The sequence below is a fragment of the Anabaena sp. CCY 9910 genome (genome assembly GCF_963920875.1).
Taxonomy (GTDB): domain Bacteria; phylum Cyanobacteriota; class Cyanobacteriia; order Cyanobacteriales; family Nostocaceae; genus Trichormus; species Trichormus variabilis.
Genome location: NZ_CAWUDJ010000001.1, coordinates 230687 through 288357, shown reverse-complemented (window position 1 = coordinate 288357; position 57671 = coordinate 230687). Strand labels below are relative to the sequence as shown.

General features: G+C 42.0%; 49 protein-coding genes and 1 tRNA gene (1 of these 50 cut by a window edge). 19 read left to right on the top strand and 31 right to left on the bottom strand.

From position 1 onward, the window contains the following. Positions 1 to 924: 924 nt before the first annotated feature. Both ACM5QX_RS01210 and ACM5QX_RS01205 read right to left on the bottom strand, forming a co-directional pair. Positions 925 to 2709, bottom strand: a complete 1785-nt coding sequence (locus ACM5QX_RS01210) for an ABC transporter ATP-binding protein (RefSeq protein WP_414752036.1) — start codon at positions 2707 to 2709, stop codon at positions 925 to 927. Positions 2710 to 2753: 44 nt separating this feature from the next. After that, positions 2754 to 4568 (bottom strand): ABC transporter ATP-binding protein, encoded by a 1815-nt coding sequence (locus ACM5QX_RS01205; protein ID WP_414752035.1) that lies wholly within the window; start codon positions 4566 to 4568, stop codon positions 2754 to 2756. Between the two features lie 275 nt (positions 4569 to 4843). Between ACM5QX_RS01205 and bchH the strand changes: the two genes are divergently transcribed. From bchH to ACM5QX_RS01190, 3 genes are all read left to right on the top strand, one after another. Further along, positions 4844 to 8569, top strand: a complete 3726-nt coding sequence (bchH, locus tag ACM5QX_RS01200) for a magnesium chelatase subunit H (protein ID WP_414752034.1) — start codon at positions 4844 to 4846, stop codon at positions 8567 to 8569. Between the two features lie 252 nt (positions 8570 to 8821). After that, entirely contained in the window at positions 8822 to 9043 is a 222-nt protein-coding gene (locus ACM5QX_RS01195; protein ID WP_011318733.1) for a type II toxin-antitoxin system HicB family antitoxin, read from the top strand. 291 nt (positions 9044 to 9334) lie between these two features. Then, positions 9335 to 9520 carry a type II toxin-antitoxin system HicA family toxin gene (locus tag ACM5QX_RS01190; protein WP_414752033.1) on the top strand — a complete coding sequence of 62 codons (186 nt, stop codon included), beginning with the start codon at positions 9335 to 9337 and terminating at the stop codon, positions 9518 to 9520. 565 nt (positions 9521 to 10085) lie between these two features. Here ACM5QX_RS01190 and ACM5QX_RS01185 read toward each other — a convergent pair. Beyond that, positions 10086 to 11462, bottom strand: a complete 1377-nt coding sequence (locus ACM5QX_RS01185) for a 1-acyl-sn-glycerol-3-phosphate acyltransferase (protein ID WP_414752032.1) — start codon at positions 11460 to 11462, stop codon at positions 10086 to 10088. 267 nt (positions 11463 to 11729) lie between these two features. Between ACM5QX_RS01185 and ACM5QX_RS01180 the strand changes: the two genes are divergently transcribed. Further along, positions 11730 to 13544 carry a proline--tRNA ligase gene (locus tag ACM5QX_RS01180; RefSeq protein ID WP_414752031.1) on the top strand — a complete coding sequence of 605 codons (1815 nt, stop codon included), beginning with the start codon at positions 11730 to 11732 and terminating at the stop codon, positions 13542 to 13544. Positions 13545 to 14138: 594 nt separating this feature from the next. Next, a complete protein-coding gene (locus ACM5QX_RS01175; protein ID WP_414752030.1) occupies positions 14139 to 14756 on the top strand; it encodes a GerMN domain-containing protein in 618 nt (205 codons plus the stop codon). A gap of 49 nt (positions 14757 to 14805) precedes the next feature. Here the strand turns inward: ACM5QX_RS01175 and ACM5QX_RS01170 are convergent, their stop codons facing one another. The 3 genes from ACM5QX_RS01170 to efp all read right to left on the bottom strand — a co-directional run bounded on the left by ACM5QX_RS01170 (position 14806) and on the right by efp (position 16710). Then, positions 14806 to 15150 carry an ArsR/SmtB family transcription factor gene (locus tag ACM5QX_RS01170; RefSeq protein WP_011319097.1) on the bottom strand — a complete coding sequence of 115 codons (345 nt, stop codon included), beginning with the start codon at positions 15148 to 15150 and terminating at the stop codon, positions 14806 to 14808. Between the two features lie 204 nt (positions 15151 to 15354). Next, a complete protein-coding gene (gene accB, locus ACM5QX_RS01165; protein WP_414752029.1) occupies positions 15355 to 15903 on the bottom strand; it encodes an acetyl-CoA carboxylase biotin carboxyl carrier protein in 549 nt (182 codons plus the stop codon). Positions 15904 to 16152: 249 nt separating this feature from the next. Then, positions 16153 to 16710: an elongation factor P gene (efp, locus tag ACM5QX_RS01160; protein WP_010999184.1), complete on the bottom strand. Its 558-nt coding sequence runs from the start codon at positions 16708 to 16710 to the stop codon at positions 16153 to 16155. 192 nt (positions 16711 to 16902) lie between these two features. Between efp and ACM5QX_RS01155 the strand changes: the two genes are divergently transcribed. Beyond that, positions 16903 to 18009 carry a peptidylprolyl isomerase gene (locus ACM5QX_RS01155; protein ID WP_414752028.1) on the top strand — a complete coding sequence of 369 codons (1107 nt, stop codon included), beginning with the start codon at positions 16903 to 16905 and terminating at the stop codon, positions 18007 to 18009. A 416-nt stretch (positions 18010 to 18425) separates the two neighbouring features. On the opposite strand, the gene ACM5QX_RS01150 is transcribed toward ACM5QX_RS01155, so the two are convergent. Further along, the gene (locus tag ACM5QX_RS01150; RefSeq protein WP_414752027.1) at positions 18426 to 18998 is read right to left on the bottom strand and encodes a Uma2 family endonuclease; all 573 of its coding nucleotides are present in this window, start codon (positions 18996 to 18998) and stop codon (positions 18426 to 18428) included. Between the two features lie 74 nt (positions 18999 to 19072). On the opposite strand from ACM5QX_RS01150, the gene thiL reads away from it, so the two are divergent. Next, positions 19073 to 20071 carry a thiamine-phosphate kinase gene (gene thiL, locus ACM5QX_RS01145; protein ID WP_414752026.1) on the top strand — a complete coding sequence of 333 codons (999 nt, stop codon included), beginning with the start codon at positions 19073 to 19075 and terminating at the stop codon, positions 20069 to 20071. A gap of 77 nt (positions 20072 to 20148) precedes the next feature. Here thiL and ACM5QX_RS01140 read toward each other — a convergent pair whose 3' ends face one another. The 3 genes from ACM5QX_RS01140 to ACM5QX_RS01130 all read right to left on the bottom strand — a co-directional run bounded on the left by ACM5QX_RS01140 (position 20149) and on the right by ACM5QX_RS01130 (position 22069). Beyond that, entirely contained in the window at positions 20149 to 21162 is a 1014-nt protein-coding gene (locus ACM5QX_RS01140; RefSeq protein ID WP_011319102.1) for a type I glyceraldehyde-3-phosphate dehydrogenase, read from the bottom strand. Positions 21163 to 21278: 116 nt separating this feature from the next. Then, positions 21279 to 21905 carry a nicotinate (nicotinamide) nucleotide adenylyltransferase gene (nadD, locus tag ACM5QX_RS01135; protein WP_414752025.1) on the bottom strand — a complete coding sequence of 209 codons (627 nt, stop codon included), beginning with the start codon at positions 21903 to 21905 and terminating at the stop codon, positions 21279 to 21281. 2 nt (positions 21906 to 21907) lie between these two features. Beyond that, on the bottom strand, positions 21908 to 22069 hold the full coding sequence (locus ACM5QX_RS01130) for a hypothetical protein (RefSeq protein ID WP_153228461.1): 162 nt from the start codon (positions 22067 to 22069) through the stop codon (positions 21908 to 21910). Between the two features lie 242 nt (positions 22070 to 22311). Between ACM5QX_RS01130 and murC the strand changes: the two genes are divergently transcribed. The 4 genes from murC to ACM5QX_RS01110 all read left to right on the top strand — a co-directional run bounded on the left by murC (position 22312) and on the right by ACM5QX_RS01110 (position 26144). Then, positions 22312 to 23796: a UDP-N-acetylmuramate--L-alanine ligase gene (gene murC, locus ACM5QX_RS01125; protein WP_414752024.1), complete on the top strand. Its 1485-nt coding sequence runs from the start codon at positions 22312 to 22314 to the stop codon at positions 23794 to 23796. Positions 23797 to 23916: 120 nt separating this feature from the next. After that, a complete protein-coding gene (murB, locus tag ACM5QX_RS01120; RefSeq protein ID WP_414752023.1) occupies positions 23917 to 24912 on the top strand; it encodes a UDP-N-acetylmuramate dehydrogenase in 996 nt (331 codons plus the stop codon). 184 nt (positions 24913 to 25096) lie between these two features. Further along, positions 25097 to 25444, top strand: a complete 348-nt coding sequence (locus ACM5QX_RS01115) for a YbaB/EbfC family nucleoid-associated protein (protein ID WP_010999193.1) — start codon at positions 25097 to 25099, stop codon at positions 25442 to 25444. A 214-nt stretch (positions 25445 to 25658) separates the two neighbouring features. Then, on the top strand, positions 25659 to 26144 hold the full coding sequence (locus ACM5QX_RS01110) for a low molecular weight protein-tyrosine-phosphatase (RefSeq protein WP_414752022.1): 486 nt from the start codon (positions 25659 to 25661) through the stop codon (positions 26142 to 26144). 25 nt (positions 26145 to 26169) lie between these two features. Here ACM5QX_RS01110 and ACM5QX_RS01105 read toward each other — a convergent pair whose 3' ends face one another. Then, on the bottom strand, positions 26170 to 26853 hold the full coding sequence (locus ACM5QX_RS01105) for a response regulator transcription factor (RefSeq protein WP_041456206.1): 684 nt from the start codon (positions 26851 to 26853) through the stop codon (positions 26170 to 26172). A gap of 660 nt (positions 26854 to 27513) precedes the next feature. On the opposite strand from ACM5QX_RS01105, the gene smpB reads away from it, so the two are divergent. Continuing rightward, entirely contained in the window at positions 27514 to 27981 is a 468-nt protein-coding gene (gene smpB, locus ACM5QX_RS01100; protein ID WP_011319109.1) for an SsrA-binding protein SmpB, read from the top strand. A 31-nt stretch (positions 27982 to 28012) separates the two neighbouring features. Here the strand turns inward: smpB and ACM5QX_RS01095 are convergent, their stop codons facing one another. Further along, positions 28013 to 28204, bottom strand: a complete 192-nt coding sequence (locus ACM5QX_RS01095) for a hypothetical protein (protein ID WP_414752021.1) — start codon at positions 28202 to 28204, stop codon at positions 28013 to 28015. Here ACM5QX_RS01095 and ACM5QX_RS01090 point away from each other — a divergent pair. Next, on the top strand, positions 28203 to 28490 hold the full coding sequence (locus ACM5QX_RS01090) for a WGxxGxxG family protein (RefSeq protein ID WP_414752020.1): 288 nt from the start codon (positions 28203 to 28205) through the stop codon (positions 28488 to 28490). The genes ACM5QX_RS01095 and ACM5QX_RS01090 overlap by 2 nt on opposite strands. A gap of 258 nt (positions 28491 to 28748) precedes the next feature. Here the strand turns inward: ACM5QX_RS01090 and ACM5QX_RS01085 are convergent, their stop codons facing one another. Together ACM5QX_RS01085 and ACM5QX_RS01080 are read right to left on the bottom strand one after the other, a co-directional pair. After that, positions 28749 to 30176, bottom strand: coding sequence for an IctB family putative bicarbonate transporter (locus ACM5QX_RS01085; protein ID WP_414752019.1), 1428 nt, complete (start codon positions 30174 to 30176; stop codon positions 28749 to 28751). A gap of 167 nt (positions 30177 to 30343) precedes the next feature. Further along, positions 30344 to 31900 carry a GAF domain-containing protein gene (locus tag ACM5QX_RS01080; protein WP_414752018.1) on the bottom strand — a complete coding sequence of 519 codons (1557 nt, stop codon included), beginning with the start codon at positions 31898 to 31900 and terminating at the stop codon, positions 30344 to 30346. A gap of 850 nt (positions 31901 to 32750) precedes the next feature. Between ACM5QX_RS01080 and ACM5QX_RS01075 the strand changes: the two genes are divergently transcribed. Beyond that, a complete protein-coding gene (locus ACM5QX_RS01075; protein WP_414752017.1) occupies positions 32751 to 33278 on the top strand; it encodes a hypothetical protein in 528 nt (175 codons plus the stop codon). A 272-nt stretch (positions 33279 to 33550) separates the two neighbouring features. Here the strand turns inward: ACM5QX_RS01075 and ACM5QX_RS01070 are convergent, their stop codons facing one another. The 6 genes from ACM5QX_RS01070 to ACM5QX_RS01045 all read right to left on the bottom strand — a co-directional run bounded on the left by ACM5QX_RS01070 (position 33551) and on the right by ACM5QX_RS01045 (position 38505). Further along, complete coding sequence (locus ACM5QX_RS01070; RefSeq protein WP_414752016.1) at positions 33551 to 34954, bottom strand: ferredoxin:protochlorophyllide reductase (ATP-dependent) subunit N; 1404 nt, start codon at positions 34952 to 34954, stop codon at positions 33551 to 33553. Between the two features lie 149 nt (positions 34955 to 35103). After that, positions 35104 to 35862, bottom strand: a complete 759-nt coding sequence (locus ACM5QX_RS01065; protein WP_414752015.1) for a DUF5331 domain-containing protein — start codon at positions 35860 to 35862, stop codon at positions 35104 to 35106. A 29-nt stretch (positions 35863 to 35891) separates the two neighbouring features. Further along, a complete protein-coding gene (gene bchL / locus ACM5QX_RS01060; RefSeq protein ID WP_010999204.1) occupies positions 35892 to 36758 on the bottom strand; it encodes a ferredoxin:protochlorophyllide reductase (ATP-dependent) iron-sulfur ATP-binding protein in 867 nt (288 codons plus the stop codon). Positions 36759 to 37350: 592 nt separating this feature from the next. Next, a complete protein-coding gene (locus ACM5QX_RS01055; RefSeq protein WP_414752014.1) occupies positions 37351 to 37647 on the bottom strand; it encodes a TIGR02450 family Trp-rich protein in 297 nt (98 codons plus the stop codon). Between the two features lie 39 nt (positions 37648 to 37686). After that, positions 37687 to 37812 carry a hypothetical protein gene (locus ACM5QX_RS01050; protein WP_414752013.1) on the bottom strand — a complete coding sequence of 42 codons (126 nt, stop codon included), beginning with the start codon at positions 37810 to 37812 and terminating at the stop codon, positions 37687 to 37689. Positions 37813 to 37878: 66 nt separating this feature from the next. Next, positions 37879 to 38505, bottom strand: a complete 627-nt coding sequence (locus tag ACM5QX_RS01045; RefSeq protein WP_414752012.1) for a Uma2 family endonuclease — start codon at positions 38503 to 38505, stop codon at positions 37879 to 37881. A gap of 368 nt (positions 38506 to 38873) precedes the next feature. Here ACM5QX_RS01045 and clpB point away from each other — a divergent pair, with 368 nt between their 5' ends. Continuing rightward, a complete protein-coding gene (gene clpB, locus ACM5QX_RS01040; protein WP_414752011.1) occupies positions 38874 to 41492 on the top strand; it encodes an ATP-dependent chaperone ClpB in 2619 nt (872 codons plus the stop codon). A 222-nt stretch (positions 41493 to 41714) separates the two neighbouring features. Here the strand turns inward: clpB and ACM5QX_RS01035 are convergent, their stop codons facing one another. Next, positions 41715 to 41975: a hypothetical protein gene (locus ACM5QX_RS01035; RefSeq protein ID WP_011319120.1), complete on the bottom strand. Its 261-nt coding sequence runs from the start codon at positions 41973 to 41975 to the stop codon at positions 41715 to 41717. Positions 41976 to 42359: 384 nt separating this feature from the next. On the opposite strand from ACM5QX_RS01035, the gene ACM5QX_RS01030 reads away from it, so the two are divergent. Further along, positions 42360 to 42734, top strand: a complete 375-nt coding sequence (locus ACM5QX_RS01030; protein ID WP_414752010.1) for a DUF4870 domain-containing protein — start codon at positions 42360 to 42362, stop codon at positions 42732 to 42734. A 115-nt stretch (positions 42735 to 42849) separates the two neighbouring features. Here the strand turns inward: ACM5QX_RS01030 and rdgB are convergent, their stop codons facing one another. From rdgB to ACM5QX_RS01000, 6 genes are all read right to left on the bottom strand, one after another. Further along, positions 42850 to 43428, bottom strand: a complete 579-nt coding sequence (gene rdgB / locus ACM5QX_RS01025) for an RdgB/HAM1 family non-canonical purine NTP pyrophosphatase (RefSeq protein ID WP_414752009.1) — start codon at positions 43426 to 43428, stop codon at positions 42850 to 42852. Positions 43429 to 43532: 104 nt separating this feature from the next. After that, positions 43533 to 44969: a phosphoglucomutase/phosphomannomutase family protein gene (locus tag ACM5QX_RS01020; RefSeq protein WP_414752008.1), complete on the bottom strand. Its 1437-nt coding sequence runs from the start codon at positions 44967 to 44969 to the stop codon at positions 43533 to 43535. A 212-nt stretch (positions 44970 to 45181) separates the two neighbouring features. Then, positions 45182 to 45670 carry a plasmid segregation centromere-binding protein ParR gene (locus ACM5QX_RS01015; protein WP_414752007.1) on the bottom strand — a complete coding sequence of 163 codons (489 nt, stop codon included), beginning with the start codon at positions 45668 to 45670 and terminating at the stop codon, positions 45182 to 45184. A 5-nt stretch (positions 45671 to 45675) separates the two neighbouring features. Continuing rightward, positions 45676 to 46827, bottom strand: a complete 1152-nt coding sequence (locus ACM5QX_RS01010; protein ID WP_414752006.1) for a ParM/StbA family protein — start codon at positions 46825 to 46827, stop codon at positions 45676 to 45678. 222 nt (positions 46828 to 47049) lie between these two features. Continuing rightward, entirely contained in the window at positions 47050 to 47667 is a 618-nt protein-coding gene (locus ACM5QX_RS01005; RefSeq protein ID WP_414752005.1) for a DedA family protein, read from the bottom strand. Positions 47668 to 48043: 376 nt separating this feature from the next. Beyond that, positions 48044 to 49120, bottom strand: coding sequence for a Gfo/Idh/MocA family oxidoreductase (locus ACM5QX_RS01000; protein WP_414752004.1), 1077 nt, complete (start codon positions 49118 to 49120; stop codon positions 48044 to 48046). A 721-nt stretch (positions 49121 to 49841) separates the two neighbouring features. On the opposite strand from ACM5QX_RS01000, the gene queC reads away from it, so the two are divergent. Next, positions 49842 to 50516, top strand: a complete 675-nt coding sequence (gene queC, locus ACM5QX_RS00995) for a 7-cyano-7-deazaguanine synthase QueC (RefSeq protein WP_414752003.1) — start codon at positions 49842 to 49844, stop codon at positions 50514 to 50516. Between the two features lie 177 nt (positions 50517 to 50693). Here the strand turns inward: queC and ACM5QX_RS00990 are convergent, their stop codons facing one another. Then, positions 50694 to 52037 (bottom strand): hemolysin family protein, encoded by a 1344-nt coding sequence (locus ACM5QX_RS00990; RefSeq protein WP_414752246.1) that lies wholly within the window; start codon positions 52035 to 52037, stop codon positions 50694 to 50696. A gap of 150 nt (positions 52038 to 52187) precedes the next feature. Next, positions 52188 to 52889: a hypothetical protein gene (locus tag ACM5QX_RS00985; RefSeq protein WP_010999223.1), complete on the bottom strand. Its 702-nt coding sequence runs from the start codon at positions 52887 to 52889 to the stop codon at positions 52188 to 52190. 204 nt (positions 52890 to 53093) lie between these two features. On the opposite strand from ACM5QX_RS00985, the gene ACM5QX_RS00980 reads away from it, so the two are divergent. Further along, a tRNA-Ile gene (locus ACM5QX_RS00980) sits at positions 53094 to 53166 on the top strand. Positions 53167 to 53386: 220 nt separating this feature from the next. Here ACM5QX_RS00980 and ACM5QX_RS00975 read toward each other — a convergent pair. Then, positions 53387 to 53821 carry a hypothetical protein gene (locus ACM5QX_RS00975; RefSeq protein WP_414752002.1) on the bottom strand — a complete coding sequence of 145 codons (435 nt, stop codon included), beginning with the start codon at positions 53819 to 53821 and terminating at the stop codon, positions 53387 to 53389. 101 nt (positions 53822 to 53922) lie between these two features. On the opposite strand from ACM5QX_RS00975, the gene pyrE reads away from it, so the two are divergent. Further along, positions 53923 to 54543, top strand: coding sequence for an orotate phosphoribosyltransferase (gene pyrE / locus ACM5QX_RS00970; protein ID WP_414752001.1), 621 nt, complete (start codon positions 53923 to 53925; stop codon positions 54541 to 54543). Between the two features lie 28 nt (positions 54544 to 54571). On the opposite strand, the gene ACM5QX_RS00965 is transcribed toward pyrE, so the two are convergent. Further along, positions 54572 to 57671: the 3' portion of an alpha-2-macroglobulin family protein gene (locus ACM5QX_RS00965; protein WP_414752000.1), read on the bottom strand. 2621 nt of this gene lie beyond the right edge of the window; the window shows 3100 of its 5721 coding nt (coding positions 2622-5721); its start codon lies beyond the right edge, outside the window — the gene reads right to left on this strand; its stop codon occupies positions 54572 to 54574.

The window sequence follows — 57671 nt, the reverse complement described above, 5'->3', positions numbered from 1 at the left end:
TCATCTCTTACCACTACAGCGCATCAACTTGTCATAAAAGACAAGGGATTGAGAGGGAGAATAGTTTGCTGTGTTGGTCAACCAAAGCATAGTCATTGGCATCTCTTCTTATTGTATATCTGACTCAAAAAAAAGTTACATTAAGGTAATATGTACATATTCATGTTGATTCATTGACAAAAATAAATTACTATTTAATCTTTAGTAATGTACAATGTATTATTCAAGTTTCTAATTTAATTTAGGAAATATATTTATAATTTTGATAAAAAAGTAATAGGTATTTAATACATTTTTAGTAATAATTATGGAATCTAAATATTCAATGATTACGTACGGTTTGTTATAGAGTGCGATCAAGATTAATTTAATACTAGTATTCGGATTTTTGTACTGCTAAGGGACTTCCAGTTAAAAAATATCCAACTAGGTAGGGTGCGCTACTTGCGAGAAAACTTAGCTGTACCAAGAAATTATTCATACTGACGCACCCTACTAACCATCAATTTGGAATAATTTATTGCGCTGCGCGTGTCAGTTGTCAATTGTCAGTTGTTGAAAGGATCTGGTCTAATACCCCAACCCCTAGTGGGTGGTTTTTTACAAATCTTTGCCACTGACCACTGACCACTGACCACTGACAAAACTCCATCCCTTTATGGGTGGAGTTTTTATTCTTTGGTGTTCCCTAATTACAAATCAACTTAACCTTGCTTGCGCCTTCAGATGGAGGGGAGATATTTGATTTCAAAGTTAAATTTAAATTCCAGACTAGTCCACAATCAGATGTCTTTGCTAATCACCTCTGAGGTAGAAAATCCAGAGGTGATTTTTTTCATATATCCCTTAGCTCCCCGACTTTTTCAAAAAAGTCGGGGAGCTGAACACCCGCAGTCCTTCAAATTATCACCAATTACCCAGAAATTATTGTGCTGTTGCTGCCCCCAGTTGGAGTGCATACAGATTAGCGTAAATACCTTGCTGGCTGACAAGTTCTGCGTGAGTACCTCGTTCTACGATTTGCCCTTGCTGAATGACCAATACTTGATTAGCTTGGGTAACAGTGCTGAGGCGGTGGGCAATGACAAAGCTGGTGCGACCTTGTAATAAACGAGCGATCGCATCTTGTACTAGAGCTTCTGTTCGGGTATCTATACTACTGGTTGCCTCGTCAAGAATCAAGATGCGGGGATTAATTAATACTGCACGAGCAATACTAATTAGTTGTCTTTGTCCTTGGCTGAGAGGCGCGCCCCGTTCACCTAATTTGGTTGTGTAACCTTGCGGTAGTGAAGTGATAAACTCATGGACGTTTGCCATTTGTGCCGCCGCTTCAATTTCGGCTTGAGTGGCATAAGGTGCGCCAAAGGCAATATTTTCGGCGACAGTACCGCTAAACAAAATATTATCTTGTAGAACAATGCCAATCTGATGGCGGAGGCTAGCTTGAGTCACACTACGCACATCAACACCATCAATTTTTACTGCACCGTCAGACACATCATAAAAACGCAATATGAGGTTAATAATTGTTGTTTTGCCTGAACCGGTCGCCCCTACTAATGCCACCATTTGTCCTGGTTTAGCGTGTAAATTAACTCCTTTGAGGACTAGTTGCTCTGGATTATACCCAAACTTAACATCCTCAAATGTCACCTCACCTTGAATAGCAGGCATTTGGGTGGCGTTGGGTGCGTCATTGAGTTGGGATGGTTCATCTAGTAAGAGGAAAATACGCTCTAATCCGGCAAAGGCTGACTGAGCTTGGGTGTAAAACTGACTGAGGATTTGGATGGGGCGGAAGAATTGCTGGACGTAAAGTAAAAATGATGTTACCACACCCACAGTTGCGGCTCCTGTCACGGCAAGATAACCACCATAGGCAAGGACACCTGCTGTAGCTAAGGTGTTGAGAAAATCAATTGATGGTAAAAATGCCGCCGTAATTGCTACGGCTTCAACGTTGGCATCACGATTAGCGGCGTTGAGAACGTCAAATTCTGCGATGTTAAGATGTACCCGGTTAAAGGCTTGGGCTTCTCGCACACTGCCAATATCTTCTTCTAACTTGGCGGAAAGTTCCCCAATTGTTTGTCTGGTGACGCGAAATTTAGTCCTAGCCCACCGTGCAAATAAGCTGGTGGTAAAAATCATCAGAGGCACAACTAAGTTACTTAACAACCCAAGTTGTAAGTTAATAGAGAGCATGGCAATGACAATACCCACCAAACTGAAGGTATTACCTAGCATTTGTGCCACTGTTTGCCCAAAGGCTTGATTAACAGTGTTGACATCGTTTAGCAGACGACTCATTAAATCACCGGCTTCACTGCGGTCAAAAAAGCTGAGTGGCAAACTTTGAATTTTGGTAAAAATATCTTGCCTCAACTGAGCCAGTAATCGCTGCATAATCCAGCCGACGCGGATAATTTGCCCCCGGATTGCCCAGATACCAAAACTATAATTTAGCCCTAATAATACTAATAACAGTAGCAATCCTGGTAAATTGCCTTTGGCTATGAGGTTATCTACTGACCAACCCAGTAAAAACGGCCCGATCGCCTGGGTGACAGCACCAATTAATACTAAACTCAAAGCAATGGGAACTTCTTTGCGAAATGGTCGCAGGTATTGTAAAAAACGCCGTAAGGTTGAAAGTTGCTTAGTTGCTTGTTGTTCGGAGGCAATAACTGGGGCTGGGGTTCTCATAGGGAGTTGTCAGTTGTTAGTTGTTGGTTGTCAGTTGTCAGTTGTTAGTTGTTAGTTGTCAACCCCCTATTCCCTACCTTTTCTGTGTCCTGTCTTTTCTTCACTTGAGATTCCAAAATTGCGCCATAGAGTGGGCTGGTTTGCATTAGTTCTTCGTGAGTACCTTGGGCTACTAACCGTCCTTTATCTATGAGAAAAATGCGATCGGCGTTTTTGACTGTGCTGATACGTTGGGCTACAACAAAGGTGACACAAGCTTTTTGCCGCATCATGCTATCCAGTTCGGCTTGAATTTCAGAGGCGGTTTTAGCATCAACGGCCGAAGTACTATCATCCAAAATCAAAATACTGTAATCGGTGAGGAGGGTGCGAGCGATCGCTATGCGTTGCTTTTGTCCACCAGATAAACCTACGCCACGTTCACCCACTATGGTTTCGTAACCATCTGGCAAGCTAATAATAAAATCATGAATTTGGGCAGTTTTCGCTACTTCTATCACCTGTTCTAATGATGCTTTAGGTTTGGCGTAGGCGATATTTTCGCGGATAGTTCCCGAAAATAAGGTGGTTTCTTGAAACACAATGCCGATGTGCTGTCTGAGACTGTTGAGGGTGAAGTCTCGCACATCTCGCCCATCAATCCGAATTGCGCCTTTGGTGACATCATAAAAGCGGGGAATCAGGTTCATAACGGTACTTTTCCCGGAACCTGTCATGCCTAAAATGGCTATTAATTCGTTAGGTTTAGTTTCAAAGGAAACATCTTTTAGGGCTTCTGTAGCTGCACCAGGATAGCGGAAAGAGACATTTTCAAAGGTGATTCTACCACCGCAAGTTACGAAGGGGAGGGCATCAGCGCGATCGCGGATTTCTACTGCTGCATCTACGACCTCATAGACTCGTTGAGCAGAAGCGGCTGCTTGGGCGATCGCTGGTGCAGCAAAACCAATCAGTAAAATTGGTTGCAAAATTAATACTAGATAGGCGTTAAAGGCTACTAGTTCACCAATGGAGAAAGTATTACCAATCACCTGCGCCCCACCATAGCCAAACACCGCCAGGGTTACCAAGTTACTTAGTAGAAAGATAAACGGGAAGGTATTACGAATGGCGCTAATTGTCTTCATGTTAGCCGTCACTAGGGCATCATTCAGACCTGTGTAACGTGACCTTTCCGCCGACTCCCGCACAAAAGCTTTGACTACCCTGATACCAATCAGATTTTCTTGCAATACAGCATTTAAGTCACTTAGTTGCTCTTGTACTTGTCGGAACAGTCGGTCATTTTGGGTGATGAATCGCGCCATTAACCACCCTGACATGGGTACAACGGTTAAGGTAATTAGTGCTAGTTGCCAATTCATGACTAGCAAAATTACTGCTGCACTGGCTAACGTCACCACTCCACTAATTACCTGAATTAAGCTAGTACCGATAAAAGTGCGGATTTGCTCAATATCACTAGTGACGCGGGTTAAGAGTTGAGAAGTTTGTGACTGGTCATGATAGCTAAAACTGAGATTTTGAATTTTGCTAAAAATCTTGTTTCGCAGTTCATAGGCTACACCTTGGGAAGCCGCCTCTGCCAAATAACTTTGACCAAAATTAAACACACCGCGAGCGATCGCCGCAACTACCATCCAGGCGGCGCTGTAAAGTACTATCTGTAAGTCTTTCTTGACAATGCCCTGGTCAATTCCCCAGCGAAATAGTTGGGGCGTGACCGCATTTGCCACCGTCAACAGCAAAAGACTCAACAAAGCCCCCAGCGAAATCAATCTATAATTCCGCAAACTCTCCAATACACGCCCAATTGCCTGCATTGACGAATTTTCCTGAAGTTCTGATTGTGGAACCACTGGAATTTATCCCTGATATCTTTTAAAAATTATCCCCTACAAAGGTTAAAAAAAAGACCCCCGGTGGTTAACCGAGGGGTTCTGCAAGTCTGTATGGTCGCACAAAGAACATTCATGAACCTCAGAATACCAACCTGGTAATTATCAAATGTGCCAAATTGCCAAAATTGGGGATTGGTTAAATTTTTTCTATCTCGTGTTTTTCCAACTGATGCCCAATTGTCAAGAGCTTTATGTAAAATTTTAGGTAAAGAAATGTTTCTTGGCTTACGGGAATGAAACGCATCGTTTTGATTGCTGGATTTGAATCATTTAATGCTGACTTGTACAGAAAGGCAGCCTTTTTGGCTAATTCTCGCTGTGCTGATTTAGATATTCGGGTGTTTAGCGATCGCGATATTACCAGCAAGCGCCTAGAAGTGGAAGCGGCATTACAAGGCGCGGATGTGTTTTTTGGTAGCCTACTATTTGATTATGACCAAGTTGTGTGGTTGCGCGATCGCATTTCCCAAATTCCTATCCGCTTAGTATTCGAGTCAGCCTTAGAATTGATGAGTTTAACTAAACTGGGTGCTTTCGCCATTGGTGATAAACCAAAGGGAATGCCCAAACCTGTTAAATTTATTCTCGACAAATTCAGCAACGGACGAGAAGAAGACAAACTCGCTGGTTATATTAGTTTCTTAAAAATCGGCCCCAAACTCTTAAAATTTGTTCCAGTGCAGAAAGTCCAAGACTTACGCAACTGGTTAATTATCTATGGTTATTGGAACGCCGGCGGCACTGAAAACGTGGCTTCCTTATTTTGGACACTAGGGGAAAAATATTTAGATTTAAAAATCGGCGACATTCCCCCACCAATTGAAACCCCCAACATAGGTTTATTGCATCCCGATTATCCAGGGTTTTTTGCATCCCCCCGCGAATATTTGGCGTGGTATCAAACTCATTCCCGCGACGGTCACCGTAGAGACGTTGCATGCAACGTCTCTACAAATCCGCGCCACGTTGCAACAAATCCCGTTATAACAAACCCCGTCGTTGGTATTCTCCTTTACCGTAAACACGTCATCACCAAACAACCATACATACCCCAACTGATTCGCCGCTTTGAAGATGCGGGTTTAATTCCCCTACCCATTTTTATCAATGGCGTAGAAGGACACGTTGCGGTACGGGATTGGATGACTACCGACTATGAATTTCAGCAACGACAAATCGGTAATATCGCCACACCCTCACTATCTCCAGAAGCCGTCAAAGTTGATGCAATTGTTTCTACCATTGGCTTTCCCCTAGTTGGTGGCCCGGCTGGTTCAATGGAAGCTGGTCGTCAGGTGGAAGTAGCCAAGCGCATTCTTACCGCCAAAAATGTTCCTTATATTGTCGCTGCACCTTTATTAATTCAAGATATCCATTCATGGACACGTCAAGGTGTGGGTGGTTTGCAAAGTGTGGTGTTATACGCCTTACCAGAATTAGACGGCGCTATCGATACCATACCCCTCGGTGGTTTGGTGGGTGAAGATATTTATTTAGTTCCTGAACGGGTACAGCGTCTCATTGGTAGAGTTAAAACCTGGATTGCTTTACGTCAAACACCCCCAGCAGAAAGGAAAATTGCCATCATTTTATATGGGTTCCCTCCTGGTTATGGGGCTACGGGTACGGCTGCATTATTAAATGTTCCCCGCAGTTTGATTAAATTACTCCACGCCCTCAAAGACCAAGGTTATCAAGTCGGTGATATCCCAGAAGATGGGGAAGAATTAATTCGTCTGGTGAAGGAAACTGATGAAGAGATGGAAAGATGGGAGAAAAATAAACCTTTTCCCTCCTCAGCCAATACTGTTAATTCCCGTCAATTAGAAAAATGGTTGGGATATCTCCGCACTTCTCGGATTGAAAAACAATGGAAATCCCTCACCAGTAGCGGAATCAAAACCTACGGTGATGAACTCCATGTTGGCGGTGTGCAGTTAGGGAATGTGTGGATAGGTGTCCAGCCGCCATTGGGGATACAAGGCGACCCCATGCGGTTAATGTTTGAACGTGATTTAACACCCCATCCCCAATACGCTGCTTTCTACAAATGGTTGCAAAATGAATTACAAGCTGATGCTGTCGTCCATTTTGGAATGCACGGGACTGTAGAATGGTTGCCTGGTTCGCCTTTGGGTAATACTGGTTATTCTTGGTCAGATATTTTGTTAGGAGATTTGCCCAATTTATATATATATGCAGCAAATAATCCTTCCGAATCAATTTTGGCAAAACGTCGCGGTTATGGGGTGCTAATTTCTCACAATGTCCCGCCCTATGGTCGTGCTGGTTTATATAAAGAATTAATTACTCTGCGCGATTTAATTGCGGAATATCGAGAAGACCCGCAAAAGAATTATGTCTTGAAAGAAGGGATTTGTAAAAAGATTGTTGATACTGGTTTAGATGCAGATTGTCCATTTACAGATGCCAAACGCTTGGGCATTCCCTTCACTCCAGAAAATATCAGGATGTTTAGCGCCCATGCTTTTGATGATTATTTGGTGAAATTATATGAGTATTTGCAAGTTTTAGAAACTCGGTTATTTTCTTCTGGTTTACATACATTAGGTGAAGCCCCAAGTCAAGAGGAATTAGCGTCTTATCTCAATGCTTATTTTGGTGAAGAACAAGCAAAAGACCCAGAAATTGAGAAGTTAATTACAGATTTGTTAATGCAAACCACAGATGAATTAACCAATCTTTTACGCGGATTAAATGGTGAATATATTCCCCCAGCACCAGGAGGCGATTTGTTACGAGATGGGGCTGGTGTATTACCCACAGGTCGAAATATTCACGCCTTAGACCCCTATAGAATGCCATCCCCCGCAGCTTATGAACGGGGTCGAGAAATTGCTCAAAAAATCATCGCCCAGCATTTACAAGAACATCATACATATCCGGAAACTGTAGCGGTTTTATTGTGGGGATTGGATGCAATTAAAACTAAAGGTGAATCTTTGGGGATTCTTTTAGAATTAGTCGGTGCTGAACCTGTGAAAGAAGGAACAGGTCGTATTGTGCGTTATGAATTGAAACCTTTAGCAGAAGTCGGACATCCGCGCATTGATGTGTTAGGAAATCTGTCGGGTATTTTTCGAGATAGTTTTGTCAACATCATCGAATTATTGGATGATTTATTTCAAAGGGCTGCTGATGCTGATGAACCAGAAGACCAGAATTTTATTAGAAAACACGCTTTAGCTTTAAAAGCCCAAGGTATAGAAAATGCTTCCGCGAGGTTATTTTCCAATCCTGTGGGGGATTTTGGTTCTTTGGTGAATGATAGAGTTGTGGATGGTAACTGGGAATCTGGAGAAGAGTTAGGTAATACTTGGCAAAGTCGCAATGTGTTTAGCTATGGCAGACAAGATAAAGGACAAGCTAGACCGGAAGTATTGCAGGAACTTTTGAAGACGAGCGATCGCATCGTGCAAGAAATAGATTCGGTAGAATATGGTTTAACCGATATTCAGGAATATTACGCCAATACAGGCGGTTTGAAAAAAGCAGCCGAAAAGCAAAGCGGTAAAAAAGTTACCGCTAGCTTTGTGGAAAGTTTCTCTAAAGACACCACACCCCGCAACTTAGAGGATTTATTGCGGATGGAATACCGAACTAAATTACTTAATCCCAAATGGGCTGATGCAATGGCGAGTCAAGGTTCCGGTGGCGCTTATGAAATTTCTCAACGCATGACAGCCCTAATCGGTTGGGGTGGTACGGCTGATTTTAAAGATGATTGGGTTTATGACCAAGCCGCAGATACTTATGCTTTAGACCCAGAAATGGCAGAGAAATTACGTCAAGCCAACCCAGAAGCTTTTCGTAATATCGTCAGCAGAATGTTAGAAGCGCATGGGCGGGGTTTATGGGAAGCTGATAAAGATAAGTTAGATAAGTTACGTCAGTTGTATGAATTGACTGATGAACAATTGGAAGGCGTGACAGTTTAATTACGTAGGGTGGGCATTGCCCACCACAGGCAACGTCATAACACTTGTGTGTACACTATAGCCTTGCAGAGGAGAGGTACCCTACGGGAAGCAAGCTATGGAGAGGGTTTTTTTGTTCGTCGAACTTACGTCATTATAAGGTGGGCAATGCCCACCCTACAAATACTGGATTATGATATCCTAAACTAGTACTTAAATAGTGCAAATATATAATTGTTGCTCGTTTTAGCCAAGCAATTATTATTAAATAATATGGAAAACTCTTTCACTGCTGTATTTGAAAAAGTAGGCGATTGGTATATAGGCTATGCCCAAGAGTTGCCAGGAGCAAATATTCAAGAGAGAACTTTAGAAGAAGCAAGAGAGAGTTTATTAGAAGCTATTGAACTTATATTGATTTCTAATCGAGAGCTTGCAGAAAAGGAACTTGCTAACAAAAACGTTATTCGTGAACAGATTACCGTTAAAATCTAGTGAAAAGACGTGAGTTAATTCGCCAAGTCGCTTCGCTCCAATTCAAAATTAAAAATTCGTCTTGAAAAGTTTCCTACGGCGGGAAACCCGCCTACAGAACTTTTCGCAAAATTCGCGCATTAAAGACAATTAGTGGGAGCTTGGACTCGGCACTAATTGTAGCCTGCGGCAACCTGAAGGGTAGACCACCAAATCAAAGATTATGGTGGGGGCTTGTACCCAAAATTATTAAATTCAAAAAAATTCTTCTTCATTTTGAATTTTGTTGGCGTAGCCTTCCCGTAGGATATTTTGCATTTTGAATTCAAAAAAGGTCATTTAGAAGAGAATGGTTGTTTATTTCTCCGAGAGGGTGGAAAACATACAATTTACTACAATCCAGTAAACAATAGAACATCAGCAGTTCCCAGGCATACAGAAATTGTTGATGTTCTAGTTGTCAAAATATGCAAAGACTTGGAAATTGCACGTCCCTAGCCATTTCTTCACACAATTAGATTTTTTTAGCGATGACCTCCGGCGTAGCTTTCATCCCAGAAATAGCCTTTGGTGGGCTTTAGCGCATTACTTTTTTGCTCATAAGCGTTTGAAAAAGCAAAATGCTTAAATGCTTACTCATTTGCCTTAAATGCTTTCTCATTTCAGTGTTTTCCGCAAGCAATTAGAGATATTGTTTATTCATTTGCTGTAAATGCTTTCTCATTTCAGTAGATTGCGTATTCATTTCGGTGTTTTCAGCAAGCAATTAGAGATATTGCTTTCTCATTTGTTGTAAATGCTTTCTGTTTTCGGCAATTACTTATTTATGACAAATATCTGGAGTTTAGACTAAATAGCCAAGAAAGTCGAAAAAAATAGAGGGTGTGCTTGAACACAGACACCCTATTAGCAGAACCTGAGAGAAGAACCACTAACTCTCGTCTGCCAATATGAAAAGTGACAAATTAAAAGAATTTCGTCAAGCAGCGTACAAGTTTATTCCTGAATTTACCCAAGGTGTTTCCCAGTTAGGGTATCTCGACTAAAGTCATTGCTATAAAATTTAAATCAATCCTTCCATCGCTTGTTGTAGATTATTTGTCAAATCAGCAACAGCTTGTCTTGCACCTAAACGACTCTCTTTATACTTGGGATATAATTCTGATACAGATAACGGTTCACCAATAGTAATTTTGACTTTTTGCTTGCCTAATTTGGGACGATTAAAAGATTTTGTACCTTGGATTTTTGCTAACATCTGCCAAACAATTAATACTGTTTCCGCAAACCTTTCTACTGTTGGTTTTTCGCGGATATAATTACCGGAAACAGCCACAAAACTTTCAACTAATCTCATATGCCACATTCTGGCGTTAGCTTCTTCTGCAACTCTATCGCCTAATGCCCGTTCAACGGCAGATAATCCTTTAATATCTTTGTAATCTTCCCTAAATATATAATTCCACCCAGCTTGTTCTACTCGGCGACAGCGATCGCTTAATTGTCCCTTTGGTTGTAAATTAAAATACTGCTCGGCTATTTCTAGTGCAGCATTTAACAAGGCTTGTAAACGTAATTTCAAGGCTTCGTTACGATTATCGCTCACTCCTTCCGTTACTGGAGATAACTTGAGATGATAAAACCGCGTGTAAAACTGTTCCATTAAAGACAGTAAATGTTCTGCCAAAGTCAACAAACGCGGGTAAAGTGACTCCAAATCAGGAACTTGGTTTTTGGTGCTTGTATCTACAGGTAAACCACTAGCCACAGCCAAATCATCCAAAATTTTGGCGATCGCTTGCCAAGGTGCATCAACGTAACTATATTTAATCCCAACTGGTACAATTAAAACCTGCTCGGTACGTCCGGCTTTGTGCAAATCTTCAGCACACCAAAAACCCATTTGGGCAATACCTGGTTCTAATGGGCTGATCATCTCCGATAAACCATTAGTAGCACCTTCTGGAGCAGCAGCCATCGGAAATTTACCATTGGCGAATAAATCCCGCGCCGAACGTAACCCAGTCCAGTCAGCCTTACCCCTCTGTATGGGAGTCCCACCCAACTGGGATGCAAGCCAACCAACATAGTCACCAGCCCAGAGAGGAATACCGCGATCGTAGATAAAATGAGCATGAATGGGAGACTGTAGTGCTATACCCTGCTGTCGTGCTACCCTTGGCACGAGTTGTGAAAGCAAATAAACCAAAGAAAATGGATCTTCCGTTTGTGGATGGCGAAACGCCAGTAAAAAGCGAATTTTACCCCCTTGAAACTCGCGGTAAAGATTTGCTAAAACCTCAGCATTGTCTGCTTCAATTTGGTTAATGGCTGTTTGAGAACGAATCCAAGTTGGTAGAAACAGGTGAACAAATCGCAGAAGCAAGGGATTAAAAGCTGGGGAGATAAATTCTAGAGGTGGTTGTGCTTGGTAAATCATGGGGATCGGGGACTGGGGATTGGGGACTGGGGACTGGGGATTGGGGATTGGGGACTGGGGACTGGGGACTGAGGACTGGGGACTGAATCTAAAATTCTTACCCTTACACCCCTATACCCCTATACCCCTACACCCTTACACCCCTAAACCCCTAAATCCCTATTAGGAATAACCTATATTTTGTAATTCATAGTTCATGTTCGATATTTCGTAATTGAGTTGATACAGAAGTTAGTGATTTTGCAATTAGGAGTCAAGGAATAAACGATGCGACTGTCACAAATGTTATTCGTTACACTACGGGATGATCCGGCTGATGCGGAGATTCCTAGCCATAAGTTATTACTACGTGCAGGCTACATTCGTCGCATCGGTAGCGGTATTTATGCGTATCTCCCCCTGATGTGGCGGGTACTGCAAAAGGTTTCTCAAATTGTGCGGGAAGAAATGAACGCGACAGGCGCACAAGAATGTCTGTTACCCCAGTTACAGCCGTCGGAGTTGTGGAAGGAGTCTGGACGCTGGGATACTTATACTAAAGCCGAGGGAATTATGTTTTCCCTAATTGACCGCCGTGAACAACAATTAGGGTTAGGGCCGACACACGAGGAAGTAATTACAGCGATCGCTCGTGATATGATTCGCTCTTACCGTCAGCTACCCATACACCTATATCAATTGCAAACCAAGTTCCGCGATGAAATTCGCCCCCGGTTTGGGTTGATGCGCGGACGGGAATTTATCATGAAGGACGGCTATTCTTTCCACGTCGATGAAGAAAGCCTGAAAAAAACCTACCAAGATATGTACCAAGCCTACAGCAATATGCTGCGGCGTGCTGGTTTAGCATTTCGTCCTGTAGAAGCCGATTCCGGCGCAATTGGTGGTTCTGGTTCTACAGAATTTATGGTGTTGGCGGAAGCTGGGGAAGACGAAGTTCTCTACACCGATGATGGGAAATACGCAGCTAACGTAGAAAAAGCTGTTTCTCTACCTGCGGATGCAGAACCGGCACAATTTACAACTTTTGAAAAGCGAGAAACACCAGGAACAGAAACTATTGAAAAAGTTACTCAATTTCTCAAAGCTTCTTCCACCCAGATAGTGAAAAATGTTCTCTACCAAACCGTTTATGACAATGGTGCAACAGTTTTGGTACTGGTAATTATTCGTGGTGATCAAGAAGTTAATGAAGTTAAATTACAGAATGAATTGACAAAATTAGCTGCTAATTACGGTGCAAAGGCGATTATTTCTTTAACCGTTCCCAGTGCAGAAAATCAACAAACATGGACAGCGAAATCTTTACCTTTGGGCTATATTGCACCGGATATTGCTGATGAGTATATTGCTGCAAATAAACAAATTCATCCCAAATTTGTCCGGTTTGTTGATAAAACCGCCGTTGATTTAAAAAACTTCATTACAGGTGCAAATGAAGCTGGTTATCACGTTGTGGGTGCGAATTGGGGCGAACAATTTCCTCTCCCAGAAATTGTTGTAGATGTGCGAAAAGCCAGGCCAGGCGATCGCGCTGTTCACGACTCCACCCAAATCTTAAAAAGCGCCAGAGGAATTGAAGTTGGTCACATCTTCCAATTAGGTACTAAATATTCCCAAGCTTTAGGCGCAACCTATACCAATGAACAAGGCGAAGAAAAACCCCTGGTTATGGGTTGCTACGGTGTGGGTGTATCTCGATTAGCCCAATCAGCCGTAGAGCAATCTTATGACAAGGATGGCATTATTTGGCCTGTGGCGATCGCTCCTTATCATGCAATTGTGACAATTCCTAACATTAACGATGCCCAACAGGTAGAAATTGCGGAAAGGCTTTACACTGAACTGAATCAATCAGGGGTAGAAACTTTATTAGATGACCGTAATGAAAGAGCCGGAGTCAAATTCAAAGACGCTGATCTAATCGGTATTCCTTACAGAATTGTTACCGGACGAGCAATTACTAACGGTAAAGTTGAAATTGTAGAAAGGGCAACTCGCCAATCTCAAGAAATCCCCATTGATGAAGTTATTACCACACTCCAGCAGTGGATTAAAGCTGCAATAGAGCAGAAAAATTAAATTATGAGGAAATGAGACTATTTATTACTCTCATTTCCTCTGTATTTCTCATTCAATTGTTGAAAACTTGAAGAAATCATAACATTTACAGATTTACATAATTTGATAGGTGACGAATTCCCAACACTAATTCTAAAATGAATAATAAATAAAAATTTAGAATCCAGAATTCAGAAAGACAGGTTAATTCCTATCAGCTAATTCTAGACAATAAATATATAATTTAGTGAAGGTGTGAAGCCAGATATATTAACCCATCAATCATCATAGAAGTCTTGTTTCAGAATGACTTTTGAGCTTTGAAGTCTCAACAGACAAAGTGCAGCACTTGAATCTACAGAGTTATCTTTCAGGTTTTTGGAAACTCTCCATTTGTCAGCATCGTCCTTAACCAGGCTGCTCTTCACAACAAGACTACCTTTAGGAATTACCCATGAGAAGCAAAACCTATGGTTTGGGCAAAGGGTATAGGAATTTAGGGGTACAGGGGTATAGGTTTCAAAACCCTTACACCCTTACACCCTTACACCCTCGACTCCAAAAATAATCTCTGTGTAAGTCCTGTTTCAGCCCCCAGTCAGGAAGGTTTTAAATATGAATAACCAACAAGGATCTAACCGTATATCTTCAGGTGTAATTGCAGCAGTCTCAGCCGCAGTTGTAACGGTTGCTGGCGGCGTGGCTTGGATAACTGCCAACTCTCATAATAATAATCCCACGCCATCAAATCCTTCTCAACGTGTCCAAGAACCAGGACAGCCAACGACTAAACAACCAGGTAATGAGCAAACTCCTAGCGTCTATTGGCTCAAACCAAAAGGCGATAGCGTAGATTTAGTTCCCCAAAGAGTGAGAGTAGCTGCTGTACAGCCAAATCAAGTTTTAGAAAAAGCTTTCCAAAATTTATTAGCAGGGCCGACAGAAGGAACAGACTCTACTACTATCCCCAAAGGTACTAAGTTATTAGGACTAAAAGTAGAAAATAATGATGAGGTACACGTTAATTTATCTGAAGATTTCACCAGTGGCGGCGGTAGTACCTCAATGATGGGTCGTGTTGGTCAAGTAGTCTATACTGCCACAAGTTTAAACCCCAATGCCAAAGTGTACATTGAGGTAAATGGTAAACCATTGGAAGTTTTAGGTGGTGAAGGCGTAGTCTTAGATCAGCCCCTAACCCGTGACAGCTTTAAGAAAGATTATCCACTTTAGTCAATGGTCAATGGTCAATAGTCAACAAATTCAGACTATGGACTAATGACTAATTTTTATTTAGCACCCTAAAATTACGGGCTTGCTGTTCTAACCTTGTAGCAAGGCGATCGCAAACCCGATTACACAACTCAAAAATCATCTCGTCTTCGACCCGGTAGTAAGCACTAGTTCCTTCACTGCGACGGCTGAGGATTCCAGCTTGCCACATTACTTTTAGGTGTTTAGACACATTGGCCTGCGAAGTCTGGGTTGCGTCTACCAATTCCTGTACACACTTTTCTTCATCCCGTAGTAAATGCAACAGCCGCAGACGCATCGGCTCACTTAACAGGCTGAAGTATTCGGCTACTTGTTGCACCACTTCTTGAGATACAGGCAACGCTTGTTTCATCAGGATTGATCCGCAGGACTGACAACTTTACCAATGACTCACTGCTAGTAATTTAAGTTGCTAGCGGTCAATTTTATGGCTGGTAATGGGTAATGGGTAATGAGTAAAATTTTTCTCAATTACCAATTAGCAATTACCAGTTACCAATTACCAAACATAACTAGCAACTTGAGTTAGTAATGACTCACCTATATACATTAATACTTAATCTGGTTTAATTCTCATCAAAGGTTGATTATATTCTACAGGTTCGCCGTTTTGGACGAGAATTTCGATCACTTGCCCAGAAACATCAGCCTCAATTTCATTCATCAGCTTCATTGCTTCGATGATGCAGACGGTTTGACCTTGACGGATGCGATCGCCGACTTCCACAAATGCGGCTTCACCTGGTGCAGGAGCGCGGTAAAATGTTCCCACCATTGGGGAAGGCACTTCTGCTAATTTTTGGTCAATGATTTTTGCTCCTGGCTGTGAGCCGGAATTCGTGACCGCATGATCGGCTACACGGCTTGTTCCCACCTCTGGAGCCGGAGTTGGGGCAGGATGGGAAACAATCGGTATAGCCGATGGCAATCCCGAACCTACCACACCACTCAGAGGTGCTGTCACAATCGGCACAACACTGTTATTCACACCAACAGCTTTACGTACTGTTAGTTCAAAGTCGTCACTTTTGAGCGTTACTTCCGCAATATCTGTTTGTGCAATAGTTGTCAGCAGTTGACGGATTTCATTAAAGTCCAATGGCACAGTTTTTATTACCTCGACCAGTCCGTAAATAAAGAATTTTTCATACCAACTCTGCAAAATTCATTTACCATTAAGACCCAGACACCCAAAGGAATCCAGTTTTTTGAATTTTGCGGAAAGTTGCGGTGCGGGGGTTCTCCCCGTTGAGCAAACTTTTCAAGACGAATTTTGAATTGGCCCAAGTGTGGCAGGGATTTAATCCCTGAAATAGGGATTGAAATCGGGATTTGTTCTCGGATGAGACGAAACCTATTCCCTGCCTAAATATTTATCGTCGCGGGTATCAATTTTGATACGTTCTCCTTGAGAAATAAACAAAGGAACCATCACAGTTGCACCAGTTTCGACAATTGCTGGTTTCGTGCCACCTGTAGCCGTGTCACCCTTAACACCTGGATCAGTTTGTATAACCTCCAAGACTACAGAGTTAGCCAGTTCCACCTCTAGCACTTGCTCACCCCAACGAATAACGTTCACTTCCATACCTTCTTTAAGGTATTTGACGCGATCGCCAATTTGTGCTGCGCTGAGTCGTCCTTCTTCATAGCTTTCCATATCCATAAAGACGAACTCATCGCCCTCTTTATAGGTATGCTGCATTGTAATTTTTTCTAAAGTAGCTTGTGGAACAGTTTCCCCAGCCCGGAAGGTTTTTTCTAAAACCTTGCCGCTTTGGACGTTCTTTAGAGTTGTCCGGACAAAGGCAGAACCCTTACCTGGCTTAACGTGAAGGAAATCTATCACTCGCCATACAGACCCATCTAAGACAATGGATACACCAGGTCGAAAATCGTTACTAGAAATCATGAAGCTTTCAAGTGTTGGAAGACAATCGGCATTTATTGTACCCTTCAAGGGTCTTAATTAGGTAATTAGTCAGTAGTCGGTGTTAGTTGTCATTAGTCACCAATCCCCAAATACTACTCATGACTCGTACTGTGGGAAGATGATTGATGGGTTACGCCTAGTCAACAATTTGATGCTGCATTGAGCTATTCCATGTTGAATTTATTTAAATCCTGGCTGAAGAACAGCCTCATGGCAATACTGTTAGTAACAATATTTTTAGGCATAAATACAGCTGGCTGGACTCCTTCCAGTAACGCCGCCTTGCCATCTGGAAATGCGATTACTGACGGTAGAGCTTTATTGCGGTATGCACTCCCAATAAATAATAAGCCGGTACGCGAACTGCAAGCCAGTTTAGAAGATATTTCTGCCCAACTGCGTGCAAATCGCCGATGGGGTGCTGTCTCCAAAGACCTGAGTAAAGCATCCCGCATTCTTGATAAACCTTCACAAATCCTAACAAGCGTTCCGGAAGAACGCCAAACTCAAGCTGAAACTTGGATTAATGAATTAAAAACTGGTGTAGCAAAAGTTCAAGAAATTGCACAATCCAAAGATAAAGAACAAGTGCTACTAGAGAGAGCTAAATTACTTAATTTAGTCTCCCTTATAGAAGAATCAATGGTGAAGGAATTTCCTTTTGAAGTTCCAGAAGAGTATAGTAACCTCCCTCAACTTAAAGGACGCGCCACCATAGCGATTAAAACCAACAAAGGTGATTTAACTGTTGTGGTTGATGGTTACAGCGCCCCTGTAACGGCGGGAAACTTTGTAGATTTAGTGCAACGGGGTTTCTATAATGGGTTAGAATTTACCCGTTCTGAAGAATCTTACGTTCTACAAACCGGAGATCCCCCAGGCAAAGAACAGGGTTTTATTGATCCCAAAACAGGCAAATATCGGGCTATCCCTTTAGAAATTCTGGTAGAAGGTGATAAAAAACCAACCTACGGAATCACCTTAGAAGACGCTGGACGCTATCTAGATATGCCAGTATTACCCTTTTCTTCCTTTGGTGCATTAGCAATGGCTCGTCCTGAAACCGAAGCCGATGGTGCGTCTTCTCAAGTCTTCTTCTTCTTATTTGAACCAGAACTCACCCCAGCCGGACGTAACCTCTTAGATGGTCGTTACTCAGTTTTTGGCTATCTCATAGAAGGCAGAGACATTTTAGATACACTAAAAGCCGGTGACAAAATCGAATCAGCCACCGTTGTTCAGGGACTAGACAATTTAGTACAACCCCAATCAACCTAAATATATTTCTGAGTTCTAATACCAATTGGAAAAAAGAACGAAACAAATCAACCATCCGTAGAGACGCGATTTATCGCGTCTTCCCCCAACGATGTATTGCAATCATTAAGGGACTTACAGATAAAAAAACATCCAAAATGTAGGGTGCGTCAGTTTGGGAAAACCTAACTATACCAAGAGATTATTCATGCTGACGCACCCTACTAACTCGCTTATTTGGGATAATTTATTTTTTGGTTTTCCCTAATTGAACGGAACAAATCAACCATCCTTAGAAACGCGATTTATCGCGTCTTCACCCAACGATGTGTTGCAATCATTCATTGAATTGGTATTGGTATAAATTCTGGGTGAGAAGGCAATAAACAATACTCAGTTGTTACTTGTCTTTCTCTCTCATCTCTCCTTCCTTCTTGCTAACCCAGATTTCCCGCAGCCAAAACCTGCTCAACAGAAATCTCTATTTCCCCAAAAGTCCGCGATAAAATTTTCCCGTCGCCTGTAAACACCGTCTCTTCGTAAAGTCCTTCTTCCAGCAGCAGTACAGAAATTTTTTTCTCTAACGGGTCTACAATCCAATATTCCAAAACCTCAGCCGCCGCATATTCAGACCGCTTATAGCGATAGTCCCGTTTTACTGAATCTGGACTTACTACCTCGACAATCAGTAACGGTGATGACTCAAATACAGCTGACACATTGAGTAATTCTCTGGCTTGTCCCTGCGTCACTACAGACAAATCAGTTAACCTAGATTTATTCCGCCCCGTTCTCACCCCAGTTTCCCGAAAACATAACCAAGGTAAACTCAACCTATTAATCTCAGTATCAAGTACTTGCTCAAGCAATTTAGCAATCAAGAAATGTTCAATCGTTGGGGGGTTCATTAATTCCAGCCTGCCATCCACCAGTTCATAGTGAAAACCACTGCCATCATCATAAATTAAGTACTCTTCAAAAGTAAGATTTGTGACTGGTGTAGCTACCATCCCAACAGACCCCTAGACGATACCATTATCTTAACTTGAGGGAGTATTGACTGTTGACCAATGACTAATGACCAATGAGCAAAGTTAAAGATATTGGCGAACAAGGACTATTGAAAATATTGCAGCGCTTTTGTCCACCAGAAATTATTGGTGATGATGCGGCGGTATTGGTAACACAACCAGAGCAATCTTTAGTTGTCACTACAGATATGCTGGTTGATGGGGTGCATTTTAGTGATGCTACAACTTCCCCAGAAGATGCGGGATGGCGTGCTGCGGCGGCGAATTTGTCAGATTTAGCGGCGATGGGTGCTACACCCTTGGGTATTACTATTGCGTTGGCGCTTCCTGGGGATTTGAGCGTGAGTTGGGTAGAACGCTTATACCAAGGAATTACAGAATGCCTGCAACAATACAATACTCCCATTGTTGGTGGAGATGTGGTGCGATCGCCTATCACTACTCTATCCATTACCGCTTTTGGTCAAGTCCACCCCAATAGGATTATCCGCCGTTCTACTGCTCAAGTTGGGGATGCGATCGCAGTTACAGGTATTCACGGAGCGTCCCATGCGGGTTTAAAGTTGCTTCTAGACCCCAAAACAGGAAAAGACCTTACCCTCGAAGAAAAGGCGGCTTTAATTAAAGCCCACCAGCGTCCCCAGCCGCGTTTAGATGTTCTTCCCTATCTCTGGCAAATCTCCCACTCCCCACTCTCGATCACCGGTATGGATAGCAGCGATGGTTTAGCCGATGCTGTACTACAAATCTGCCGCACCAGTGGTGTTGGTGCTGTTATAGAAAGCGACCAAATACCCATACCAACAGCCTTCAAGCACTGGCTAACACCAGAACAAGCGTTGAATTATGCTTTATACGGTGGCGAAGATTTTGAATTAGTGATGTGTTTACCACCAGACCTAGCAAAAACCTTAGTACAAAATTTGGGTCAAAGTGCAGCCATTATCGGCACCATTACATCAGATGCCAACGTAATGCTGCATCATAGAAACACAAAAATCCCTGACCAAGTACTCACTCTCAATCAGGGATTTCAACATTTTAGTCACTAGGATTAATTGCTAGTTGCCACTGCTTAGTAATACTAAACACAACTAACAACTAACAACTAACAATTGACCAAATTAACTTAAACCCATTTTTCAGCTACTAATTCTGCCAAGTCGAGAACGCGTTGGCTGTAACCCCATTCGTTGTCATACCAAGCCATAACTTTCACAAGATCGTTACCCATAACTAGGGTCAAGCTAGCATCAACGATAGAGGAAGCGTCAGTTCCTTGATAATCAGACGATACCAATTGTAGTTCGCTGTAGTCCAAAATGCCTTTCAGTGGGCCTTCAGACGCGTCTTTGAGGGCTTGGTTGACTTCTTCAGTAATAGTACGCTTCTCAACCTGAACTACGAAATCTACCATTGAGACGTTCGGGGTAGGTACGCGCAAGGCAACGCCATTCAGCTTGCCTTTGAGTTCTGGGATAACTAATGCGACTGCTTTCGCCGCACCGGTGGAGGTAGGGACGATGTTGATGGCTGCTGCCCTTGCCCGGCGTAAATCACGGTGAGAAGCATCTAATAAGCGCTGATCACCTGTGTAGCTATGGGTCGTTGTCATGCTGCCTTTAATGATCCCGAATTTGTCGTTCAGAACCTTAGCGATGGGAGCTAGACAGTTGGTTGTACAACTAGCATTACTGATAATGTGATGTACGTTGTGATCATAGTCGTGATGATTTACACCAATCACAAAAGTGCCGTCCTCGTTTTTACCGGGGGCTGTGATCAAAACTTTCTTAGCTCCAGCATTAACGTGCTTTAACGCACCTTCTTTGCTAGTAAATACCCCAGTTGATTCGATAATTAAATCAATTTCCCATTCCTTCCAGGGCAAGTTTTCTGGATTGCGATCAGATACGCATTTAATGGTCTTACCGTTAACGGTGATAGAGTTATCATCAGCCGTAATGTCAACATTCTTTAACTTCCCAAGCATCGAGTCGTACTTTAGGAGGTGAGCATTAGTTCTCGGATCTGATGTGTCGTTAACAGCTACAAGCTCGATATTACTATTTTCTCGTCCCAGCCAGCAGCGTGCAAAGTTACGCCCAATACGACCAAAACCGTTGATTGCGACTCTAATCACAGTGTCTTGCCCTCTGTATATATGCCTATAAGTTGATATCTTTGACCCCAATCATATCGCAAAGGGGGAGGGTATTTATAACCATAAAGTGTTAGATCCAAAAAAAAACACATATTTTATTCAGAATCTTCTGAGTAAAGCTTGTGATCAGCGATGTAGGATCTCACATCTTCGGGAACTAAATAACGAATTGACTTCCCTACTCGATAAAGTTTACGAATTAAACTTGACGAAACTCCCACTAAGGGTATATGCAGTAAGTGCCAGTGAATAGTATTTGACTGTTTTCTCAATTGCTGCTTCACTTGCTTGCAGATTAACTCACTTTGAGCTATATTCTCACCACCTACCAATCGGGGTGCGATTAACCAATCACACATTGGTGCTAATTCCTGCCCACGGTACCAACGAGGTAAAGTTTGGAAAGTATCCAAGCCTACTATCCAGTACCAGTGAGTATTTGGGAAACAAACAGATAAGTCGGTCAAGGTGTTAATCGCGTAAGAAACTCCTGAGCGATTTTTTTCCACAGAGGAAACAGTAAACGCTGGGTTATCTTGTGTAGCTAATTGCAGCATTGCTAGGCGATGTTTAAAAGCAGATGCTTTTTTATGAGGAGGATTTAGTGATGGCACCCAAATTACTTTTTCTATTGATATCTGCTGCAAAGCTGCCTCAGCTATGAGCAAGTGTCCCCAATGAATCGGATCAAATGTGCCACCAAAAATTGCCAGGTGCTGCATGGTTATACCTTGGCTATCTGCAATTGAAAATGATTTTCATCGCCAATATGAGATTTTAATAAATTCATGCCTTGGCTTGATGAAATATTAGAACAGGTTTCGCTACGAATGTAGTCATCATGTAGCCAACACCAGTAAGGAATCGGAAAATATGTATTTGACATTACAAGAATTTCTTTCCCGATATGACGAAAATTTACAGAATAATCATAGAAACAGTATAGAAATAGCAAAAACCTCTAACCAAGGTAAAATCATTCTCAATAATCTAAATCTCAGTAGAAATTCCTTAGAAATTCATTCCTGAAAAAGATATAGGAGTAGTTACAGTAAAAATCCAAATCCTGTTATGATACGCGTGTTATTTGTGATTGATGGTGTGGTGTGGTGATAAGAGGAGTAATCAATGAATAATAGTGTAGATTTCGGCGGTAGACCATTTCATTTTATCGGAATCGGCGGTATAGGGATGTCTGCCCTGGCATACGTTCTTGCAAAACGCCAGTTGCCAGTGTCAGGTTCTGACCTTCGTCCCAATCATATTACGCGCAAGTTGGAATCTATCGGCGCGCATATTTTTAGTAGACAAGAAGCGAGTAATCTTGAATTCTTTGGCTCTAAAGTTAGCTCTACTGAAATAGAATTAAATACACAAGAAATGTTTCCGCTTGGCAAGTCAACATTGCCTCAAGTGGTTTGTTCAACAGCAATTAACTCAAATAATTTAGAATACCAAGCAGCAATAGAATTAGGATGCCCAATTTTACATCGTTCAGATGTACTAGCGGCTTTAATTAACGATTATCATAGTGTTGCCGTAGCAGGAACTCATGGCAAAACGACAACTAGTAGCATGATTGGTTATATGTTACTAGAAGCGGGTTTAGATCCAACAATAATTGTTGGTGGAGAAGTAAATGCTTGGGAAGGCAATGCCAGATTGGGACAAAGTCCTTATTTAGTAGCTGAGGCAGACGAATCAGATGGCTCCCTGGTCAAACACGCTCCAGAAATTGGTATTATCACTAATATTGAATTAGATCATCCTGACCATTACGACACCTTAGAAGAAGTCGTTGATATCTTTCAAACATTTGCCAAGGGTTGTAAAACCTTAATTGGTAGTGTTGATTGTGCAACAGTGCGCGAGTTGCTTCGCACCGCCTCTAGCGATCGCCAACAACCAACTATTACTTATAGTCTTCATCAAGATACTGAAGCTGACTACACCGTTACTAATATAGACTACCGTGCTGACGGTACCACTGCTTTAGTCTGGGAAAAAGGCAAAGCATTAGGTGTGCTGAAATTAAAATTACTCAGTCGCCATAATCTGAGTAATGCTCTAGCCGCAGTAGCTGTTGGTCGTCTAGTGGGTCTAGAATTTGGGGAAATTGCCAAAGGTATCGCTGGTTTTGAAGGTGCAAGACGACGCTTTGAATTCCGTGGTGAAGTCGATGGTATTACCTTCATTGATGACTACGCTCATCATCCCAGTGAAATCCGGGCTACATTGGCTGCTGCAAGGCTTCAAGCCAGACCTGGACAAAGAGTAGTAGCTATCTTTCAACCCCACCGTTATAGTCGCACCTTGACCTTTTTAGAAGAATTCTCTGAGTCTTTCAGTCATGCCGATTTGGTAGTACTGACTGATATTTACAGTGCAGGGGAACCCAATTTAGGACTAATTAGTGGTGAACAGTTGGCAGAAAAAATTGCTCAAGAACACCCACAGGTAGTTTATCAACCAACTTTATCTACAGTGTGTGAGTATTTATTAAAAAATCTCCGCCCTGGTGATTTGGCTTTATTCCTGGGTGCAGGAAATTTAAATCAGGCAATTCCCGAAATCATTACCACACTGTGCGAACCTGCGACAGCCACATTGTGAGGACACTCACCAATGAAGGCTTTTATCTAAGCCAAGTGTTTACTTAGCAACAGTTTTATCGAAATTGCTGTAGTTTTACGGCAGATAAATGTAAAAATTTCACAATTAATTGATGTAAAGATGAAAATTTCCCAGGCAGTTGGAAACGCCTGTACAGTTCCTGCTTCCAATGTAGAGACACACAATAACAATCCTTCAAGAGAAAGTAAAATTATTTACTTACCCGGTACTAATTGCGAGATTAAGTCTCAAGCTCTGTTATCCGCATTTACTTCTTATAGAGTCGGGGGAGCAGCTGAACTGTATGTTGCCCCTCGCAACATAGAAGCATTGCAAGCCAGCCTCAAATATGCACAAGAGCATAACCTCAGAGTAACAACTCTCGGTGCAGGTTCTAACTTGTTAGTGAGCGATCGCGGCATCTCCGGCTTGGTCATTGCTACTCGTCATCTACGTTACAATCATTTTGACCACCAAACCGGTCAAGTAACTGTAGCTGCTGGAGAATCAATTCCTAGCTTGGCGTGGGAAATAGCAAAACTGGGATGGCAAGGGTTTGAGTGGGCTGTAGGTATCCCTGGAACCGTTGGTGGTGCTGTAGTGATGAATGCTGGAGCGCATAATAGCTGTATCGCAGATATATTAGTTAGCGCTCAAGTACTTTCGCCTGATGGCACAATAGAAACACTAACTCCTGAAGAATTGGGTTATGGGTATCGTACTTCATTACTACAAGGTAGCAATCGCGTAGTCACCCAAGCCACATTCCAACTGCAACCAGGCTTTGATCCTGCCTACGTCACAGCCACAACCAGAGAACACAAGCAGATGCGGTTAACCACTCAACCCTACAACTTCCCCAGTTGTGGTAGTGTGTTCCGCAACCCTAAACCTTATTCGGCAGGCTGGTTAATCGAACAATCAGGATTAAAAGGCTATCAAATAGGTGGCGCACAAGTAGCACATCTCCACGCTAATTTTATAGTTAATCGCGGAGGAGCCAAAGCTAACGATATCTTCTGCCTCATCCGCCACATCCAGCAGGAAGTTCAAGAACGCTGGTCGATCTTATTAGAGCCAGAAGTCAAAATGCTGGGTGAATTTCAGGCGGCGTGAGTAATTGGGTACTGCTGAGATAGGGCTACGGGAGTGATGCCAAGAAAAAAACATAGTTTTTGTTCTTATCCTTCCATTTAGCCCTCCCCAGTCCCTAAAGTTTTGGTAAAAAAAGAGGCAAACTGCCCACCACATCTATAATTGAATTTGATTTGTTATTCAACGCACACACGGACTATCAATTATGACAGGAAAAGGACAAGGATTTGGCTTCGGCTTGGGAAAAATGAAAGAACTAGCCGAAGCTTTCAAAAAAGCACAACAAGTTCAAGAAGGTGCAAAAAGACTCCAAGAAGAATTGGAGCAAATGGAAATTCAGGGAGAAGCTGGCGGTGGACTTGTGAAGGTAATTGTCAGTGGCAACCAAGAACCAAAGCGAGTAGAAATTTCCCCAGATGCTTTAGCACAGGGGGCAGATTTACTTTCCGACTTGGTAACAGCTGCAATGAAAGATGCTTATATCAAGTCTACAGCCACGATGCGAGAACGCATGGAAGACTTAACCAGTGGGTTAGAACTACCTGGATTTTAGTCATTAGTCATTAGTCATTAGTCAATGGTCATATAGTCAACAAATTTGGAGACTATAGACTTTGGACTACTGACTTTTGACTTGGTTTGAGGTGATTTTTCTATATTTATAACCTGTTATAATTACGAGTTGAGTTGGCGTTACTCTTTTGTGCAAAAAGCTGTAAGGATGCTTTGCCAGCTCGAATATTACTAGGAATTACCAGTTATCACTTATGCCTTACAAACTGCTGTTTGTCTGCTTGGGGAATATCTGTCGCTCACCATCGGCAGAGAATATTATGAACCATCTGATTGAGCAGGCAGGTTTAAGCAATAGTATTATTTGTGACTCGGCTGGTACTTCTAGCTATCACATTGGTAGTTCACCTGACCGACGGATGAGTGCTGCTGCTGTTACGAAGTTGGGAATTAAACTGCGGGGACAGGCTAGACAATTTGTCAAATCTGACTTCCAAGAATTTGACCTCATCCTAGCTATGGATCGAGACAACTATGACAACATCATCGCCCTTGACCATACTGGACAGTATCACAACAAAGTCAGTTTAATGTGTGAGTTTTGTTCGCGTCATAACCTGAAGGAAGTTCCAGATCCTTATTATGGTGGGACAGAAGGGTTTAATCAGGTGATTGATTTGCTGGTTGATGCCTGTGAGGGTTTACTGCAACATATTACCAGCCAGCAACTAGAAGCATAACTAGCACTCGAATTAGAGACAGATGTTACTCTACTAAACCATGTGTAATGGCAAAACGCACGAGTTCGGCCCGGTTGCTGGTGGTAGTTTTTCTCAGTAGACTACTAACGTATTTTTCCACGGTTCTGGGACTCAAGTGTAATTGATGCCCTATTTCGATATTAGACAAACCATGAGTTAACATTTCCAAGACTTCTTGCTCTCTCGGCGTTAAAGATGAGAGTAGGTGCGATTTTTCCACATGGGTGAATACAGAGTGATGACTCTCCACAATTTTGCTAGGGAGGGGGCTGCCTGAATTGTCTTTTTGAGAAAATCGATATTCAGATTGAATGATTTGCGATCGCTCTAACAGATTATGAATTGCTGCTGCTAACTCTTCTAGTTCAAAAGGTTTAGGTAAGTATAAATCACATCCCGACTGATAACCAAGAATTCTTTCCTGGGTTCTCGTACGCGCTGTTAATAAAATTACAGGTAATAAACGGAATGGAGGTTGCTGACGAACTCGACGCACCAACTCATAACCATTCATTCTTGGCATCACAATATCAGTCACGATTAAATCAGGATGGTATACTTCCACCATAGTCAAAGCTTCCTGACCATCATTAGCCGTAATCACTGAATAGCCAGACAGTTCTAGGTAATCACTAATAGACAGACGAGTGCCCAGATCGTCATCCACTACAAGGATCGTCAAGGGCATGGACAATACACCCCTAGCATTATTTTTTACTGAGATTATCTCTACAAGCTCCATCTATGAACACCCATAAAATAGTGTTCTCATGTTTCATACTATGACAGGATTAGCGGCTAATGACTGGTCTAAAAGTAATTTATAAAGAAAATCTTAAATTATTTATTTAGCTAACTAACTTCAAAGCTGCTTTAAGCTCTAGTTAAAGAAAAGCACAGTGAATTTTGTAATTCTTCACAAACAACTAAGGTATAGATAGCTATTCTTAAACAAAGTATACATGAACACTAACTTTTCTAACATCTATATTTAGGGAAAATTTTCCATTCAAAGGGAGAAACGCTAAATTATATAGATATGAGCAAGAGTTAGTTCAACATTTATTATAGTGGGTTAATATACACTGCTGAATTCACTATAGGACTCCTAGAGCATCGATTCAGTAATTAAAAACCTACACCTGTCAGCCCAGACCCCTTCCCTACGAGGCAAGGGGGAGCCAAACGCCCTTTTCCTCGTAGGGGCTAAAAATCTGAGCAGAGGCTTCCTCCGTTGGTGTAGCCCGCCGCAGGCATCAGAACTTTTCAAGGCAGAGGGGTAGGGGGAGAGACTCTAGCATCCATTCAAACTATTTTTGCAGTAAGTTTAAAACCAACCTAATTCTCAATGAGCGATAAGAGCGAAAGTTACAAAGTAATTACTGATAATCGACAAGCCCGTTACTTGTACGAAATTCTGGAAACTTTTGAAGCCGGCATTCAGTTGACGGGAACAGAGGTTAAGTCAATTCGTGCAGGGAAAGTAAACCTTCAGGATGGTTATGCTTTGCTTCGAGATGGCGAAATATGGCTAATTAATGCCCATATCTCTCCCTATAACGCTAGTGGGCAGTATTTCAATCATGAACCAAGACGGACGCGCAAGCTGTTATTACACCGTCAAGAAATTCGGAAGCTGATTGGCAAGGTAGAGCAGCAGGGTTTGACATTAGTTCCCTTGAAAATGTACCTCAAACGTGGCTGGGTCAAAGTTAGTATTGCTCTCGGTAAGGGGAAAAAGCTCCACGATAAGCGAGAAAGTCTGAAACGTCGCCAAGACCAGCGTGATATTCAACGAGCAATGAAAAATTATTAGTTGTGATTGTTCCTCAATTACTCCACTGGAGTTAGACAGCTATGGCTTCGCCCGCCACAGGCATCCCAACAGTGGGTGGAATGTCATCACCACTAATAGAATGGTTGTATGTCCCCAGGTGAGTTAAGCAAATACAGAGTTTATAGCCGCAGATTGATTCTGCTAAGTTCAAGACTAGATAAAGTGGTGAGTAACTTTGGAAGCAACAAGGAACTCTCACCATGAACCGTGATTTTTCTAAAACTGTTGGCGCTGCTGTTCTCACTTTAAGTATGGCAACTTTGCCTTTGAGCTTACCAGCAAACGCTCAGGTACAGACTGCCCCTAGAACTGATGGCACTACGACCAGAACTTACGATCGCACCGCAGATCGTAACGATTTTGACTGGGGCTGGCTAGGCCTAATCGGTTTATTAGGCTTAGCTGGGTTAGCTGGTAAAAAGCGTGACGATGAGCCAACCCGGTATCGTGATCCTAGCGCGCCCGGTGCTAGTAGCTATCGGGAATAGATACTCAAAAAATTACCAGATAGAGAACAGGGGAAATGATACAAGACTGGAAGTCCCTTGTAATAAGTATTTTAGGGTTGGATTATGTATGAGTCTATCTGGTGACTTTTATACATATAGGCACGGCGGGAGATAGCTTGCTTGAAGAAATTTCTGGGTGCGGCTCCATTGATTGCCCAGTAAGAAAATTTCTTATATTAGCGATCGCCCAAACCAGAGCTTACCTGATGACACCGTGCCTCATTCTCCCATCAATATTTAGTTACTTGTGGGTTCCTCGTTAAATAAATTCAGTTCTTGACCTTGGTTTGCAGCTAAAGGTGTCCAATAGCTGGCAATGAGAGCAACCATTAACCACCAGAGAGTATTAACTTCCGGACGGAACCAGATAGTGTCTACCGTACCGTGAGCCAGCATTCCCAGCAACGTGGCTAAGGCACCAATTAACCAAAATCCTTGCACATTGGCAGATTGGCGCAGACGGCGCAGCTGAACGAATGCTGTATTAATAGTGACGATAATTAACCACAAAAAGCAAGCTAGACCAACAAAACCCATTTCCACAGCCACTTCTAGGAAAATGGAATAGGCGCTTAAAGCACTATAACGAGGTCTTTGGTAAAGAGGGTAGACTTTATTAAAAGAATTATGACCAGGGCCAATACCGATAATTGGGCGATCGCGGATCATCTCAAAAACAGCATCCCACACGTTGCGCCGGAAATTATTACTGCTATCTTGGCGATCGGCAAAAATGCTGAGAACCCGAAACCGGACTGGCTCGACAAATAACACCGCAATCAACAATACCCCTATTAAACCACCCAAAAGTATAGGTAACGACCAGGTTCGCCAAAAAGGCGGCATTTGCACACTCCACCAATAAACTAGCAATGCCGTCGCCACTAAAACTGCTACCAAAAGACCAATCCAGCCGCCACGACTATAAGTAAAAATTAAGCAAGCAGTATTTACACACAGCGTTGTGACAGCTAAAGATTTTCTTGCCCAGCCCTGCCAGACAAAAACTGCCATGAGGCTAAAAATCACCGCAGGCACTAAATAACCAGCCAACAAATTGGGATTGCCTAAATAACTGTAAACTCTTGTAGTTTTAGACAAGGTGGACTCTGGATCAACCCAAGTCGCCAGTGGAGGCGCACCAAAACGCCATTGTCGCATTCCATATATACTGACAACCAGTGATGCAGATAGGTAGAGGTTAATGATCCAAGACCTCAGGCGCGGCGACCTCAACACCCTGGCGCAAAGAGCAAATAATAACAAATACAAAGTCAAGGTTAACAAGTCAGTTAATGCTGCCTTCTTGACTGGTGATAATGCCGTTGCAACAGCAGCAATTCCCCAATAGAGCAACACCAACAGATGTATAGGAGTCACAAGGGAGTTATTGCTTGATGAAGGCTCATCAGATAAAGTCAACAACAACCAAAAACCTACGCAAGCTATCAGCAGCACGCCAACAAGGGTGCTAGAGACAAAAGGAGCCAAAACATATATCAAGCTGAGTAACGCAGCTGCAATAATGTCTCCCCACTGAAGTAAGAAACTAGTTTGTCGCCAAGCAGACAACTGTCCCACCAGGAACCGATGTAAGTAACTTGTGGCTAGAAACTGTTTTACAGGTAAAGACGATAAAGTAAATCGTTGCCAGACTAAATTCATAAAACAAGCTGCGCTTGATTAGCCAGATCCTACTGAACTTGGACTTAATCATAATGCGGCTCATTATAAAAAGGTAATAACTCAAATTGCAAATTATTAATTCCTATCAATGCTGGCTAAAGTCAAGCATTCAGTCATCATCATGCACTGGATAATAGAACCATTGATCAACTTTCACTAACTTCCGGAGTTTTTGCCAACTGTAATGGTAAGTTCACTAGATAACGATGTCCTGATTCCCGTGAACCTTGAATGGAAATTTGTCCACCATGCAATTCAGCCAACTGACAACTCAACAACAAACCCAGGCTTTCACGGGACAAATTACCTTTATTTTTGCTGGAATCACTATCAGGATTTACAGCCAGAAGATCAGAATAAGAATCAGCTAAGGATCGTAACTTTTCCAGTGTCACAGGTAAACTTCTTGTTTCTTCCTTGGGTTCGGGAGGTACGCTGTAGGTAGCAGCATCAGCAGCCAAATCCATGACAGACAAGGAGTTGAGGCGGAAATATGGATCAACATCAGTAATCCCATCCCCTAACCAAGGGTGAGAAACCCAAACAGTAATATTCAGCGCATTTTCTTTATATGAGACATGAATACGCACAATACTGCCAGTAGCAGAGAATTGAATCACACTAAAAATTAGGTGATACAGCATTTGCCGAACTTTGTCTTTATCCAAAGGCCAAATACGGCTACGTCCTGGTTCTATAGACAAGCGAATGTCTTGTTCACGACGATTAGCTGCTTCCTCTAAAGTATTAATAGCTTGTTGACACAGCATTTCAATGTCTACAGGAGTGACATTCAATACATTGGCTTTTTCATCTATTGCTCCTAGCTCGGTAATTTCATTCACTAAAGAGAGTAAATACCGACCACTGTGTTGGATTATATCTAGATATTCACGTTGCTTCGTTGTCAGAGGCCCATAAATCTCACGTCCCAACACACTTGCCATCCCTAATACGGATGTCAAGGGTGTACGTAATTCTTGAGTTAGTTGTGCCAAAAGTTCTATTTTGACCTGCTTGGTTGAATGTGAATCTTGTTCTACTTCTACATGAGGCGGAGTCAGTTTAGTCTCATTAGGCTCATCATGAGGTATGAACGTAGGCGCACTCTTGAAGCTAATTTGCTCTGATTTTACCTGCATCAATAGGCGATTGCGCTCGAATTCGCTCATGCTCCAACGGGCGATAATTTGTAAAAATTCAACATCCCTGTTGGTAAAATTGCGCGGGACTAAATCCATCACTGCTAATGCACCAAGGCAATTTCCCGCAGCATCAATTAAGGGAGCGCCTAGATAAGCACGAATACCATAATCTTGGATCAGCTTACCAGTTGCTAGCGCCGGATCTGTCACTCTTAATGTATCATTAATAACAAGTATCTGATGGCTATCTACTACTTGTGTACAGAACGACTCTTGGCGTAACAACTGACGGCTCTGAGCCAAATGATTCATTAGTCCCAGTCTAGATAAGCCTACCGCCGATTTGAACCAATGACGCTCTTGATCGATAAAACCCAAAATAGAAATTGGTGCTTCTAAAAAATGAGCCGCAGTTTGAGTTGCTTCCTCAAAAACCGGTATTGTTTCTAGTTGTCGCAAACCTAATTCTGACAATGCTTTGAGGCGTTGTTGTTCTCTTGTGTCCTGAGAAACCCAACCGTCCTTGAGGGCAAATAATTTGTTTTCCGGCTCCACCATTGCCACCACTACCTTAATAAATTTTCGATAATGTAATTTATATAACCACTTAAGCAGGGTTATGATTTCCTATCCTTAAGCATTCCCCAATTTGACTGCTGATAAACAAGTTGGGAATAAAATTTTTCTTCCCGTGATGAAAATCATGTCAATGGTTATGTATTATGTCCTACTAGTAAATATTACGCGACAGTATGATGCCTTAAATATTTTTGGTGTTTTAAATCTGAGTGAGTGTTAGTTTGTAATCCAAAATGGGTACTATAAAAACTTAATACTCTAGTCTTAAAAATATACTAGTTTGACTATTTATATATACTGTTATCAACAAATGTCCTATTAATAGAAAAGCCTAATATCTTTTACGGTTTATCTGCTATGCAGATCTAATAGTAGAGAAGATTCTCAACAAAATAGCTCTATTATTATCCGTTTTTATTGAACATCATTAATTAGCTAATTAACCAATTTCATTATTTGTTGTTTACATAATTTTACTATTAAATTAATTTTCTTCATAATTCTTGACGGATAAAATAAAACTCTCAAGTTCGAGAAAATTGAGAGTTTTATTTGGCGATCGCTCTTTTTTGCTTTTTGTTTTTTAGGGGTTTAAAAATAGATTTGATTGGGATTATATATAGTGTCAGTATTTAATTTCTGAAATTATACTTAGGGGTGTTATTCCATTTATTTGAAATTACAAAAAAGACGATCAATGTTCAGGTTATTTCATCAAAATTTTAGGGAAATATAAATTTAGAAGTTATTGATTAATAAAATGTCTGGATTCAAGGTAAGTCAATTCGCAACAAACCCTTAGATACCTTAAAATAATTTGGAGATAGATATGATTGAGTTAACTAGACTCAAGTGGAGCAAAAATGTCAATTATCAAAGCGAGAAAGTGGAGTACTGGGATTATAGAATAGATGAAGTTTCCAAAATTGTTATCTTGCATTGGAGAAAGGGGCAAGAAGAAAATGCACGAAAGCCTAAGGAAGGAGACTTGCTAATTATTAGACAACACGCTCATGTAACACACATCGTTAAATTTTTTAATAACACTATTTATTATGATGGTTCTGACTCTGAATTTAGTACTGGCCGTTTAATTCAAATCATTTGGAAGGCAAATGATTTGAAAAATCTTGTCCACACAAGTCATTTGTACAATCTTCCACACAATACAGAAGTATTTGGTTGTCCAGTAGTGTTTCCGCCAAATGGAAAAGCTCACTCTTTAGAAAGCATTAATATTTTTAATGAATATTGGAGTAAACATGGTGGGATGGTTGGATTTCATAATTATGTCAAGGGTGTTTTAGATAAGAAAGGAGAATGGCTACAGCCGTTAATTGAGCTTGAGCTAAGATAGTTAGTATTGCTTAATACCAATTCTCTATGAAGTTGCACCAAATATAATTATGTAGAGACGTTGCATGCAACGTTTCTACAGTACAGAATAAAGTGCATCTATGGCTATGCCAGGCAAGCTACATCAAGAAACGGTATAGGTATAAATGTGATATTTTTTGAGCAAATTATGGGAAATTAAACTTTTACTGTCAATCTTAATTTATACAGTATAAAAAAAGCGAACTTCCGGGTTCGCCTTCAATCATTCTCTTGGTTTTTGAAAATCCAAATCTAAATCTTTGCTTCTTCCCTCACCAATTTATCCCAACCTAAATCTTTCAAATTATTATTACGACGTAGGGGACGAGTTACTAATTCTAAAATATCCCGCGCATTGGTAAAGCCGTGAATCTGAGCAAAGGTGAACTCTACAGACCACTTAGTATTAATACCCCTTGCTTCCAGTGGGTTAGCATGAGCCATACCGGTAATGACTAAATCTGGCTTTAAATCATAAATTCGTTGTACTTGGTTATAGTTATCTGGCTTTTCTACCATTTTGGGGAAAGGTACACCCATTTCTTGACAGGCTTTCTCTAACATTGCCAATTCAGCAGCTTGATAGCGCTTATCCATGTAGGGAATACCAACTTCATGAACAGTCATCCCGCAGCGTACTAAGAACCGCGCTAAGGAGACTTCTAACAAGTTGTCCCCCATGAAGAAAACAGACTTGCCACGAATTAATTTTACGTAGTCTTCTAAGCCTGCCCAAATTTGTGCTTCTCGCTCATCCAAACCTTTTGGTGTAATGCCAAACACAGAGCAAATTTTCTCAATCCAAGCGCGAGTTCCATCGGGGCCTATTGGGAAGGGTGCGCCGATGAGTTTGCATTTGCGGCGACGCATTAAGGTTGTGGCTGTACGGCTGAGGAAGGGGTTGACACCAGCAACATAATAGCCTTCTTCTAATACTGGTAGTTCTGTAAAGCGCTTGGCGGGTAGCCAACCGGAAACTTTAATACCTTGTTTTTTGAGTTCTAAGGTTAACTGGGTAACCACGGGATCAGGAAGAGAACCGAAGAGAACCAAGGGTGGATGATCTACGTACTCTGATTCTTCTTGGGCTACTAATTCTTTTTTCTTGCCGAAATTTAAGAGTTTTTGAACGGCATTACGTTCGTTTTTCTCTGCTTCTGCTACGGGGGCTTTATCAGGACAACGATGAGCCATTGCAGCGAGAACGGTGTCTTCTCCTTGGGTGAAGGCGTAATCTAGACCGTTAGCACGGGCGACGACGATAGGAATGCCAAGTTCGCCTTCTAGCTTTGGTGCTAGTCCTTCCAAGTCCATTTTGATGATTTCGGTGGTGCAAGTGCCAATCCACACAATGACGCTGGGGTTGCGATCGCGCTTAATTTGTTCGCACAATCTTTTCAATTCCGCATAATCATTTAATTGTGCTGAAATATCCCCTTCTTCTAACTCTGCCATTGCATAGCGAGGTTCTGCAAAAATCATCACCCCCATCGCATTTTGCAGGAAATACCCGCAAGTCTTGGTTCCAATCACCAAAAAGAAGCTGTCTTCAATTTTTTGGTATAACCATGCCACGCAGCTGATGGGACAGAAGGTGTGGTAATTGCCAGTTTCACACTCAAAGTTTAAAGCTGTTGGTTCTTGAGCGATGGTCATTTTGCTGTTCTCCCCTTTGTTATTTAACGGCAGGTATTGGGAGGAGTGGTGATTGGGGAGTAGAAAGTGGTGATTATTTCCCTACTACCTATTCCCTGTTCCCTATTCCCTCTTTTTGGCACATAGCACCAACTACCAATTCCTAGTAATTATGTGTTGGGGAAGAGGCGGGCAATCTCCGATTCATCAAAAACGCCAGCCGGTAATTCTTCACCCAAAAAATCGTTATTATCTTCAGTTTTGTGTAGAGATGTTTCATCACCCCAAACATCTGACAACACATCACTGAAGGCATTCTCATCTGGTGTGTTCAACTCATTGAGAATTTGCTCTTCTAGTTTTCCTGCTGATGTGGTAGCGATATCGAAGTTAACGTCACCAAAATCTTCTGTTTCCTGGGTGGTTGTGTGGCGGAACTCGTCTTTTAATTGAGTTCCATTGGTCACAGAAATCTCATCCAGGTCGTTGAGGCTGGAAATCGAACCATCAATAATCAGAGTTTGATTGTCAGAATCTAAGCTAAAGCCGTTTGTTTCTGAGGTTGTAAAGGAATCCGCTTCTGCTCGATCTTCGATTTCAGCCGTCGGTTCATAGTGATGTTTTTCTACGTCAGCTTCTGAACCTGAATAGTTACCAAGAACAATGTCTGGGTCAAAATTCAACTCCAACACCTCAATTAAGGTATCGGCATCAGGATTCAATTTGGAAAAGGGAAACATTAACTGGGCTAGTTTTGGCTCCAGTGCGTTCACCACTCCCAGGATGAGGTAAGAAGGTGGTCGCTTGCCACCATCTGGTGTATATACTGAGTCCACTTCCATGTGGAGTTTAATCCAGTCACGATTGGCCTGAAAAAATTGCAGCCACTTCTGTCTAATTGAATCCGTAAAGCTATTAAAGAATGCCATGTTGACCCCATCCTGAAAATTCAGATGATTTATACAATCATCAAGTCTAGTTCCTCTTCAGGATTAGGAACCTGTGGTTTACCCGGATTTAAATAAAAATCTGATAATAAAGAAAATAATTCGCGATCGGGTGCATCGTTGGGTACGACACCTTCAGGACGTGCCAAAATCTGGTCGGCAATGCTGAGGTAGTAGTCGCAAACGTAGTTGAGAGAAGGGTCTGACTCTGCCATTTCAAATAAAGTCTTACCCTTAACGCGGGAAACCCGAATATCTTCAATCAAGGGCAGTACTTCTAAAACTGGCATTGGCACTGCTTCAACATACTTTTCAATCAAGTCGCGCTTGGAAGTACGGTTGCCAATCAGTCCGGCTAGACGTAGTGGGTGAGTCCTGGCTTTTTCTCTAACTGAAGCCGCAATCCGATTAGCTGCAAATAAAGCATCGAAACCATTATCGGTGACAATCATGCAGTAATCAGCATAGTTGAGTGGTGCGGCAAAACCGCCACAAACCACGTCACCCAAAACATCAAACAAGATGACATCGTATTCATCAAAGGCGTTGAGTTCTTTGAGTAGTTTTACGGTTTCACCTACAACATATCCACCACATCCCGCACCAGCAGGAGGGCCACCAGCTTCCACGCAGTCTACACCACCATAGCCTTTGTAGATGACATCTTCTGGCCAAACGTCTTCGTAGTGATAATCTTTTTCTTGGAGCGTATCAATAATAGTGGGAATCAAAAAACCAGTCAGGGTGAAGGTGCTGTCATGTTTAGGATCGCACCCGATTTGCAGCACTTTTTTACCGCGTTTGGCTAGGGCGACGGATATATTACAGCTAGTTGTGGATTTGCCTATCCCACCTTTTCCGTAGACTGCTAGTTTCACTGTAGTTTGCCTCTTATCGTTTTTTTATCAAACTTGTGGCTAAAACATTTTCCTTCACCTAGCCTCAGTTGGCGATGTGTGAGGTATGTGAGTTTGATTATTGACGAAACTACAGAGAAAAGAAAGGGGCAGTAAATATTTAAAATAGAGTAATCAAAGGCTAAAAAGCTAAATAATGTTTTTTAACATCTAAAAGTCTTTAAAAAGCAATATTTCGTTTATATATCATAAAATATAGTATTTTTTAAATTAAAAATATAAAAATAGTGACAATAGACAAAAAAACTGTATTTGTTTTGATTCAACAGTTTTTGTATATTTGGGCGAATATGAAAGCTATTGGAAGTTGGATTTGAGCTATCTAGAGGCGATCGCATACCGCCTAGCGTAGCTAACCGCCCCTGATACCGTGATTTCAGGGGGTTTGACTGTGGATGAATCAGAATAGCTCAATCTGGCGCTGAGTTAGTTAACACAGGCAGGGATCAATGCCAAATTATTCACCCTATGGTTGTGGCTGAACCACAATCATCGAAGGGATATTAGCTAAACAAAATAATTTTGTAAAAAAATATTAATTTTATAAATAAATCTATGCTTGGCTGGCATTCGAGGGCGTTTCCGATTCCAGGGTGGGGAATAACTTAGATTCCACGGACTCAATTTCCTGTAAAGATTGCCAGCCTGCTTGCCACTGGAAGCCGTCTTGTAATAGCTTGGCGTTCATCCAAAAACGGACATGGGGGTCACAAGCAGCCACCATCTCGGCATAAACCCATTTACCTTGATTTTTGCGGTTAACTACCTGGAAGTGTCGCCAACCATCTACTTTTTTCGTTGCTGTCCACTTGGAACCAACTAGATAAGGAAATTTTTGTTTTTTAGTCATTGGTCAAAAATAAGAAATTTTTTTGATATGGGGCTAATTTTAAGATGTTACTAAATCACAGTCGCAGGTAAATTTATGCTGTGATGGCGATCGCCTAGCCACATACTTAGTAGTTACAGCTTTACCTTGGGCATTAACTTTTAGTTCGATTATGTTAGGAGTCAAGAGATATGAAGCTGCAATCCTATTTTGAGAAGCTTGTCAGAGATATTTACATTTTAAGGAGACGAACTACGAATTAACTAAACCAGCTTGAAAAATTTGGTTGGGGGTGAGGTTTAATTCAGGAAAAGTTTGGGAGATAATAACATCATTATCTCGAAACTTACTGATTTGATATTCCCCGTCAACTAAATTACAGACTGAGATTGTTGGTTGTTTAGGACTACCGATAAAATTACGTCCACCTAACGCCGCATAATCGACAATCCAATATTCGGGGATACCCATCTCTTCATAGTCAGCATATTTTAAATAGTAATCGTCCCGCCAGTTGGTTGATACAATCTCAATTACCAAGGGGATTGATGCGCCCAAACTAATGGTAGATGTTTTTTGCCATAATGGTTCATTTATTAGATTTGTCTGATTTAGCACCAACACATCGGGAAAATAGCCAGAATCTTTTTCCAGAGGTCTAACTATAACTTGGTTGGGGATAATAAAAGGAAGGTCTAATCGAGCAAACTCCACTGTTACTTTTTTTGCTATAAAACCCTTTACTTCTTCGTGGTTTCCTACAGGTTGTGCCATTTCAACAATACTTCCATTATGTAGTTCGTAACGTATCCCGGAGTTTTCAGGTAGGCGATCAATAAATTCCTCAAAAGTTACTAGCTTGGGTATGGCTTGAGTCATAGCTGATAAAGAATTGCTGCTTTGGAAATATTATCTCTAATCTAGGTCTACTTCGAGCAACTCTACTGATGGGCAACGACTTAATCAAGATGAGGATATGGATTTATCAGACTGTCCAGAAGTTACGCCAGAGATGTTTGTTGTGTTATGCGCCTGTCTACTTATTATTTAGAGGAATTTTTAGTCAATTAACTGCATTTAGTTACTTACTGCTGCAAGAGGATGAGCAAATAGGGAAGTAATACTACTCTAGTAAGACGTGAAGACCGATCCCGGTGATGGTGCAACTCTCCGTAAAATGACGATATGAGAACAAATTGTTCTATCTGCATTTGAGCATTTAAATTTGGTCGTCCCTCAATCAGCCTATGCAACCTACGAATCCCAACCAATTTACAGAAAAAGCCTGGGAAGCGATCGCCCACACTCCTGAGATTGCTAAACAGCATCAACAGCAGCAGATAGAAAGCGAACACCTGATGAAGGCGCTACTGGAACAAGATGGTTTGGCCAGTGGGATTTTGACCAAAGCAGGTGTGAACTTACAAAAAATTGGCGATCGCACTGAACAATACATCCAACGCCAACCAAAAGTCTCAGGTAACAGCACTTCAGTCTACCTGGGGCGGAGTTTGGATACTTTGTTAGACCGGGCAGAAGCACATCGCAAAGATTTTAAAGACGAATATATTTCTATTGAACATTTATTGCTGGCTTACCCTAAAGACGATCGCTTCGGCAAAGGTTTATTCCAAGAATTCGCTTTAGACGAAAGCAAGCTTAAAAATATCATTAAACAAGTTCGTGGGAGCCAAACAGTGACTGACCAAAATCCAGAAGGCAAATACCAATCGCTGGAAAAATACGGGCGTGACCTCACAGAAGCAGCCCGTAAAGGTCAACTTGATCCAGTCATTGGGCGGGATGATGAGATTCGGCGTACCATCCAAATTCTTTCTCGCCGTACCAAAAATAACCCTGTGTTGATTGGTGAACCGGGTGTAGGTAAAACGGCGATCGCTGAAGGTCTAGCACAGCGTATCGTGGCTGGTGATGTACCCCAATCCCTGAAAGACCGCAAGCTAATCTCCTTAGATATGGGGGCGATGATTGCTGGGGCGAAATTCCGAGGAGAATTTGAAGAACGTCTGAAAGCAGTATTAAAAGAAGTCACCGAATCCGGCGGCAATATAGTTTTATTTATTGATGAAATTCATACCGTTGTCGGTGCGGGTGCAACTCAAGGGGCGATGGATGCCGGTAACTTGTTAAAACCCATGTTGGCGCGGGGTGAATTGCGTTGTATTGGGGCGACAACTTTAGATGAGTACCGCAAATATATCGAAAAAGATGCGGCACTAGAAAGACGCTTCCAACAGGTTTACGTAGACCAGCCTAGTGTTGAAGATACCATTTCTATTTTACGCGGCTTGAAGGAACGGTATGAAGTCCACCACGGGGTAAAAATTTCTGATAGTTCCTTAGTGGCTGCGGCTACATTATCCAGTCGTTATATTAGCGATCGCTTCCTCCCAGATAAAGCCATTGACTTGGTAGACGAAGCCGCCGCTAGACTAAAAATGGAGATTACTTCCAAGCCAGAAGAACTCGACGAAATCGACCGGAAGATTCTGCAATTAGAGATGGAAAAGCTATCTCTGCAAAAAGAAAGTGATGCAGCTTCCCGCGAACGCCTGGAAAGATTAGAGAAAGAACTGGCGGATCTCAAGGAAGAACAAAGAACCCTCAATACTCAATGGCAATCGGAAAAAGATGTTATTAATAAACTTCAGTCGGTGAAGGAAGAAATTGACAAGGTTAACTTAGAAATTCAGCAAGCAGAAAGAGATTACGACCTCAACCGCGCCGCCGAATTGAAGTATGGAAAGTTAACCGACTTGCACCGGAGACTGGAAGCGACAGAACGGGAATTAGCCCAAGCCCAAGGTACAGGTAAATCCCTGTTGCGGGAGGAAGTCACCGAAGCCGACATTGCGGAAATTATTTCTAAGTGGACAGGAATCCCCATTAGCAAATTAGTGGAATCGGAGAAAGAAAAACTACTACACTTAGAAGATGAACTCCATCATCGGGTAATTGGACAAGATGAAGCCGTTACAGCCGTCGCCGATGCCATTCAGCGATCGCGTGCTGGTTTGGCTGATCCCAATCGTCCCATTGCTAGCTTTGTTTTCTTGGGGCCGACAGGTGTAGGTAAAACTGAACTGGCGAAGGCGTTAGCGTCATATATGTTCGACACCGAGGAAGCAATGGTGCGGATTGATATGTCGGAATATATGGAGAAACACGCCGTTTCTCGGTTAATTGGTGCGCCTCCAGGGTATGTAGGTTACGAAGAAGGGGGACAACTTACAGAAGCAATTCGTCGCCGTCCTTACGCTGTGATTCTCTTTGACGAAATCGAGAAAGCCCACCCCGACGTATTTAATATTTTCTTGCAAATCCTCGATGATGGTCGCGTTACCGATGCCCAAGGTCATACCGTGGACTTCAAGAACACGATTATTATCATGACCAGTAACATTGGTTCCCAGTACATTCTGGATGTAGCTGGGGATAACTCACGTTACGATGAAATGCGCCATCGGGTGATGGAAGCGATGCGAAATAGCTTCCGTCCTGAGTTCCTCAACCGGATTGATGAGGTAATTATCTTCCACGGTTTAGATAAGAAAGAATTGCGGCAAATTGTCCAGTTGCAAGTGGAAAGGTTAAAGGCAAGATTAGGCGATCGCAAAATATCTCTCCGACTCTCCGATGCAGCACTAGACTTTTTGGCAGAAGTTGGATACGACCCAGTATTTGGGGCGCGTCCACTGAAGCGGGCGATTCAGCGCGAGTTAGAAACACAAATTGCTAAGGCAATTTTGCGCGGTGAATTTAACGATGGGGACACGATTTTTGTCGATGTGCAGAATGAAAGGTTGTCTTTTAGTCGCTTACCTGTTGAGGTATTTAGTAGTTAATTGAATCAAGATTGGTTCACGCAAAGACGCACCTCTGCGTCTTTGCTTTTTTTGTAATTTATAGCTGTCGCCAATAGTGTTAGGACATCAATAGATGATACAACCTAGATAAAACAAGACTTTTCACCCAGTCCCCAGTCCCCAATCCCCAGCAATATCATCAAAACTAGTTCTTTCTGGTACGTTGAGAGTGAGAGAAAGGCGATCGCCTTTCTCTCACTCTCAAGCATGGAGATTTGCTTGCTCTTGTAACCAAGGATCTACAGGCTGTCCATCTTTGCGACGCAATTCAATTTCTATAGCTATTACCTCTTTGGAACCAGGAGGAGCAGGTTTTTGATGAAAAATAATGTCATAGTCTAAGGGATTATGATTCCTTTCTTTCAACCACTCATGTACTTTTGTAGTGGCAAAGAACGATTGACCTTGCTCAAACATCCGAGTAATCTGCATTTGCAGCGTATAGGGATTTATCCGACCCATAATTTACTACCTTGTTTTAAAATTTCTTTATGCAGGCTAGTTACCTGCTGAACATACTCTAATATTAGATAGAGTTTTTAGAGACTTCCAGAAAAAAAATCTTCCAAATGTGGGGTGCGTCAGTCCTAGAAAACCTAGCTTTACCAAGAAATTATTCATACTGACGCACCCTACTAACCTGTCTTTAATTTTTAATTTTGAATTGATTCATTCTTTGAGTTTGGAAGTTCGGTAAACCTCATAGTCTAAATTTGGTGATTAGCACTCAAATTTAATCTATCTTTAGGTAATTTGCCATAATTGCTAGTTACGGTAAGCTCTAATTTGTAACCTGTAAAGTAACGGTTAGAATTAAAGCTAAGAAGTAATTGAGGAGCCACCAGGATGCAAGCAACATACGATTCTGATAAACGCAAATTGCTATCATCTCTGTGTCATGGGGCGATTTTTTTTAGTACAGCAATCTTTTCGATTGGTATTCCAATTGTTATTAACTTAATCTCTGACGATCCAGTAGTTAAAAGCAACGCCAAAGAATCGATTAATTTTCACTTTAATGTTTGGTTCTGGGCTACTGTAATTGGTGTACCGTTAGGTGTCTTATCATGGCTTACCTTCGGTATTGGCGGGATTTTGTTCTTTCCTATAGTAGCTTTAGGTTTTGCTATCCACTGGGGATTGACAGTCTGGGCGATTATACATTGTCTCAGCCAGTCTGATGTACCGTTCCGCTATCCATTTATTTTTAGAGTGTTTTAATGGTGCAGCAAGGCTCAAGCTGGACGTTAGATTTATAAGTAACCACAAACATTTTCTATTCGACTATTTTAGGCTTACCATCCCACTATGGTAAGTCTATATTTTATTCAGAACTTTAACTTAGTATAGCTGCCATTTTCGGAAGCAAAGACGCAAAAGCTTTACCGCGATGGCTGACAGATTTCTTCAATTCCGGTGTCATCTCGGCAAAAGTTAACTGCTTTTCGGGGACATAAAAAATTGGATCATATCCGAAACCACCGCTACCACGGGGTGCGTGGAGAATTTCACCTCGACAAATACCTTCTGCTTGTAGGGCGATCGCTCCATCAGGAGAGGCGATCGCTACTACACAGACAAACTGGGCTTGTCGGTTAACTTCACTACCTAATTCCTTCAATAACCGAGAAATTCTTTCTGCATCGGTTTTACCATAACGAGCAGAATACACCCCAGGAACACCATTGAGAGCATCTACTTGTAAACCAGAGTCATCGGCGATCGCCCAGTTTCCTGTAGCTTTAGCAACCTCAGAGGCTTTGAGACAAGCATTGGCAGCAAAGGTATCACCTGTCTCTTCAACGTCTAATTCTGCCGGCTTCAAAGTTAATTCCCAGTCGGTATTGGCCAGATAAGCCTGCATTTCCCGTAACTTACCTGCATTACTTGTAGCTACTACGAGGATTTTAGTCATTGGTTAGTTGTCAGTTGTCAGTTGTCAACAGTCAACAGTCAACAGTCAACGGTTAATAGAGCTTTTGAACTACGGACTATTGACTATTGACTATTAACTAAATCTTACTCCGCCCAGTGTTTTGCCCAAGCAAGAGTTTGATGGACTTGTTCCAGGGTAGAGGCTTCGCAATAAAGGCGTAATACTGGTTCTGTCCCACTAAAGCGAATCATTAACCAGCTATTATCTGCCAAGCGGTATTTGTAGCCGTCGATGGTGTTGCAGTCAATTACTGCTTTACCTGCAATTTCAGTTAAGGGCTGGCTTTGTAGTTGTTGCAAAAGACGCGCTCTTACATCCATACTGGCTAGGGGTAAATCGATGCGATCGTATGCAGAAGAAAAGCCTGTTTGCTCTTGCAATTGACGGTAATAATCTCCTAAATCTAACCCAGATTCAACGATCGCCTCTAAGACATACAATGCTGATAATAAAGCATCCCGTTCTGGTATATGGCTACCGTAACCAATTCCCCCCGATTCTTCACCACCTAACAGCACTGGCGCGGCTAACATTCTGTCAGCAATGTATTTATAACCAACTGCTGTTTCAAATATTGATAGATTATGTAGGGCTGCTACTTTGGGAATTAAATCAGAACCACTGACAGTTTTGACAATTTCCCCTGTAAAGTTGCGTCTTTGAGTCAAGTGATCAATGAGGATGGGGATTAAAATTTGGGAACTTAAAAAGTTAGCGTTTCCATCTACAGCAGCGATGCGATCGCAGTCACCATCAAAGACTAACCCTACAGATAAACTAGATGGATTTGTTTCTCGGTGCTTGCGGATAGTCTCAAATAAAAGGGAAAGGTATTTGGGTAAGGGTTCCGGCGCACCACCACCAAATAAAGGATCGCGATCGCTATTTATTTCCTGTACCCGTTCACCCAATAATCGCCCCAAGCCTGTTGCTGCTGCGCCGTGCATCACATCAGCAAATAGCGTAAGTTCACCAGAGGCGATCGCCCCCCGAATTTTGGCAATATCCACTTTGCCTTCTAAACCCTGGGTATAACTAGGCCAAGGGTCAAATGTTTCTAACTTACCAGGAGTAGGGGCGGGTGGTACTCCTGTTGATAATAATGCTTCTATATCTTTTGTGACTTCTGGCGATACCGAACCACCAAAATAACCTTTAACTTTTAATCCTAAATAAGCCCCTGGATTATGACTAGCTGTAATAACTAGCGCCCCCAAAGCATTGAGTTGTTTTGCCGCCCAACTAAACGCAGGGGTTGGTGCATAGCCTTCACTGAGCAAAACATCAAATCCCGCAGATGTGACAGCATCGGCGACAGCACGGGCAAAATCTTCTGCCATAAATCGGCGATCGTAACCGACGATAATAGTCCGGCTACCCACCGTCGAGTAATAAGTATCATATAATACTTTTGCGGCAACTGGCGCAACCAAAGCTAGGCGTTCAAAGGTGAACTCATCACCAATCACACCCCGCCAGCCATCTGTACCAAATTTGATAGAGCTAGCTATAACTGGCATTAGATTATCCTCTGTCTACACCTGAGGATTCTAGCATTTGTACAGTCACCCAAGTAACAAAAGAGGCAGACCATATGGGTCAGAATGCAGTATGTACAGACATTGCAGTGCAACCTCTCTAAATCTGATAATAAATATTAATAATCCTTAATAGTATTCTATTAAGGACTGATAGCCGTAGTTTATAAATGGCTGACAATTATGGTTTTCCGTTAAAAATCATCTAAATATTGACTTAAGCGACTGATAACCGGGTCAACTTCTTCTGTTGGCTCAACAGCATAATTAGGAGGGTTTACTACATCCGCTGCTGGTACTGATTGGGGTGGAGAGTAAACCACAGGTCGCTCTGTCACCATAATTGCGAGATGCGCCAGTTGTTGCGTCAACTGCAAAATCTGGCGCTCAAGCGATTCCAATCGATTAGATTCCTTGGCAAAAAAACGTTCCTCAAGGTCAGCTAGTTGACGTTGCAGTTCATCGATTTTTTGTTCAACCGGCTCTGTGGTAGTTGTTCTGAGAGCTGGTTTTACAGATTCCGGTACGCATAGAGCTTGCCACAAAGCTTCTTTGCAGAGGTCGCTAAAAGTCTTCTCCGGTTGTTTTTCTAGATAGTTTTCTACAACCGCCAACAAGCTTTCATCAGCGACCTCTGGGTTGAACGTAACCGATTTAACTACTTTTTTTGACCATTGGAACATTCGTTTTAAGCCCTAGCAGCACGATTGGAGGATAATTGGGCCTCTCCATAAATATACTGCCCCAAGGCGTTCGCTTGTCTAGAAGGAGCAGCTAAGTGGGCGCTAATCTGAGCATCTTTGAGCAGACGTTGTACATCTTCCCAGAAGAATTCGCCACCACCACCAGTGATAATCACATCGGTGACTCGCTCTGGCAACCAAGCCAATACACGACTGCAAATTTCTCTAGAGAATTGCTCTATCAAGTTGGGTAGGAAGTCATCCAGGTTGGTTGGCTTACTAGCACCTTTAGGACGATAAAAGCGTTCACCTTTGGGTTTGTTGACAGCAGAGATTAATGCTAAAGATTGACTATCTGCACCATCAATTTCGGCAGCAACTAGTTCATAGAATTTGTTCATGCCAAAATCTTCACTCTTAGAAGCACCGCGTGCAAAGCGGAAATTATCCACCATTAATAAATCAATGGTTTGATGCCCAATATCAACAATTGCTGTGGAGATTTTTGTAAAATCTGGGCTAGCACCACCTTTTTTAGGTTGGGCTTCTGACCAGAGAAGACTACCATAGCCTTCTGGCATGACCCAAACCTTGGTGATATTCAAAGATACAGATTCACCTCGAAAATTGAGAACGTGAGGCCCGGTGACTTGGCTGGTTAATTGTGCTTTTTCTCGTTCAAATTGCTCCAAGGAGAGGAAAGGTAGACCAAGTACAACAGAAATGTCATCTTTGAGTTTGAAGTAGCCGGCACTTGCCAGTACTTTAATCAGTGCATCCTCTACTTTAGATTGACCGACTCCCAAATTAGCCCCAAAGTCTGCTGCTAATTGACCAACGGCATAACCTTTGCCTTGATATTCCAACCACAAATCCATTAACGGGTCGGTAGCACGGGCTTCAAAAACACCCCCGCGTACTTGTTCTATGGACATTTGTTTGACGTTGGCGGGTACGAACACAACGTTGTTGGGTTCGCGGCTGACACAGGTTTTTGTGGAAGTTCTGCCTAAGTCAACACTGAGAATTGATTTGCTCGAACCATTATTGGGCTTGTTGTTGGCTGGAGCTGCATTGATTGGGGTAGATGCTGACACTCTGTTTAAAGGGATGGCAGCAGCATTCATTGGGGTAGCGGCGGAAGGTTGGTCTGTCATAAAATTCCTCGTGCTTACTTACCTGTAAAAAGTTATCATGCCCGTCGTACAAACATGGGGGATACCAGAATTTCTGAGTTTCGTCAAGTGTAGCTATAAATACGCCAAATTTTAAAATTTTAGTAAAATTTAGGCGATCGCTTTCTTCAGCATTATTTGGCATAGTGTAGGCGAATTTTTACCAGATGTAACCCCCAGTTGTAAACAAAAAAGAACTTTGCTTCAAATTCTGGTGTTTCTACGCTTACGTTTGAGTACCCAGACTACAAACACCAGAACTAAAGCCCCTAGTACAATTTTGGATACAGGGGCAAGGTACTTATCCACAAGTTCATACTGACTACCTAAAAGATATCCTGAGTATGTTAACAAACCAACCCAAGCAGCGCTACCTAAAGTTGTATAAAATAAAAAAGGTAGCAAAGGCATATTGCTAATGCCTGCTGGTACGGAAATTAAAGTCCGAACTCCCGGAATCAGACGACCAATAAAAACCGCCTTGTTACCTTGAGAGTCAAACCAGCGCTTTGCTTTGGATATATCTTGGCTAGATACACTAATCCACTTGCCATATTTATCTGCTAGATATCGTAAACGCTGTTCACCCAAAAACTTCCCTGGATAATACCAGATAAGTGCGCCAATTGTAGAACCTAAAAGTCCAGCAATAAAAACACCTATGATGTTCAGTTTTGAACCTGGCAAGTTGGCTGTGTAACCTGCTAGTGGCATGATTAATTCTGAAGGAATTGGCGGAAACAGATTCTCCACAAACATTAAAAGACCAATTCCCCAATAACCTAGAGATTCAATAATATTTTTTATCCAGTCGGATGACATCTTTTGGGACTGTTGTAATATTTTCGTTGCTAAGTTTAACTCTAGTTTTAGTAAAACTTAATAATTGTCGCTTCTTGAGGCAACAAATAAGGGTTTGGGGAGTGAGAGCGTACTACCAGGTGTAGGCTTTTCCGCATGGTTAAGAACCGCGAACAGTTACTTAGTCAATATGTAGGATTATCGACTTGTGATTCCTGCCATGATTTTTGCTCAAGAATTATAACCATGAGTCAAGCATTCTAGCAGTCTGGGAATTGAAATTTTAATTTTTTTAGCTGTGTCAACAGCATGATTCTATAGTTTAGGCTTATATGCACTTAAAAAGCAGAGGGGGAAAGACTTAGACTAAGTATTCGCCTCTGCTCTCTTGCCTCATCTATACGCTTTGAGTCAGTGATTGTACTCTTGATTCTGATTGCCAGTCTAACGGGTTCCATACCCTTTCTTCTAGAGCCATTTGCTCAATTAAACTTGCTAATCTGAGGGCTTTAAGAGCTTGTTCACCACCCACAGAAGGTTGATTCCCACCGTGTACACAGTTGACAAAATGTTCAAGTTCTGCGCTCAAAGGTTGAATGTTAGTAGTATAAACTTTCTCGATTAAACCATCTTGCCTGTAATGGCGATGGTCACTGACCGAGCTAGCAGAAGTTTGACGGTGTATCAAAATTTCGTTTTTGAGAAAATCTGCTTCAGTGAAAGAGTTTTTACAATGGGCAACTATGCGACGGATTTTTCGGTGAGTCACTTTGCTAGCAGTTAGAGTTGCCACAATCCCATTAGCAAACCCTAGAGTTGCAGTCACATAATCCAAATAACCAGAGTCTAAGGCGCGGGTTCCACTGGCAGTTAATTTTGTTACCGGTGAGGCAGCTAACTCTAGCAGTAAATCAATGTCATGGATCATTAAATCCAGTACCACTGAAACATCATTGGCGCGGTCTGAGTAAGGACTCATACGGTGAGCTTCTAGTGCGAGAACTTCTTCAGTTTTCATCACTTTGCTCAGTTCTCTAAAAGCTGGGTTGAAGCGCTCAATATGCCCAACTTGCAGGATACATTGAGACTCGGCGGCAGCATTGACAAGGGATTCTGCTTCAGAAATACTAGCAGCGATCGGCTTTTCAATTAAAACGTGAATTCCCGCTAACAAACAGTTGATGCCTACAGCGTAGTGTAAGCGAGTGGGAACGGCTATGCACACGGCTTCTACGTGGGGAAGCAGGTCACAGTAATCTTCAAAAAACCGCACCTTATATTTACTAGCGGTTTCTAGGCCTCGTTCGACGTTGATGTCGGAAACACCGACCAGTTCAACATCTTTCATTGAACTGAGTACACGGGTGTGATGTTGTCCCATGTTACCTACGCCGATTACGCCTACGCGAATCGGTCGTGGCTGGTTACGCTGTGTATGTGAATTTGGTTCTGCCACTGACATGCTATTTTGCACTATTGTTCTCTCCTCAACCACCAAACTTAGAGACGCTATGGCCGTTGGCTTTTATACTAAACAGCCAGTACAGCCAGTTATGATCCGTCTAAAACCATCCAGATGGTAACATAGAGGCCTTGTTTATGAAGAATTTCAAAGTTTGTAATCAGTTCCCGTAATCTAGCTATCTTTTGTCGAGATATTTCTAGACTGCTGGTTTGTGTGTGTTTTTCAAAACGGGATTTATGTATTTTTATTTACGCATAATCACTCATGTATACTCTAAGTAGTTATCTTCTCAATCTTTTGTAGGTAATCAAGTAGCTAGATGAGTAATCAATAATTTTATTGTTAGTAAAATCACTAATTAATATAAATAATACACGGAGATGAACAAATAAAAAAAATATTTATGGAAAATTATCCGAACAAATTGACTCAGATAATTCTTGCATAATAATTGTCATTATTTACAGATTTATTCTTCTATTTTTATCGAGACAGAGAAATGGAGATAGGGCTTACGCAAGTGTCATAATCAAACTAACTGTAGGGTGCGTCAGACCCAATAAGTTCGTACAAATTCAGGAATTTTCTACATCTGATGCACCCTACTATTGTGCCAGTTGCGTAAGTCCTGGGAGAGTGAGGAGTTAAGACAAGATTAGCTAGCGATTTTGGGTTGGTGAACTACTAGCATGGTGATCGAGTAATTAACTATCCAAAATTTGGAACTTAAATGAAAGCTGTCATTTTATTATCTGGGGGATTAGACTCTTCCACAATTTTGTACCAAGCAAAAGCCGATGGTTGTGAATGTTATTCTATTTCTTTTGATTATCAGCAGCGACATCGACGAGAACTGCACTCAGCTTTTTTGGTGGCGCAGACCGCAGGAATAGTACAACATCAAGTTGTCAATTTTGACCTACGGCTTTGGGGTGGTTCAGCATTAACCGATGACAAGATCGATTTACCGCAAGAACGCTCTGTAGATGCCATGTCACAAAATATTCCTGTTACCTACGTACCAGCACGAAATACAATTTTTTTAAGTTTTGCTTTGGCTTATGCTGAGGCGATCGCCGCAGAAAGAGTTTACATTGGAGTCAATGCCTTAGATTATTCAGGATATCCTGACTGTCGTCCTGATTATATCGAGGCGATGCAGGAAGTTTTCCGCCTGGGAACCAAACAAGGGCGGGAGGGTCTACCCATCGATATTGTTGCTCCCTTGATTAATTTGAAAAAAACCGCAATCATTCAACTAGGCAACCAATTAGGTGTTCCCTGGAACTTAACTTGGTCATGTTATGCCGGTGGTGATGTTGCTTGTGGTGTATGTGATTCTTGCCGCTTACGCCTAGCAGCTTTTGCAGAATTGGGGTTAGAAGATCCGCTTCCTTATGCTTAAGGGGTATAGGGGTTTAAGGGTATAAGGGTGTAGGGAATGGCTGTGAAACCTGTTTTATCGGGACTAGCTTATATAGCTGTCGCCAGTAGTGTTAGGACATCAATAGATTATACAACCTAGACACAACAAGACTTTTCACCCAGTCCCCAATCCCCAGCTATAAAAAGTCCTTGATCTCTAACCCAAGCGCCGCAGTTGAATCTGATGCAGCCTCGGCCCGTCAACGGAGACTATTGTAAATTCGATGTTGTCATAGCAAAAAATCTCACCTTTTATCGGCATTTTTTGTAATTGATACAGCAAGAAGCCAGCTAGGGTTTGATATTGTTTTGTTAAGGGTAAATTCAGGTGTAAGACTTCGTTCAGGTCTTCTAAGTTAACCTGGGCTTGAACTAAAAATGTTGCCTGGTCTAACATTTGAATCAGCAAGTCTTCACTGCTTGAGGTTTCCCCAGCGTTGCCGATAATTTCCGCAATGACATCTTGAATCGTTACTAGACCCACAGTACCGCCAAATTCATCCACTACTATGACCATTGCTGGCTTTTCTTGCTGCATCATAGGTAATAGTTCACTAAGGGGGGTATGTTCCGGTACAAACCGCGCTGGACGCATCCAAGGTTGAATTTGTGTTTCTAGAGATAACTTGCCGACTGCTAGGGGGTTGGCTAAATCTCTAAAATAAACAATCCCGCGAATATCATCTAAGGATTCGCCAATCACGGGGTAACGTGAGTGTCCGGTAGCTGTCATCTGTTGGAGTAGGCTTTGGAAGTTAGCATCTTTGGATAGGGCAATAATGCCATTGCGGGGAATCATCACATCTTGTGCTGTGACATCACCAAACTCAAAGATGTTATTTAGCAGTTCTCTCTCTGCCGTTTGTAAACCAGTTGATTCTCTTTCTGTAGAGATAATTAACTGTAATTCTTCTGGTGTTACTGGTGGTCGCCAGCTTTGTCCTGTATATTCAACGCCAAATAGCCGCAGTAGGTAACTTGTGGATTGGTTGAGAATCCAGATAAAAGGACGGAAAAAACGCACGATCGCTTTTACCGCCGGCCCCAAAAAACGCGCTAGCTGTTCTGAGTACAGCATGGCGACTGATTTGGGACACAGTTCACCTAAAACGATTTGTAGATAGGCAATCAAGAAAAAGGCGATGGGAATTGACAGAGAATGAGCGACAAAATTATTCACATTGGCGGGTAACGGCCAGGATTTTATCCACCAACGCATAACTACAGCAATCGAACTTTCACCAATCCAACCGACGGCTAAACTAGAGAGGGTGATGCCTAATTGGGTTGTTGATAATACTCGATCAATGTTGCGCTGGAGTGATTCCACGGCGATCGCCTGAATATCCCCAGATTGAACTAACTGATGAATGCGCGATCGCCTCACAGTAACTATGGAAAACTCTGCTGTGACAAAAAAAGCATTAATCACAATCAGCAGCAGTACTGATAGCAACCGCAGCCCCACATCTGTCAAGTTCAAATTAGAAAATTCATTCACCGCCAAAGTTTTTGCAAAATTTATGATGCTGGGGGTTGGCTATCGGGGATTGGGTACTGGGGATTGGGGATTGGGGATTGGGTACTGGGGATTGGGGATGGAATTTATCCCCTGCTTCCCTTACTTCCCTTGCTTCTTAGTCCCTAGTCCCTACTTATCTACAGGAATATTTGTGACTTCTAGCTTTAGTTTTTGATCGGGATAATCTGTAAGAGCAAGAGATACTTTTTTAACATCATCAAGTAAAGCCGTAGGGATGCTGATTGTACCAGTAAACGCGGGGCCGTTAGCAGGTAAATCTGCTGGCAAACCTTCTGTGCTAGCGCTAAGAGTTCTACCTTTGTCGTCGGTGACATCCAAAAAGCTATACAAAAAGCGTACAGAATCAGCGCCTTTGTTTTGCATTTTCACTTTTAGCAGTAAATCACCACCAGAGTAACGGGCAGATTGTACCGCTAAAGATACGCCTTGATTCTCGGCACTAACGGGAAAACCTGGTTGGAGTTTTTCCGTTACGACTTCCGGGGGTTTTTCTTCTGGCTTCTGCTTCTTGCCGTTGATATCCTCTTCGTCTTCATCTAGTTTTTCGGATTTAGCAACTTTAGATTTGCCTTCGATACGGGACTTAACAATTTTTAATATTTCTTCTTCTTTTAAGAAGGTTGTAGCACCTGCTTGAGAGTTATTTGCTTTACTACTTGCAAACTTGCTGGTGGGGCGGCCATCTGGGGTTGTCACGCCTTTGAGGGCAGAACTTCCCAAGTCAAATCCCAAAAATGCGCTCACAGAGCCTGCTCCTAACATTAGGAATAACAAAATCAAAGTAAGAAGTACAGTAGAATTTATTCTCATTGCTGACAAGCGATTGCAGAAGAATGCTGGTCTATATTAGCTGGTCTATGTTAAGAGTGTTGAAGCTGTATAGCTCAATGCTTAACATAACTCAATTAATGATAGTCCCCACTGTTCCATAATTAGATTATGTAGTATAAAAATCTGATAAATTATCTTAGAAGGTACACAAGCTTGACACTCTAGGATACAATTGGAACTTAGCCAGGGTTGGCCGAGCGGTTGAGGCAGCGAACTCATAATTCGCCCAAGGCAGGTTCAACTCCTGCACCCTGGATTGGTCAATAGTCAAAAGTCAATAGTCAAGAGAGATTTGACTTTTAACTAAGCTGTTACGCATTTAAATTGTATATTTCGCATTCAGGTTGTCAAAAGTCCACAGTCCAGAGTCCAAGCTAGCCTTTGACTCTGGACTCTTGACTATGGACAGCCCTGACGCAAGAATATTTGATTTAGGTGCGTATCACCTTATCAGTTATGAACTCCGTTGAACTATATCAACGAGGTAGTGAGGTTTCAAAGCGGAATTCCGTCCCCATCCTCAACTTATTGGCGTTCATTTGGGGGGACATGAGTAACGATGTACCGTAAGGGTTAGGTAAATCCGGTGTCCGCAGATAGGGATCATTCATTGATTGTTGAACAAGGGCATCCCGGTAGAGTGTGTTAACTAATTCGGCATCACGGGCAATTTCATTTTCTGGGAAGGAATTGCGAAAACCAGAACCAGAACCTAGAAATGCGTCTAACTGGCGTTTGGGGGTAAGATTTTCGTAGAAGTTGCGATCGTGACGAAAATAAGCTCGCTCAAATACATCATTTGTGCTTTCATAGTTGGGGGTTGCTGTTTCGGCAGTCGCCACAACAGGAAAGGCTATAGCCGTAGCTAATAGCACTAAAAAACCACTGAGGGGTCTAAATTTTATACCCATCTTTTTTACTCCTCAATTTTTAGGCAAATCTTCATTTATGCTTAATTTCAGAACTCCCATGAGTTCAACCTTTGGTGTAGCACAACTTTTACTGTTTTGTAATGACGTATTCTACTGAAAGCCTTACCCAGTCAGATATTTGGGCAGCCACTGCTGATGTATCTACTCTGCGCCAAAAACTGCTGGATTTACTTTGTCAACTCGCTTATAAAGAGGGTGATTTTGTTCTCTCGTCTGGACAGCCTAGCTCATACTATATAAATGGCAAACAGGTAACATTGCACCCCCAAGGCGCTTTAGCAATTGGTCGTATTCTTTTATCTCTGTTACCTTCAGATACTCAAGCGGTAGCTGGTTTGACACTGGGGGCTGATCCAATTGTGACAGCTGTGAGTGTGGTTTCTGCTTATGAAAATCGACCAATACCAGCTTTGATTATTCGCAAAGAAGCTAAAGGTCATGGGACTAAGGCTTATATTGAAGGCCCTAATTTACCAGAGGGTGCAAAGGTGGTGGTTTTGGAAGATGTGGTGACGACTGGACAATCTGCTATGAAAGCAGTTGACCGACTGAGGGCGGCTGGTTACGTTGTTGATGAGGTCATTTCGTTAGTGGATAGACAGCAAGGGGGGGCTGAGTTTTATCAGTCGGTTGGTTTGAAGTTTGAGGCAGTGTTTACAATTATGGATCTTCAGCAGAGGTATCAGGAATTAGGTAATTAGTGGAGTATGGAGGAATGGCGCGCCTGATTTACTTTTCTGTCTCCTCCACTATTAGTTTCATTTCCGCAGTGCGTCCAAATTCTTCTGGTGCATATTGTAGGTGAACTTCCGCACCAGGCCAGGAAAAAGTCCCAGGGGTAACAGAACGTACCAAATAATGGAGGCTGTAAACTCCTGGTTCTAGGTGGTCGGCATAGGCGATAATGCGATCGCTATAAATATTCCTAAAACCCAGTTCCCAACTATCGGCTTTTGCTTGTAATGCGGCGGTGGCGGTTTGGAAACTTGCGTCAACGGCTTCTAAAGCTGCTGGTAGGGGATCTTTAATTACTAGATGATCTACCGGGCGATCGGCGATAATTTCTAAACCAATATCAAACACTTGTCCGGGGGCTAAAGTCAAGGGTTGATCGAGGGCGTAAATACCTGTTTTTCGTAAAACCTCATCTTCATTTACTTGACTAATTTCCCGTGTTATGCGTAATCCGTTAAAGCGTCCTGGTTGATTTCCCTGCAAGCGATAATTATAAGCAACCAAGTAGTGTAGAGTCCCATTACCCGATTTTTGTAGCGTTAAATCATGGCGACCACGAGGTAATTGATTCATCGGTACATTGAGCTGGAAGCTGGGATTTTTATAGCCTGCCAAGCGATTTTCTCCTAACTTTTTCCCGGCTAACTGTACTGTGGCGACAAAATTAGGCGGCGTGGGTTGTAGTTGGCTATATTCTACTAAAGCTGTTAGTGCTTGGGCATTATTATAGTCAGTTTGCCATGTACCATCCCGGCGTAGTGCTAGCAGACTTTGGAGTAATTTATCTATTAGTTTTGGTTGGCTTTGTTGGGCAATAAATAAGCGTAAAACTTGGGATTGTGCTGCTGTTGGTGAACTCATCCATCCCCAACTAGGTGGTAAACTAATAACTGCTGTGCGTCCAGTTTCATATATGTTTTGTTGCAGCTTGTTTACCAATTGCTGAGATTCATCTTGCCATTCGGGGAATTGAGATAAATATCGCGCTAGTTTAATTTGAGTGACTAAATCAAAGTTGTTACGTTGTTCATAAATATCTGTCAGGAAGGTGTTGCGTTTATCTCCCAGTTCTGATAATGCTATTAAAGCATTAAGTTGTAGTTGCCTTTTACATAGTTGCTGTTTGCAAAAATCATATTCTCCGGGGTTGGCTAGAACTTTTTGCAAATAGGTTTTGAGGCGAGATAGAATTCCCGTATCAACTAAATTGGGGAAGACTTTACTAGCTTTTATTAAAGATTGAGCAGCATAACTAGAAACCCAAGGGTCTGATTTTTCTTGTCCAGGGAAAGACGCGAAACCACCATCAGAGATTTGTAGTTTTTGCAATTTTTCAATGGCTAAATTTGCCTGTTGGCTAGAGTTAAATTCTGCAAATGTTTGACCATATTTTTGGGCAAGAGTTTGTAAATTTGCCGCAATAATTAATTGACTTGCAGACGGTTCTGTGAATGGTAAATCATTATCTGTTAATACTTGTTTTGCTGGTGCTTTAATTTCGGGAATTAAAGTACTCGCCAATTGAATATCTAAACCACCGGCTTCGGGAAAGGTATTTTTATCAACATTTAAGGGAATCTTGATTTGTTTTTGACTGACACCAGTTTCTACTACCTGTTCAGTGATTTCTAATGGCTTGACTTGCAAAGGTAATTCAAACGCATCGGCTGTACCATTCAGCTGAGTGGTGAAGCGAACTTTAGCGCCTCCCACACTATCAGCCACCATTGGGAAGCGATAGGCTTGAGTTGCAGATTCAGCTTGGGTTTGCAAAGTAGTAGTAGTGGGATTTTTGCTGTTAAACTTCACAGTCCCGCTAATTTCACCGTTAATTGAGAGATTTCCTCGATTTCCGGTGTTATTAGTGACGGATAAACCAGCGAGGATGCGATCGCCTGGACGAACAAATTGTGGCAAAATGGCATTAGTTAGTAGGGGTTTGGTGGTGATAAACGTCGCGTCCCCATTACCAAAACGCAGGTTTCCATCTGTAGCTACAGCCATCACACGCCAAGTAGTTAAATCATCTGGCAATTTGAAGGTTATCTGTGCATTACCGCTAGCATCGGTCAGAACAGAACCGTTGTAGTAAGCTAAGGGTTGAAAGTTGGTGCGGGTGCGGGTATTGGCTGCGCCTGTGGAGAAACCACCGCCATAACCCCAACCTTTTGGTTTTGCTATATCTTGCGGTTGTAATATGACATCTGGACGGTTATCAGTGAAGCGGGTAGATATTGGCTGTTCTGCATAAACTGTATCTACTAAATTCGGCGGACGATAACCAGAAAGTTGCAGTACCGCCTCATTTACTACCATGACTGTAAATTGTCCTTTGGCGGGATTACCTTGATTGTCCTTCAATTCTAGTTGGATTGTTTCCTCTGCACCAGGTTCTAAAGATGTTTGGACTGGCTTAACTTGCAGTTTCAAATACTTATCTTCTAGATTAACTTTAAAAGGAGTGAAGCCAATTTTTACTAAGTTATCTAAACTTCCTACTTCCACTTGGTTAATAGGTTTACCTTGTCTAACTAACACAGCTTCAACGGCTGCATTGGGTAGCATTTCTGGCGTAACTTGAAACTGAATTTGGGGTGCGTTGCCTTGAACTTTGGTAATTTGTTGATAAATGGGTTTATCTTTAATCACCGCAAAGTATAATTCTGCATCTGCATAGGGAGATTGAATTAAAGCGGTAGCAGTTTCACCAGCTTTATACTCTTTTTTGTCTAACTTAACTTCTAAAACATCTTTATCTCGCGTACCCCAAAAGACTGAGTTTCCCCCAGTCACCCAAATTTGTGAATCTGTGGCGCTTAATTCATTTTTGGCATCACTAAAGTTGACTCTAATTCGATATGCACCAGATTCAGTTGGTGTCAAATTCACTGATTGCGGATTACTAGTAGATGTAATCTCTGTTTGGGTAACTGTTTTATATTCAATTTGATTTTTTGGTGTTTGGCTACCTTCTACCAATTGAGTGATGCTGCTATATTTTATCTGTTGTAATTCCAGCCGGACTCGTTGACCTGTAATTACTTCTCCTGTAGGTTCAGTAACAATTACTTCAATAGGAAACGCTTTACCTGCA

Excerpts from the sequence above, each read along its gene's own strand:
- bchH (WP_414752034.1), top strand. The coding sequence starts at position 4,844 with ATGAAACGCATCGTTTTGATTGCTGGATTTGAATCATTTAATGCTGAC.
- ACM5QX_RS00975 (WP_414752002.1), bottom strand. The coding sequence starts at position 53,821 with ATGGGTATAAAATTTAGACCCCTCAGTGGTTTTTTAGTGCTATTAGCT.
- ACM5QX_RS01185 (WP_414752032.1), bottom strand. The coding sequence starts at position 11,462 with ATGATTTACCAAGCACAACCACCTCTAGAATTTATCTCCCCAGCTTTT.
- ACM5QX_RS01090 (WP_414752020.1), top strand. The coding sequence starts at position 28,203 with ATGAACCGTGATTTTTCTAAAACTGTTGGCGCTGCTGTTCTCACTTTA.
- murB (WP_414752023.1), top strand. The coding sequence starts at position 23,917 with ATGAAAATTTCCCAGGCAGTTGGAAACGCCTGTACAGTTCCTGCTTCC.
- rdgB (WP_414752009.1), bottom strand. The coding sequence starts at position 43,428 with ATGACTAAAATCCTCGTAGTAGCTACAAGTAATGCAGGTAAGTTACGG.
- ACM5QX_RS01130 (WP_153228461.1), bottom strand. The coding sequence starts at position 22,069 with ATGTCAAATACATATTTTCCGATTCCTTACTGGTGTTGGCTACATGAT.
- queC (WP_414752003.1), top strand. The coding sequence starts at position 49,842 with ATGAAAGCTGTCATTTTATTATCTGGGGGATTAGACTCTTCCACAATT.
- ACM5QX_RS01180 (WP_414752031.1), top strand. The coding sequence starts at position 11,730 with ATGCGACTGTCACAAATGTTATTCGTTACACTACGGGATGATCCGGCT.
- ACM5QX_RS01020 (WP_414752008.1), bottom strand. The coding sequence starts at position 44,969 with ATGCCAGTTATAGCTAGCTCTATCAAATTTGGTACAGATGGCTGGCGG.
- ACM5QX_RS01150 (WP_414752027.1), bottom strand. The coding sequence starts at position 18,998 with ATGGTAGCTACACCAGTCACAAATCTTACTTTTGAAGAGTACTTAATT.
- ACM5QX_RS01085 (WP_414752019.1), bottom strand. The coding sequence starts at position 30,176 with ATGAATTTAGTCTGGCAACGATTTACTTTATCGTCTTTACCTGTAAAA.
- ACM5QX_RS01195 (WP_011318733.1), top strand. The coding sequence starts at position 8,822 with ATGGAAAACTCTTTCACTGCTGTATTTGAAAAAGTAGGCGATTGGTAT.
- ACM5QX_RS01010 (WP_414752006.1), bottom strand. The coding sequence starts at position 46,827 with ATGACAGACCAACCTTCCGCCGCTACCCCAATGAATGCTGCTGCCATC.
- ACM5QX_RS01110 (WP_414752022.1), top strand. The coding sequence starts at position 25,659 with ATGCCTTACAAACTGCTGTTTGTCTGCTTGGGGAATATCTGTCGCTCA.
- nadD (WP_414752025.1), bottom strand. The coding sequence starts at position 21,905 with ATGCAGCACCTGGCAATTTTTGGTGGCACATTTGATCCGATTCATTGG.
- ACM5QX_RS01075 (WP_414752017.1), top strand. The coding sequence starts at position 32,751 with ATGATTGAGTTAACTAGACTCAAGTGGAGCAAAAATGTCAATTATCAA.
- ACM5QX_RS01115 (WP_010999193.1), top strand. The coding sequence starts at position 25,097 with ATGACAGGAAAAGGACAAGGATTTGGCTTCGGCTTGGGAAAAATGAAA.
- clpB (WP_414752011.1), top strand. The coding sequence starts at position 38,874 with ATGCAACCTACGAATCCCAACCAATTTACAGAAAAAGCCTGGGAAGCG.
- ACM5QX_RS01030 (WP_414752010.1), top strand. The coding sequence starts at position 42,360 with ATGCAAGCAACATACGATTCTGATAAACGCAAATTGCTATCATCTCTG.
- efp (WP_010999184.1), bottom strand. The coding sequence starts at position 16,710 with ATGATTTCTAGTAACGATTTTCGACCTGGTGTATCCATTGTCTTAGAT.
- ACM5QX_RS01095 (WP_414752021.1), bottom strand. The coding sequence starts at position 28,204 with ATGGTGAGAGTTCCTTGTTGCTTCCAAAGTTACTCACCACTTTATCTA.
- ACM5QX_RS00985 (WP_010999223.1), bottom strand. The coding sequence starts at position 52,889 with ATGAGAATAAATTCTACTGTACTTCTTACTTTGATTTTGTTATTCCTA.
- ACM5QX_RS01055 (WP_414752014.1), bottom strand. The coding sequence starts at position 37,647 with ATGACTAAAAAACAAAAATTTCCTTATCTAGTTGGTTCCAAGTGGACA.
- murC (WP_414752024.1), top strand. The coding sequence starts at position 22,312 with ATGAATAATAGTGTAGATTTCGGCGGTAGACCATTTCATTTTATCGGA.
- ACM5QX_RS01015 (WP_414752007.1), bottom strand. The coding sequence starts at position 45,670 with ATGTTCCAATGGTCAAAAAAAGTAGTTAAATCGGTTACGTTCAACCCA.
- ACM5QX_RS01210 (WP_414752036.1), bottom strand. The coding sequence starts at position 2,709 with ATGAGAACCCCAGCCCCAGTTATTGCCTCCGAACAACAAGCAACTAAG.
- ACM5QX_RS01105 (WP_041456206.1), bottom strand. The coding sequence starts at position 26,853 with ATGCCCTTGACGATCCTTGTAGTGGATGACGATCTGGGCACTCGTCTG.
- ACM5QX_RS01005 (WP_414752005.1), bottom strand. The coding sequence starts at position 47,667 with ATGTCATCCGACTGGATAAAAAATATTATTGAATCTCTAGGTTATTGG.
- ACM5QX_RS01170 (WP_011319097.1), bottom strand. The coding sequence starts at position 15,150 with ATGAAACAAGCGTTGCCTGTATCTCAAGAAGTGGTGCAACAAGTAGCC.
- smpB (WP_011319109.1), top strand. The coding sequence starts at position 27,514 with ATGAGCGATAAGAGCGAAAGTTACAAAGTAATTACTGATAATCGACAA.
- thiL (WP_414752026.1), top strand. The coding sequence starts at position 19,073 with ATGAGCAAAGTTAAAGATATTGGCGAACAAGGACTATTGAAAATATTG.
- ACM5QX_RS01065 (WP_414752015.1), bottom strand. The coding sequence starts at position 35,862 with ATGGCATTCTTTAATAGCTTTACGGATTCAATTAGACAGAAGTGGCTG.
- ACM5QX_RS01070 (WP_414752016.1), bottom strand. The coding sequence starts at position 34,954 with ATGACCATCGCTCAAGAACCAACAGCTTTAAACTTTGAGTGTGAAACT.
- pyrE (WP_414752001.1), top strand. The coding sequence starts at position 53,923 with ATGACGTATTCTACTGAAAGCCTTACCCAGTCAGATATTTGGGCAGCC.
- ACM5QX_RS01045 (WP_414752012.1), bottom strand. The coding sequence starts at position 38,505 with ATGACTCAAGCCATACCCAAGCTAGTAACTTTTGAGGAATTTATTGAT.
- ACM5QX_RS01175 (WP_414752030.1), top strand. The coding sequence starts at position 14,139 with ATGAATAACCAACAAGGATCTAACCGTATATCTTCAGGTGTAATTGCA.
- ACM5QX_RS01155 (WP_414752028.1), top strand. The coding sequence starts at position 16,903 with ATGTTGAATTTATTTAAATCCTGGCTGAAGAACAGCCTCATGGCAATA.
- ACM5QX_RS01080 (WP_414752018.1), bottom strand. The coding sequence starts at position 31,900 with ATGGTGGAGCCGGAAAACAAATTATTTGCCCTCAAGGACGGTTGGGTT.
- ACM5QX_RS01035 (WP_011319120.1), bottom strand. The coding sequence starts at position 41,975 with ATGGGTCGGATAAATCCCTATACGCTGCAAATGCAGATTACTCGGATG.